The organism is Pseudoalteromonas sp. Z9A6 (assembly GCF_011378805.1).
Classification (GTDB): domain Bacteria; phylum Pseudomonadota; class Gammaproteobacteria; order Enterobacterales; family Alteromonadaceae; genus Pseudoalteromonas; species Pseudoalteromonas distincta.
Map to the genome: position 1 here is coordinate 115343 of NZ_WTKZ01000003.1, position 47527 is coordinate 162869.

Here is a 47527-nt window from a genome sequence, read left to right on the forward strand (position 1 = left end):
AACAGTAGCGCCGTCTTGTTCAAGCGCTTTTACTTCAAAGTTACCTGCATACTGAGTGGGAACTTTATTACTGGTTCCCGCTTCATCACGCCAACTGACTGACACATCATCAGGAAAACTTGCACCATTAGTCAAAAGAGAAGTCAAACCTGTAGTCGCATCAGAAGATAAGTCTATATCATCAAAAGTTGTAGCCGGTAATGTTACATTAGGCAAACCTGCTGATGTAAATTCAAAAGTATCTATAGGAGTATGTGAACCTGCGACTGTTTCAACTCCATCTGTCCCAAAATTTTTCCCGTCTAAAGTTCCATAAACTTGCCATTGATTTGGTGTTGTCGTTGGGTCTTGCTTTACAAAGAAAAGCTGTAAAACATGTGGCTCACCTAATGAGTCATAAACTGTAGTTGATGTAGAACTATTATAAGAAGCACTCGTACTTGAATCAAAAGGAGTTACTGTAGGTTGAGTTTCTCGTGAATCTAAGTTGAATGATGAGTACACTTTACTTGTTGCGCGAGGAGAACCAGACGAATCCGGTATCTGTAATGGTGATGAAGTACTCAAACTTACTGATGTAGTGGCACCTGTAGCTTCATCAACAGGGAAACCTTGTAAAAAATTACCTTTGGCATCTACTACAAAATTATCTTCATTTAATTTGAATGCACCTGCACGAGTATAAGAAAAATCTTGAGAACCTAAGTCTTCACTCATCGCGAAATAACCTTCACCAGTGATCGCTAAATCAAGTGAGTTATTTGTAAATTGCAGTGAGCCTTGATGAAACTGCTGTGCAACCATAGCGGTTTGAACACCATCACCATTTTTAGTCTTACCAGAGCTAAATACTGATGAAGCGTAAACATCGGCAAACTCAGCGCGCGACTCTTTAAAACCTGTTGTATTTACGTTTGCAATATTATTTGCAGTTACGTCTAAATCTTTTTGTGCGGCAGCTAGGCCGGTTAATGCAATATTGAAGCTCATAATTCACCTCTAACCTGTTAATCTGTGGCCTGCTGGCAGGCAAGAAATATTAAATTTGTTACGCGATTTCTGCAATGTCGGTTAACCTAACCGCACCTTCTTTGGTGTTCACAATGATGCCGCTTGAACCGTTAATGTTTACACTTTCAATATTTTTGAAAGTTGCAATAGGCAAGCTAGAAAACTGGCCATTGGTGCTACCTTGTGCCGATAACGTGTATTCCCCTTCAGGTAAACGCTCACCGCTTTCATTATTACCATCCCAAGCGAAGCGAACAGCGCCCGCAGGCTGAGAACCCATATCAATTGTTCTCACTAGCTGTCCTGAAGCATCAGTTACACTAAGTGTTAAGCTTTCAACTGCACTTTCAGCAACGATAGACCCTTTAGCATCACCTGATTCATTTAAATCAACAGTATTAGACTCTAGTAAAGCCTGCTTGCCAACAAGCGTTGAAGCTTGCAGGGCTGAGTTTGATGTCATCGAAGTAGCCAGCGTATCAAAATTTGAATTCAAATCACTGATACCTTGCGCCATCGTAAAGCTAGTCATTTGCGCAATCATTTGATCGTTATCCGCAGGGTTACTGGGATCTTGATACGATAATTGCTGAGTTAACAAAGAGAAAAAGTCTTCTTGTGTTAACGTATCACTCTCATTGTCGCTGGTCGCTACTTGCTTTTCTTGCCAGCGTATAGAGTCTAAATAGGATGAAGATGTACTAATATCGTTACTCATAACCTACCCTCGGTTACCGCTGCCCTAGCAACAGTGTTTTACTTAGCATTTGCTTTGCTGCATCAGCAACTTGCACGTTTGTTTGGTAAGAGCGAGAGGCAGAAATCATATTTGCCATCTCCTCTACAACATTAACGTTGGGTTTATAGATATAGCCATTTTCATCCGCACTTGGATGGTTTGGGTTATATTCAATTTGTAATGGTGCATCGCTTTCAACAATGCCCAAAACTTTAACACCAACTGCGGAGCCCTGCTGGTTACTTACTGATGCTGAAGCCTTTGTCAGCTCAGCCGCAAATACAGGTTGGCGCGCTCGGTACGTTTTGTCTTGAGATGAACTAATGGTATTAGCATTAGAAATATTACTAGCTGTAGTATTTAAGCGAACGTTTTGTGCGCTCATACCCGAACCTGCAATATCAAAAACATTATATAAACTCATAATTTTTATCCTTGACTACCGAGAGCTTTATTCAGACCTTTGAATCTGCCGCTTAAAAATTGCAAGCTGGCCTGATACTCCATAGCATTCTGTGTATACAAGTTTCGTTCCACTTGTATATCAACCGAGTTACCATCTCCTGTATCTGATTGATTTGGTAAGCGAAATGATTCAGAATTGCCCATACTATGAGTACCTCCACTAATGTGTTTATCGTTAGTTCTTACCATGGTATTGCCGCTTTGCTGGGTTGACCTTGCCGCTTTTAATGCCGAGGCAAAGTCTATATCTTTTGCTTTATAGCCAGGCGTATCAGCGTTAGCTATATTAGTTGCAATTAATTCTGCTCGCTGTGAACGGATCAACATGGCTTGCGGATGCACACCTAATGCTTTATCAAAACTGATAGCCATAACCTTCTCCAAAAAATTGACTTACCCATGGATAAAGCAAAAAATAAGCCATTTATAATAAGGAGAGTTATATTTTTATAAGGCCATGTATCTAAATAGAAAAAAGACGCTGAGTGCGTCGTTTTAGGGAAAGGAATTAGCTTAATTATTTCTTTTGGTAAATAATACCAGGGGTGCATCTAACCATATCAAACTCAGTACTTAGGCCAGTTAGGGACTCTGACGCTCCTAAAAATAAGTACCCTTTTGGGTTTAATGCTTGTGCAAACTGGTTAATAATTTTAGCTTTTATTTCAGGCGCAAAATAAATAAGTACATTACGGCAAAAAATAATATCAAACTTGCCCATTAACGCGTACGAATCAAGCAAATTTAAATGCCTAAAACTAACTTGTTTTTTTATTGTATCGTTTACTTGTGCCATACCGTTGCCGCTATCTTTAAAAAACTTTTTACGACGTTCTGCCGATAAGCCTCTGGCAAGTGCAAGCGCGTCGTATTCTGCATTTTTACACATATCAAGCATGGTATTAGATATATCTGTACCAATAATTTGCGCTCCCATACGTAGCACGCCAGGTTGCTTAGCTTGAAACTCGGCAACCGACATAGCAATCGAGTAGGGTTCTTGCCCTGATGAGCTGGCAGCAGACCAAATTTTTAATGGTCTTCTTAACTCTTTAAACTCAGGGAATAATTTATTTTGAAGTAATTCAAATGGGTATTGATCTCTAAACCACAAAGTTTCGTTGGTGGTCATTGCATCAACTACAGCGGCTCTTAATTGCCGCTCATGAAGGCCAAGTGTTTTACTTACTAATTGTGATAAAGATTCCACATTAAATCGAGCCATGAGTGGAGCAAGTCGACTTTTAACTAAGTATTGCTTGTTTTCACCTAAAACAATACCGCATTGCTGCTCTAAAAACGAACGAAACTGGTCGTATTCACTTTGCTGCAAATCTTTATTATTCAAATCAATAACACCTATTTTTATTGGTCACTATGGACCCATTTTTTAACCGCAGTTGCTAACTCATCAGGGTTAAATTTGGCGATAAAGTCGTCAGCACCTACTTTTTCTATCATTGCTTGGTTAAACACACCACTCAATGATGTATGTAAAATAACATGTAATGGTGCAAGCTTAGGATCTGCTTTTATTTCAGCTGTTAATGTATAACCGTCCATTTCTGGCATTTCAACATCAGAAATAAGTAATGCAACTCGCTCAGTAATGTCATTTTTACAATCAAGTTCTGCTATTTCTTTAAGCCTAATTAAAGCTTCTTTACCATTTTTAGCAAGCTCTGTTTGCACGCCTAACGGCTCTAGGGCACGTTTAACTTGGTTACGCGCAACAGCGGAGTCGTCTGCAATAAATACGATACGCTCGCCTAAGTCTTTTTGAATGTCGCCACTTTGTGCAACTTCAGCACTTACTTCTGTATTTACTGGGCAAATTTCGTTGAGAATTTTTTCTACGTCTAAAATTTCTACTAATTCATTCTCGATTTCGGTCACGGCTGTTAAATATGAATAACGCCCGGCACCTGATGGCGGTGGCATTATTTTTTCCCAATTCATATTTACAATACGCTCAACCCCGCCCACTAAAAAGCCTTGAACCGAGCGGTTGTACTCAGCAATGATGATAAAACTGTCTTTAATATTTTCTATTGGGCGCCCACCTACAGCCATAGACAAGTCGATTACTGAGATAGTTTGACCACGAATATGAGCAACACCACGAATATAAGCATTCGATTTTGGCATACTTGTAAGTGGAGGACATTGCAGTACTTCTCTCACTTTAAATACATTAATGCCAAAACGCTGACGCCCTCTGAGCTTAAATAAAAGTAATTCTAGGCGGTTCTGCCCAACCAACTGTGTGCGTTGGTTTACTGAGTCTAAAATGCCTGCCATTCAAATCTCCTAAAGAAAACAAATAATGCGGAACGATAATTGCTTTCTATTAATAAAGCTACATAACATCGCGGGAGCGTCTACTTTTTGACGCAAAATATTTATACCCTGTTTGAAACCATAAGCATAGTCGAAACATTATGAGTTTGTTAAAAAAAGTCAGAAGATACAGTGTTTTTTATTTTGTTGCTAGCCTCTGCTTTGCATTCCCTTTGCAGGCCAAAGTATTTAGCAAAGATTTATTACAAGAGATGGCTGTTGCTTATATAACTGAGCAGATTGGTATATTAAAAAATACTAATATGCAATTAAGTGCACTGCCTTTAGATAGTCGCATTCCTGATCGTATTTGTAATTCTGACCTTGAATTATCAACTTCCGATGAACCACCATTTAACCGCCAAGTAACTTTACAAGCTAAATGTAATGATGCTCAAACATGGGCTCAATATGTCCATGTAAGAGTTGTTGAAATGGCGCCTGTTGTTGTAGCAATTGCTAACTTAGCTCGTGGTGAGGTAATAACTAAATCGCATTTGAGTGTTGAAATGAAACCAACTCACTTTGTAAGAGTGCAATATTTAGATGATCCCACAATTTTAATAGGTAGCAGAAGTAAACGAAATATTAGAAGCGGGATGCCCGTTTTACTAAACCAAATTTGTATGGTTTGTAAGGGGGATTCTGTTAATATTTACGCAAACCTCAGAGGCCTTAGAATTAAAACAACAGGTATTGCATTAGAAGACGGTACTTTGGGCGATCAAATACAAATTAAAAACAAAAAGTCAGGTAAAATTTTAAATGCGCGAGTAGATGGTGTAGAGTCTGTTCAAGTAAATATTTAATTTAGATTTATACTAAAGTATCCTACGTATATGCCGATAACTTGGCATAAGTTGGGTAATATACGGGTTTATTATTATGGTTAATCAAGTTAATGGCAGTAATCAACAAGCTAATGCGCTTACAAATGCAAAGCAGCAACAAGTTGATTTAAAAAAAGATAATGCTAATACACAAGCTGCTCAGGCTCCTTCGCCTAAAGCTGCTAGTGATTCTGTAAGTTTAACGCCGCAGGCACAGCAATTAAAAACGCTTCAAGATAAAGCGCAGCAATCGCCTGGCTTTGACAGCGATAAAGTTGCTGAGCTAAAAAAAGCAATAACTGAAGGTAAATACCAAGTGGATAGTGAAAAGCTTGCTAAAAACTTAGCTGATTTTGAGTTTAACGTGTATGGCTGATCATAATAGTTTAATTAGCGTAAAACTAAACCAACAAGTAAGTTGTTTAGATTCTTTGCATACGCTATTAAACGACGAGCTTACTGCTATTGCCTCACGACGTGGTGCTGGTTTAAAAGAAATTGCCCAACAAAAAATGTCTTTTTTAACTAAGTTAAGCACTCTTGATAAAGAGCTAAGTAAGCTAATTGCTAGTAACGACTCACAAAATCCTGAAATATCTGAGCTAATAAGCCAAGTTAAAACTCAACTGGCACAATGCCAAAAACAAAATAACGTTAATGCTCATGCTGCCCGCCAAGCGCAACTAAGTGTTAAACAATTAAAAGAGATATTAATTGGCGCACCAACGTCAATGACCTACGATCAAGCCGGTAAATCTGTAAATACCGAGAGTAAACTGGTTCGTAACTTAAAAGCTTAAGCCCCAAATTTTACATTAAAAAAGCCTTATTGACTTATCAATAAGGCTTTTTTAATGTCCTTTATTCTTAAATTTAGTTATAAATAATACCAATTCACTTAATTATGTAAGCCCCCCCTTAATAAATAATTAGGGGGGCTTTATTGGTATTAAATATCCGTTTGATTATTACTACTTTCAATTAAGTGTTTAATCATTTCCTCCGATTGATTTTGTACATCAACTGCAGGTGCTGCTGTATCAATGCTTCCCCGCTTTGGGCTGGGGTATAAGCAATTGCAGAGCCTTCGTCTTCAACCAGTGTATTTAGCGCTATAAGCTGCTCTGCATCTTCGTTAATGATTACATCATCAATATTAAGCGGCTCCGCCGAACTCATTTGCACCGTTTGCTCAGGTGTTGATAGACCACTCAAGTTACCTAAATCTATCGTTTCAGTGCTTAATATGTTGTTGCTTGAAAGCAGATAAAACCTTTGTTATTGAACGATCTAAAATAAGTGGCAATAAAATACATCTGTTGAGCACTACGCAATCTGCTTAAAAATTAATCCTAACAACAGCATAGCACTCAATATAAGAGGATGAGATATTTTGAATAACTTTTTTAGTAGTACGTTACTTTTTTAACTTCGCGTGGTTTTACTTCACCTATGTATAAATCGTGCACACGCTTCATGTTGAGCTCAAGCTCGGTTACATAGGTATCATCAACAGCATACGTTTTTATAATTTGCGCACCTTTAATGAGCCCCTGCACTTTACTTTCTAAGTAATCGTCTTGAGCAATTGAACCTTCCACCGTTGTTCCTGCGGTAATTTTTTGCCCATATACTTGTTCAGTAAGCTCGCGGTAAGCCTCAAGCTTAGAAGCTTTAATTGCCATAAGTTGCTTTTGCGACGCGTTAGCGCCTTTTTGTAAGCTAATAGGTGCATACCCTATCGCTTTTAAAACTGGGTAATTATTTGGCTCTACATATTTATATTCAACATGCTTATCAAAAACGCTGCTACAACCACCTAAGGTTAAACACCCAAGTGTAATAAGTAATGAAATCGCTCGCATAGCATCTAGCCCTTGTATAGTAATTAGCAGTACATATGCACGTTTAATGCCATTTATAGTATTACCAAATAACATTGGTACAGTCCTTGCTCTACCTAGTTAATAGCTAACGTTTAATTGGAGTAAAAGTATGAAGTCGTTTTTATCATTGGCATTTGCAGGGTTAAGTGTAACGGCATTATTAACTTTCTCCCCTTTTACTAAAGCCCAGTGGTATGAATCAACAGGCCATGCGAACGTTCAAAATGGTGATACGAGCGCTGCTAAATCTGCTGCTATAAAAGATGCGATTACACAGGCGTTAGTGTTCTCTGGGGCACGGGTTAGCTCTGTGCAAACCTTGGTAGATGGCGTGTTAATGCAAGATCAGCTAAAAATTAGCAGCCACGGCGAAATTCAAAAAATTGAACTGATCAGCGAAAATAAATACGACAACAAATTTGCCATTACATTACGACTAGATATTTTTTCTCAAACAGAGCAATGCCCGCAAAATAGCTTTAATAAATTTGTGGCCGTTACGCAAAGCCAACTTGTTCATCGTGAACACGCTAAAATGGGTCAAATATTTGACGTAAGCAAAGCGATTAGCAAAAATATTTTTACCTCACTGCAAAAGTCAAAAATGAGCGCAGTACCTATTGCTTACTATAATAATGCAATAAGCGTTGATAAGTACTTTTCGCAGCAGCACGACTATTCAAATGCTCAATTAGAAGAAATTTCCTCACGTAGTAATGCTCAATATGTCCTGCTTAGCCAAATAACCAGCCTTTCGACTAGTGACAAACTCAATAACGATTATGCATTTTGGCAGGACGAGGCGTATGAGCGCAGTTACAACATTGAGTTTGCACTATTTGATGGCACTACCTATGAGCAGCTTTGGCAAAATAGTTACCATACTCAAGCAATTTGGCCATTTGAAAAAACAACCATAGTGGATGTTAATAGTGATAGGTTTTGGCAATCACCTTATGGGCAAAGCATAACCGATATCAACCAATCAGTGAGTTATGATATTCAAGCAGCCATGGCATGCCTACCTACACAAGGTAAAATAATGCATATGGAAAATAGCAAAATCGTTATTAACTTGGGTAAAGCTCATGGGTTAAAAAAAGGCCAAATGCTAAGCATTGCGCACCATAACTATTTAACCGACGCGGCAGGTAATGTTATGCCGCACACCATCACCACGCTTAATAAAATTCGTGTAGAGCAGCTTTATCAGCAAACCGCAGTAGCAGTCAGTATTGATGAAAAACCGCTACCTGGCGTGCAAATTAACGATGTAGTAGAAATAATCAGCCAAGATCTTTAGAGTTTTTTACTCAATTTAGCTTTTAAATTAGGGTGAGCCGATAACCACTCGCCCAATTGTTCTACACCAGATAAATGCGGATAATGCTTTCTGCATGCAAACACCACATTACGCTGCTGATTAGGGAATATAGGCAAGTAATCAATCCCTACACGGTCGGTACATGCCAACTTTGGTACAAATGTAATACCGTCATCCATGGCCACTAACGCTAATAATGTTTCTAAACTATTACCTTTATACTGGTTAGATACATCTACCCCTGCGGAAAAACAAAACTTTTGGGCTTGATCTTTAAAGCAATGACCATCACTTAACATTAATAGGCTGCATCCTTGAAGATCGCTCAGCGCGACTTTTTTATGCTTAGAAAGCGCGTTATCGTGTGATACCGCCACTAAAAAATCTTCTTTGTATAAAGCAACCGTATGGTAATTAATAAGCTCTGGCACATCGGCTAGAATAGCAAAGTCGAGTTCACCCTTGTTTAAAGCTTCTAAAATTGTTGCTGTTTGCATCTCAATAAACGAAAACTGGCTATCAATAAATGCCGCTTTCATTGATGTTAATAACGCAGGCAACAAGTAAGGCGCAATGGTAGGGATAATACCAATAGTTAATTTACCTTGTAGAGGCTCGTTAGAAGTAGCAGCAAGTTCTTTGAGTATTTGCGTTTGTTCTAAAATAATTTCTATTTGCGTCAACAAACGTTCACCTTTTGCTGTTAAGGTGACTTGCTTGGTTGAGCGATCAAACAAAGTAACGCCAAGCTCATTTTCGAGTTTTTTTACTTGGCCACTTAATGTAGGCTGGCTAACAAAACATGCATCGGCAGCTTTGCGAAAATGCTTATATTGCGCTATTGCTTTTACATATTCAAAATCTTTTAAGTTCATATTCAGCTCTACGTGATAGTTTATAACTATCAGTTTAATACAAACAAACGATTGGAACTATATTTAATTATTCACCATAATGGCTATCAACAAATCAAGAGGAACAAAAACTATGTTAAACAATATCGAAGGTCAAACGATCCCAAGTGTTACATTTGCAACTCGTCAAAATAACGATTGGAAATCAGTAACAACAGATGACATTTTTAAAGGTAAAACTGTTGTAGTTTTTTCACTACCAGGTGCATTCACACCAACATGTTCATCAACTCACTTACCACGTTACAACGAATTAGCAGGCGTACTTAAGCAAAACGGCGTTGACGAAATTGTATGTTTATCAGTAAACGATACCTTTGTAATGAACGCATGGGCTGAACATCAAGAAGCGCAAAACATTACTTTACTACCAGACGGTAACGGCGAATTTACTGACGGCATGGGCATGTTAGTAGACAAAAACGACCTAGGTTTTGGTAAGCGCAGCTGGAGATACTCTATGCTTGTAAAAGATGGCGTGATTGACAAAATGTTCATCGAACCAGATTTACCAGGTGACCCGTTTGAAGTATCTGACGCAGACACAATGCTTGATTACATCAACCCTAAGCAAGCTAAACCAGAGCCAATAACTGTATTTACTAAACCTGGTTGTCCGTTCTGTTCAAAAGCTAAAGCGCTTCTTACAGAAAAAGGCTTTGCATTTGAAGAAATTGTTATGGGCTCAGGCGCATCACTAACAAGCCTTAAAGCAGTATCTGGCCGTGAAACCGTTCCACAAGTATTTATTGGCGGTAAGCACATTGGTGGCTCAGACGATTTAGAAAAATACTTTGCTTAATTAGGGGCTGTTGATCTTTGTAGTACATATATCAATCAGCCTAATAATTTTGCTCAATTAGTAAATATAAATAGGGGCACTGGTTGCCCCTATTTTATAAGGAAAAAATAATGAAAGAATTGCAAACCGACGTTGTTGTTATTGGTGCGGGTACTGCGGGTTTAAGTGCTTATCGTAATGCTAAACAATTTACAAATAACGTACTTATGATCGAATCAGGCCCTTACGGCACTACCTGCGCACGAGTTGGTTGCATGCCGAGTAAATTATTAATTGCAGCTGCTGAAGCTGCGCACTCAATCACAATGGCACCTGCATTTGGTGTACACAGCTCTGCACCACGTATTAATGGTAAAGAAGTGATGGCACGCGTTAAAAGCGAACGCGACCGCTTTGCCGGATTTGTAGTAGAAGCTGTAGATGAGCTTCCAAGCGATGACAAAATTCGTGGCTATGCTAAATTTTTAGACGCAAACCGCATACAAATAGATGATCACACCATAATTACTGCTAAACGCTTTGTTATAGCAACCGGCTCACGCCCTTCATACCCTGGCGTATTTAATAATTTTGGCGACAAATTAATTATAAACGACGACGTATTTGACTGGGACGACCTTCCAGAATCGGTAGCCGTATTTGGCCCAGGTGTTATAGGCCTTGAAATTGGCCAAGCACTGCACCGTTTAGGCGTTAAAGTAAAATTATTTGGTGTTGGTGGTGCAATTGGCCCCCTTACCGACCCAGTAGTAAAAGACTACGCAAACACCGTATTTGCCGAAGAATTTTTTGTTGATACCGACTCAAACGTATCCGACATGATGCAAGTAAACAGCAAAGCGCAGCTTACTTACACCGACAAACAAGGTGCTAAACACACCGAGCAATTTGACTACGTACTTGCCGCAACGGGGCGCGTACCAAACACAGATAAACTCGGCTTAGAAAACACCGGTATTGAACTCGATGAGCGCGGCGTACCTCACGCAGACACGCACACAATGCAATGTGGTGAATCAAACATATTTATAGCAGGCGATGCAAGTAACATGCTACCACTGCTACACGAAGCATCTGACCAAGGTGCTATTGCAGGTCAAAATGCAGGGCGCTTCCCAGATGTACGTATAGGTCTGCGCAGAGCTAAAATTGCAGCTGTATTTAGCGACCCACAAATAGCAATGGTAGGCGAAAGCTACAAGCAAATTACTGACCGATTAGGCCCATGCGGTTGTTTTGAAGTAGGCGAAGTAAGCTTTGAAAACCAAGGCCGCAGCCGCGTAATGCTTAAAAACAAAGGCCACATGCGTGTTTACGCAGAGCAAGGCACAGGGTTATTTTTAGGGGCAGAGTTTATCGGCCCACAAGCCGAGCATTTAGCTCACCTACTAGCATGGGCGGTACAAAACAAAATGACCGTACCACAAATGTTAGAAATGCCTTATTACCACCCAGTGATCGAAGAAGGGCTACGCACAGCGCTGCGCGACCTAAACGCCAAACTTAAATTTGGCCCAGACATTGTAAATTCATGTATGGAATGTGGCCCAGGTGCATAAGCTTAGGACTTAGGGCTTAGGGCTTAGGGCTAAATAAAAATAATCAGCGAGTAAATTTATTTATTCGCTTTTTTATGCTCAACTTAAAGTGAGTGACAGCCAATCGATAATGCAAAATAGTGATATTAATTGATAACATACTTTTTCGTTGGGTTTCGCTGCGCTCAAGCCAACCTACGTATAAGCCACTCCGCCTGCGCGACAAAAACTTGAATAAGGTTTTTTATATCACGACCTAGCTTTAACTTAGTGCTGTAATATTTATTCGACTGAAGTGATAAATTGAATTAGATGTTTAAAATACAGAAGTATTAATAATCTTTTTTGAAAATGAATGCCTGAGTTAGCACTGCTACATATGTGCTAGATGAAGTTTGAATTTCAAAGCACCAACCTCGTAACTAATTGATTTTATTGGTAGCCCCTGCAAGAATCGAACTTGCAACTGCCCCTTAGGAGGGGGCCGTTATATCCATTTAACTAAGAGGCCACAAATAAGCTGTGTGCTTAGAGGTGTGAATTATAACGGCATCTGGTTTTTTATATCAAGCGACAACTGAACTTAATTGCTTGATAAGTATATATCTTCTTTATTTAGTACATAAATTGGGATTAGTTTTCGACTACTTGCGACGATTTTTTTTGTATGCGCGTTAATTACACGTGTATTTACAACAACAGCCTCATGGCGATAAATTAATGTACCCGCTAATACATGGCTCGCCATTTGCTCTTCACTAAGCTTTTCAATATCACGTGAAAAAGCAAAATCACCACGGCTATTTACATCTATTGTTTGGGTTGTTTTAAAATCAACCACGCCATAACCAAACTTTTGTAACTGATGAATTAACGTCTCAGATATTTGATTACCCAATTGATTGCTTTTAGTAAGCGATGAATCAAGATCGACCAAGGTAGTAACGGCAATATTAATATTGGTGTCGGTATCACTTTCAAATTCAAGCGTATCAACCAAATCAAGTGCCATTTGCTCTACATAGTTAGCAAGTGTTTTATGGTGCTTAAGTGGTGTGAACTGCTGAGATGGATCGTATTCAACTTGCGATTGTATTGCTTGATTACTATAAGCAATATTAAGCTGATCATTACCACCGTTTACTGTGTAATCTGTTCGTGTTGTGTTTTCGTTATGCTCATTATTATGCGTCATTGAGCAGCCTGTTAACCCAATTAAAGTAGTAAATCCAACGATAGTAATTAGTATATACGACATAGTTAGCCTCACTTGCTTGCTTGCTTAAGCATTATGCCATCAGTGCGGTAGTTACTATTAAGTGCATCAACAACTGACTGCGGAATAAAACCTTGCGCAGTGCCTACTACGGCTTTGCTTTGCAGCCCAATAATACGTGCATTTACAAGGACTCCTCCTTGACTACTCACTAATGTGCCAGCGAGTACGTATTTAAAGTTTTGATCTTGGTTAAGCTCTAAATAATCTCGACTAAATACAAAGTCTCCTTCAGGTGTAACACGCATGTAGTCGGTTGTTTTAAAGTCAATAACGGGTATGCCAAAATTATGTAGCTCGTGCATAAAGCTTTCTGATATTTGATTACCCAGTAAACTACTGTCATTAAAATCATCATCTAAAAATACAAAGCTTGAAACAGCTAATGGTGTTTTTCCATTAACATATTGCAGATTTTCAACCATGTCTTGCATTATCCCGCGTACATAATGGTTTATGTTCTTTCGCATTGGCGGAGTCGGCTTAGTATGACTATTTTTTTGAGCAAAGTCCGATTGAAATAAACGGTCATTGGATACTGGATCTGCAACATCACGCTGATTATTAACGAGTTGCGTTGTTTGGTTATTATTTTGAACCTGGGTCTCATCCGTACCTGTATTCATACCATTTAGTATATGCGAACAGCCAAAGCCCAAAGGTAAACAGAGGGTAATTAATAGATTTCTCATTTTGTGCTCCTGGTTAGTATTCGCTGCGGTATAAGTAGCCATCGCGTTGCTGTATTTTTTCATTGCCCCACATTACATTAATTGGGATCTCTGTACTGCCGGCAGACAAAACTTGTTTATTATTAATATTTATCAAACGTGCATTTACAATATAAGCGTGTTGCTGACGGGTCACTGTGCCGGTAATAATTAAGTCAATATTCTGACGAGCGCGTAATTTATTTAAATCACGACTGAGTATACTGTCGGCATGTTCTGATAAGTTTAAGTTGTTTCCCAATCTATACTCAACGGTGTTATATCCCAGTTGGGTCATTTGAGTTAAAAGACTTTCTTGGATCTGTTGGCTTAAACCAAAACCTTGCTCTGTCATTAGTTTTGAGTCGATCTTATCGGCAAGAAAAAAGCTACTTACACCAATACGTGCATTTCTACTTAGCGGCCCTTGAAGATTATTAAGTTGGGCTGTTAAGTTATTAACGTATTCGCTTACTGTGTAGGCTGCCATAGCTGCTTTGGGAGCATTAGTACTGACACTCGGCTCGGGTTGAGGCGTTAAACTACAAGCTGCTAGGTTTACAAATAATAAGGGCAATAACAGGCGCATAGTTGCCATCCTCTTTTAAATATATAAGAGTTAAAGCAATTATTATGCCTAAAGATCACTGTTTGTAAGGTTGTTGAACATAATAGCTAACAAAACATGCTACTTGTTGCTTTATAAGAGCTAAACAATCATTTTTCGCATCCGCTGAATTGCTATAAGCACCTAACTTCAATCGATAAAAAGTTGTGTTATTAACACTTACGGTTTCTACATTTATCTCAGTGGATAAGATGATATTTTGTGGTATTTTTTTTTGAAATTCGCTGAGCTTCTTTTGCAATGCATTTTTATTTTTAAAAGCGGCAATTTGCAAAGCAAACAATGCCGAATCGGTTTTTAATATACTTTCGTTATTAACTACATCATTTACACGAGTATTTAGAACATCAGACTCATTTAGTTGTTTTAGGTTAGTAGCAAGCTGCGTTAATTTATTTTCTAACTTGAGTAGCTGCTCTACTTTTGGTTGAGAGCTTTCCCATTGTGCCGCAGAGCTTTTGAGCAGCTCCAAATCAGACTTTTCAATAAGAATCGGGCGGGGTTGCTTGAGCCATTTTAACTTGTTGAGATGAGTTACATGCAGATAAAACAAGTACACCCATTAGCATCATGCATTCTAAGCTCCGTTTTAAAAGCATTTTCCTTCCCTGAAATGACGTTGTTTTATGGGGTCATATACCCCTAAACGCATTTAATTATGAAGGGTGTATTTTATGGATAAACAGATTTTAAGCAAGTTTCTATTTTAACTACAGCTTTACTGGCTTATCAGTGTAGTTACTTACTATGCAATCGAGTTTGTACAGTTTGAATACGTCACAGTCTGCTTTTGCATTTTTAAAGTTTTGGTAAGAGCCAAGTTTCAGCCTGTAAAACATTTTGTCGTTTATTTTGGCGGTTTCTACGTTAGTCAATATTTTGTCTCTAAACAACGGTGCTGCTTTAGTATTTAGCTCTTGCCATGCTTTAGCCACACCTTGCTCTGAGTCAACCGAAGCTACCTGTAAAGCAAATACATGTTTAGGTTTATTTAATTTTACAGTTTGTTTTTTATTACTGTAATTTTGTTTAACTTGTTGGCGTGATTTAACATTACGTGTGTTTCGTGGTGAGCGTACAGACTTGCTGCTATACCCTTGATTAGACTGCGCAATAGCTTTGCTGTTTATAATATCGATATGATTTACGAGGTAAGTTATTTCTTTTTCTAATCTTAAAATTCGCTCTATGCCTTCACGAGCTTGTTGCCACTGCATTGCGGCATCTTTTAGCTGTGCAAGTTCAAGGGCTGTAATTAATACGTAGTCAGGCGAGTTACTTTGAGGTTGTTCATCAATGGTTTTTATTTCAGGCGAGACGCTGCATGCTGTACCAAATAAAAGCATTAGCAAGCTAAGTAAAAGCCTAATGTTATTTTTTTTATATATAAACATGTATTAGTTGTCCTGAAAGCAGTGTTTTTACACTACATTTCAGTTAAACATTCTCACAAGAAAGCGTTTAACTTTATTTAAGCTGTGAGCTATAAAACTTAGCTCTTCGCATGCTTGTCAGTGTTTCGTAAAACACAACGTTGCATACTCCATCCCTTCCTTGAGAGCATTATTTAATACAAATTCAATGCCAATTAACACAAACTTTACAACATAAATAACAATATGTCTGTAATGACTTAAAAACTTTTATTTTAGAGCTATTCCTTTTCTTATTTTATTCTAGGGCCTGTTGACCTTTCAGGATTAAAATTTGTTCAATCTAGGGGCTATTTAATCGCGGCGCGAGGTTTGTAACCTAGTGGGCTCGATAACTGCTCCTGCGTTATTCTAATGGCTTACATCCATGTAAGAATAAGTAAAAACCGAGTAACAAAGAGTAAATTGCCCCGGGGCAGAACCCTTCGGGCAGCGCATGTTTGGCATCTATGCTACGTTATCGCCTATTTATGGGGAATAACCACACTACATAGGCTCTGCCTTGCCTAAATACCAAACAGCCTGCTGCAAATTTAACCTCGAAAGATAAACAGGCCCTAACAAAACTCATAAAAAAGGCGCCGATATAGGCGCCTTTTATGATTTACATTAACTGTTAAATCAGTTTTTTAATAAATGACTTTAATTCATCAGCAAATTCATCGCGACGAAGTGCAAATTCAATAGTCGCTTTTAAATAACCAATTTTACTTCCACAATCGTGGCTACGGCCTTTTATAGCGTATGCATCTACTTTTTCGTGTTCCATTAACATCGCAATTGCGTCAGTTAATTGAATTTCATTGCCTGCTCCTTGCGGAGTTTTTGCAAGTAACGGCCATATGTTTTCGCTTAATACGTATCGACCCACTACAGCTAAGTTAGATGGCGCTTCGTCTACTAGCGGTTTTTCTACCATGTTAAATATTGGCGAGCTTTCACCTTGTTTTAAGTCAACATCGCCTAAATCAACCACACCAAACTTATCTACTTCATCCATTGGTACTGGCTCAACCATTATTTGGCTATGCTTGTTTTGCTCAAAATTAGCGATCATTTCTGCTAAGTTATCTTTTTTAAGATCGCTCTCTACATCATCAATAATTACATCAGGTAGAATAACTACAAACGGTTCGTTACCAATAATAGGCGCAGCACAACTAATAGCATGGCCTAAGCCTTTTGCTTCACCTTGGCGTACGTGAATAATGGTTACGTCTTTAGGGCAGATTGCTTGCACTTCGGCAAGTAGTTGCCGCTTTACACGCTTTTCTAAAGTAGCTTCTAGTTCAAAGCTCGTATCGAAGTGATTTTCGATTGAATTTTTACTTGAGTGAGTTACTAACACTATTTCTTTAATGCCTGCAGCAACGGCTTCGTTTACTACATATTGAATTAAAGGACGGTCTACCACTGGCAGCATTTCTTTAGGAATTGCTTTAGTGGCTGGTAACATACGAGTACCAAGGCCTGCTACTGGGATCACTGCTTTCATTTTATGTTTTCCTTAATCTTTTATTATACTGAAAATGGATATTGAATCGCTTCATGGCATTGATAGCCTGTTACTTCAAAGTCGTCTCGTGTTACCCACGTTTCTATGTCTTTTAATGATTTAATTTCTGGATTAATCTTTAACTGAGGTGAATCAAATGGCTCACGCGTTAACTGCACGTCTCGCATCAGTTCAAGTTGGTTTTCGTAAATATGTGCATTAGCAATTTTATGATACGCCTTACCCGCTTTGTGGCCGGTAATTTGAGCCACTAACGCAAGCAACACAAAACACTGAATTTGATTAAAATTAAGGCCAAGTGGCACATCACAGCTTCGCTGGTATGACGTTAAATATAGCGTATCACCAAGTAAGGAGAAAGTGTGTGTATGCATACACGGGCGCAGGCAACCAAGCTCAAACTCACCTGGATTATAAAACGTGATTATTTCACCACGGTCATCAATGCCATTTTTTAAGTTATTAATAACTTTGGAAAGCTGATCAAGCGTTGAGCCATCTGGTCGTTGCCAACCACGACCTTGTACGCCGTAAACACGCCCCATGTCATCCTCACCTTTACGGTTAGGATTATTAAGCCATGCATTGTTATCGTTTGCGTTAGCATCCCACGTTTTACAGCCAATTTCACGAAATTGCGCAGCGCTGTCGTACCCGCGTAAATAGCCTAGCAATTCAGCAATCGCGGCTTTGTAATAACTTTTGCGTGTAGTGATCATCGGAAACTGATTATTAGCCACATCGTATTCTAAATCAGCATTGATAACGGTTAAACAACGCGTACCTGTACGTTTGTTTTCGACCCACTGCCCTTCGTCAACAATACGCTGACATAATTCTAAATATTGTTTCATGCTTTTCTTATTATGCCTTAGCTGGTGTAACGTGTTGTGGTTTCTTATATGCCCAAATTAATAAGCCTAAACCACCCACTATCATAGGAAGTGAAAGTATTTGCCCCATTGAAATAAAGTCGGCAAATAAACCTAGTTGTGCATCAGGTTGGCGGAAATATTCAATACAGAATCTAAACACGCCGTAACCTAATAAAAACACTCCGGCTACACTGCCTGCTGGGCGCGGTTTTTTAATAAACCATTGCAGGATTAAAAACAGCACTAAGCCTTCAAAAAATGCTTCGTATAATTGCGATGGGTGACGCGCAAGCGGACCGCCCGTTGGAAATACCATTGCCCATGGCACGTCGGTAACTCGACCCCATAATTCACCATTTATAAAGTTACCAATACGTCCAGCTAAAAGCCCTACTGGAACCAGTGGAGCAACAAAATCGCCCACTTGAAGAAGCGACTTTTTACGCGTCCACGAAAAAATTGCGACGGCGGTTATAACGCCAAGTGTTCCACCATGGAACGACATACCACCCTGATCTATCCTAAATAAATACAGTGGGTTTTCTATAAAATAACTAAACTGGTAAAACAATACGTAGCCAATACGCCCACCTAGTATTACCCCTAACATGCCGTAAAACAGTAAATCGCTTACTTGGTCTTTAGTCCAACCCGAATTTGGCTTTGACGCTTGACGATTAGCAAACCACATCGCAAATGCAAAACCTATTAAGTACATTAAGCCATACCAACGTACGCTTAGCGGTCCAACAGAAAAAATAATTGGATCAATTTGAGGAAACTCAAGTGCCATAAAAAATAAACCTTTAGCTAAAAACCATTTTAATTGCGATAACTACAAGCAGCACCGCGAAAACTTTCTTAATTGTATTAACAGGTAAATAGTGAGTTGCTTTGGCGCCAATGGGCGCAACAAACCACGAGGTAATAACAATCCCAAATAATGCAGGTAAATAAACAAACCCGGCAAAACCATGCTCTAAATCGGTAACATGCCAGCCTGCGCTGATGTAACCAATAGAGCCAAATAATGCAATAACAATTCCGCACGCTGCCGCGCAGCCAATTGCTTTTTTTATATCAACCGAAAAATAATTAAGCATCGGTACTATTAAAGCACCACCGCCAATACCAATTAAACCTGATAATCCGCCCATTATTGCAGAAAACCCACCTAAAATAGGACCTGACGGTAACGGTTTATCTGACATCGGTTTATTACGCGCGGATAGCACCATTCTTGCTGCAATAAATACAACACTTATAGCAAATACTGTACGTAATATTTGTTCAGGGATTAAACTTGCTGCAAAGCCACTAATAAGTGCACCTAAAGCCACACCCGACATAACCCATGGGGCAATATCCCAAGGCACGTTATCATTTTTATGATGAGCCAGCGCTGAAGACGTTGAAGTAAATAAAATAGAAGCGAGTGAGGTTGCAATAGCAATTACTAATACATGATCAGCCGACGTTACATTAAATGAGAGTAGCAGAGTGCTTAGTACTGGAACGATAATTAAACCGCCACCAATGCCTAGTAATCCAGCTAAAAACCCAACAATACAGCCTAGTAGTGCGCAGCTTGCGACTAACAAACCTAAGTCATACATAGTAATCTCAAATACCCTTTTAAGGTTTATATATTAAAGGATTATAAAACTAATAGCATCTGTGTATTACAATTAATTAAGCGTATAAGCTTATTTAGGAGTGTAAAACAAATCCCCTAATTTATGCTCTAGCATAAAGCTTCGCGTTAAACGAAGTACTTGTTTGGCTGTGGATTGCGCTAAGCATTCACTTAATAGTTGCTCCATGTCACTGACATTCAAACGCCTAAGAACCCATTTAACTTTATTAAGTGATGATAAGTTCATACTAAGGCGTCTGTAACCCATGGCAATAAGCAAAATAGCACCTTCAGGATCGCCGCCTAGTTCACCACACAAACTAAATGGCAGTTCATATTGCTCACATTCGCGCGCTACTTTATTTAGCACCCTGAGTACGCCCGGGTGATAAGGGCTAAAAAGTTCGGCAACTCGTGCATTAGCCCTGTCTACTGCTAATAAATACTGTGTTAAATCGTTACTACCTACTGAGCAAAAATCGACTTTTTTTGACCACTCAGGAAGCATAAATACACTTGAAGGTACCTCTAGCATTATACCTATGTCGGGTCTTTCTATTGTTTGCTCTGGGTATTTTTCACTTAACTCAAAATAAGCCTGTTCAAATAACGCAAGTGACTCATCAACTTCTTCAGTACCGCTGATCATAGGGAGCATTATTTTTAGATTGCCTAAACCAATATTTGCTTTAAGCATCGCTTTTAATTGATCTAAAAATAACTCTGGGTGATCAAGGCTGATACGAATACCACGCCAGCCTAAAAATGGGTTTTCTTCGGTAATGTTAAAGTAATCGAGTACCTTATCGCCTCCAATATCCAATGTACGCATAACCACAGGATTAGGGTGATAGCTAGTTAGTACTTCCCGATACCAGTTTTCTTGCTCTAATTGCGAAGGAAACTGACCTTTTTGCATAAACCACGCTTCGGTTCGATAAAGCCCCACTCCGTCACAAATATGCGCGCTACTTTGCTCGGTATTAAGCTCAAGGCCTGCGTTTAATAATAAGCTAACATGCTCACCGTCAAGCGTAATTGATTCTGAATCTTGCTCTGCTAAAAAGCGGTTATTAAGTAGGTTATCTTGATGCTGTAACTCTGTGTATTCATCCATCAACATTTGCGAAGGCGATATATATAAACGCCCAGCAAATGCATCTAAAATCATCGGTTTACCATTAAACTGCAGTAGAGGTAAATCTTCTATACCCCAAATGGCAGGGATCCCCATCGCACGCGTTAATATAGAAGCATGGCTATTTGCAGAGCCATTTACGCTTACAACGCCTGTTAAGTGACCTTTTGGCACCTCAGCTAGCATGGCGGGTGTTAAGGTATTAGCAATTAAAATAGTGTTGGCCGGATAATTTTTAACAGCGTGCTCGGTATTTACAAGATGGTGTAATACGCGAAGACCAATGTCTTTAACGTCAACAGCACGCTCTTTTATATAAGGGTCTTGCATGGCATTAAATTGAGATATTAAACGCTCTATTACAATTTTTAGGGCGCTTTTAGCACACCAGCCTTCTTGTAATTGCATTTCAACATTATGCCCTAAACTTTTAGCGTCAAGCAGTTGTTGATACACATCAAATACCGCAAGAGCTTCGTGCGGAATAGAATCGCTTAGCGTCATAGATAGGGTATTAAATTCTTTGCGCGTTGCAGCTACAGCTTGTGTAAACAAACGGCGCTGCTCAGTAACGTCACTGTCTTTTAAAAGCTCAATAGATTTAAAATCGAGTTTTGGTAATACAACAAATGCTTGCCCTATACCTATTCCAGGCGCGCTCGATACGCCTTTTAAAACAGACGTTTGATGAGATGACTCATCTTGGCGGAGTATTTCTTTAATTTCAGCATGCGCTAACTGTGAAGCAAGCTGGGCAGAAAGCGTTATTAAAAACGACTCTTCGTCTTGGCTAAATACACGTGCCATTTTTTGTTGAACAACAATAACGCCCAGTACTTTTTTTTGATGAACAACGGGTACAGATAAAAAAGCGTTGTAGCCTTCTTCATTTACTTCGGGGGAGAGCTTAAAGCGAGGATGTGATTTAGCAAATGCAATATTAATAGGTTCTTCGCGTTGTGCTACTAGGCCCACTAAGCCTTCGGTAAACCCAATTCTAAACTTACCCACCGCATCAGGATTTAACCCTTCGGTAGCCATAAGTACAAAATTGTCTTGGCTGTAATCTGCAAAATAAATGGAGCAGCACTGGGTTTTCATGGCATCTTTAACCATTTGCACAAAGCACACTAATGCGCTGTCTAAATTCGCTTGTCGCGATACAGACTCCGCAATAGATCTCAGTGTAGCCAGCATACCCTGCTCCTTTATTGTATCGAGAAATTACTACCTTTTACTCCGCCAATGATCTTTATGTTGTTCTCTCTTATTAAAAGGCATGGCGAAAGGAGCAAACTCTTTCATTACTCGTCGATAAACATCCCGTTTAAACGATACAACCTGTCTTACAGGATACCAATAACTTACCCAGCGCCAATCATCAAACTCTGGATGATGGGTTTTAAGTAAATTTACATCTTCGTCTTTACAGCGTAATTTTAGTAAAAACCATTTTTGTTTTTGCCCAATACACACCGGACTAGAGTCTCGGCGGATTAATCGTTTGGGTAATTTATAGCGTAACCAATGTTTTGAGCTTGCGACTATTTCTACATCTTCTGGTCGCAACCCTACTTCTTCGTGTAATTCACGGTACATGGTTTGTTCTGCAGTTTCGCCATCATCAACACCACCTTGGGGAAATTGCCAAGAGTGTTGACCATAACGTCTGGCCCAAAAAACCTGTCCCTGATTATTGCAAATCACAATTCCGACATTGGCACGAAAACCTTCGGCATCAATCACCTTAGTGCCTCATTTGTAAGTCGATTTTTAATGATTGTTCCACATTAGCCGCAATACGGCAAATACTATTATACCCAAGCCAATTAGTGAGCTAAGTTTGAGCTTTTAGTATGTTGATAAATTAATAGAGAATAGGTAAATATTTAGAAAATAACTCAGCAAAGCTATTGCGGTTCTTGTTTTCCTCTAGTTACTCACAGTTTGTGCATAACTTTTGTAAAACACGCTCATTTTGCAAACAAATCCACAATATTAGATCTTAAAACTTAGCTTCTCCACAGATTCTGTGGATAAACATGTTCATATAGTTGTATTTATCCTTACAACTTTTAAATGGCTTAATCAAAACTGAACGTGCACATTTAAAAAAACCTGCAGAGTCAGTAACTTAAAGTAAAGTAGCTTAATTTCAATATGTGCAAAATTAACACAAACAACAAGCGAGCAAAAAACGTACAACCCTAAAGATATCCACGGCTTAGCCTATTTGCTATCATGGCTATGGTATTTATACAACCGAAATTAAGAATATGCGACCTACAAAACCACACTCAATAAACGACTTAATGCAACGCGTTAACAGTATTGCCGGATTAACGCTAGGACAACTTGCTAACAAGTATAATTTTAAAACGCCAGATGATTTTCTACGTGAAAAAGGCTGGACTGGGCAACTCATTGAATACGTACTAGGCGCTACTGCAGGCTCAAAACCCCTCCCCGATTTTGAAGATTTAGGAATTGAGCTAAAAACACTGCCTATTTCTTATAAAGGTAGGCCACTGGAAACTACGTTTGTATCGGTTACACCTTTAATGAACGTGACAGGAATGACGTGGCATACCAGCTCTGTGCGTAAAAAACTAAATCATGTTTTATGGCTCCCAATTTTAAGCGAACGTGATATTGCGCCGTTTGACAGAACCATCGGCAGCGGCTTTTTCTGGCAGCCCTCACCTGAACAAGACGCTTTGTTACAACGCGACTGGGAAGAGCAAATGGAGCTAATTGCGCTAGGTAGAGTCGACGAAATATCAGGCCATTTAGGCGATGCTATGCAAATACGCCCCAAAGCTGCACATAGTAAAATAGTCACTGATGCTATTGGCCCAAATGGGCAAATAATTAAAACCCTACCCCGTGGTTTTTATTTAAAAACCAGTTTTACAGGTGATATTTTAAAGCAGCAGTTTCAGCTATGAGTGCGTAAGAAGTTAAAGCATGAATAAAGCGTTATACTTTTGTGTTCCACTCTTTAGTGCTGCGGACATCAACAAGCTTGAAGCCTACAATTTATTTTCATCTCTTTGGAAAAAGTATCAGGCATAAAAAATCCCCGCATAGGCGAGGATTTTATCATCTAAAGTTAAAAGTTAGATTCTATATAGAATAGAATTACTGACCTTTAACTTCTTTAAGACCGTTGTACGGTGCTTTATCACCTAATTGCTCTTCAATACGTAGCAATTGGTTGTACTTTGCAACACGGTCAGAACGGCTCAATGAACCTGTTTTGATTTGACCTGCGGCCGTACCCACTGCTAAATCAGCAATTGTTGAATCTTCAGTTTCACCAGAACGGTGAGAAATAACAACAGTAAAACCAGCATCTTTAGCCATTTTGATTGCAGCTAAAGTTTCAGTTAAAGAACCGATTTGGTTAAACTTAATTAAGATTGAGTTAGCAATACCGTTGTCGATACCACGTTTTAAAATCTTAGTGTTAGTTACGAATAAGTCATCACCTACTAATTGGATTTTATCACCCATTAGTTTAGTTTGGTGTGCAAAGCCATCCCAATCTGACTCATCAAGACCATCTTCGATAGAAACGATTGGGTACTGATTAGTAAGATCTTGTAAGAAGAAGTTAAATTCTTCAGAAGTGAATTTTTTACCTTCACCTTTAAGATCGTAGATGTTTGCTTCTTTATCGTAAAACTCAGATGCAGCACAATCCATCGCTAAAGTAATATCTTTACCTAGCTCGTAACCTGCGTTTGCAACAGCTACTTTGATTGCAGCAAGAGCCGCTTCGTTAGATGCAAGGTTAGGTGCAAAACCACCTTCATCGCCAACCGCTGTTGAGTGACCATCAGCTTTAAGCACTTTAGCAAGGCTGTGGAATACTTCAGCGCCCATACGTAGGCCTTCGCGGAAGTTTTTAGCGCCAACAGGTTGGATCATGAATTCTTGAATATCTACAGAGTTATCTGCGTGCTCACCACCATTGATGATGTTCATCATTGGAAGTGGCATAGAGTAAACACCTGGTGTGCCATTTAAGTCAGCAATATGCTCATAAAGCTCAACTTTTTTAGACTGTGCAGCTGCTTTCGCAGTTGCTAGTGATACAGCTAAGATTGCGTTTGCACCTAATTTTTCTTTATTTTCGGTACCATCTAAATCTAGCATCACTTTATCAACAGCGTTTTGATCTAATGCATTTTGACCAGCTAAAGCATCAGCAATTTCTTTATTAATATAACCAACTGCTTTTAATACGCCTTTACCTAAGTAACGTGATTTATCACCGTCGCGTAACTCTAATGCTTCACGAGTACCAGTAGATGCGCCTGAAGGTGCTGCTGCACGACCCCAAGAACCATCTGCTAAATGTACGTCTGCTTCAACAGTTGGGTTACCACGCGAGTCCATAATTTCGCGACCGATTACTTTTACGATTTCTGACATCTTGATTCCTCTATATTCCCAAAATGGTGAGTTCAGCTAACTTTACTACGTTTTATATAGCTTAGTCAGCCCTTAAAACAAAAAAGCCGTGCAATATGCACGGCTTTTAAAATTACGAATTCGCTTTTTGGTGGATGTGCGCAGCTGCTACAAACCCTTCAAATAACGGATGACCATCACGTGGCGTTGACGTGAATTCCGGGTGGAACTGCGCGGCAATAAACCATGGGTGATCTTTATTTTCGATAATTTCTACCAGTTTTTTATCTTCTGATAAACCAGTAAAGCTTAAGCCTGCTTTTTCAAGTATTTCTACGAAGTTATTATTTACTTCGTAGCGATGACGATGACGTTCAACAATTTCGTCGCTGCCATATACTCCATGTACTTTAGAACCAGGCGTTAAATGACATTTTTGTGCGCCTAAACGCATAGTGCCACCTAAATCAGATTTTTCGCTACGTGTTTCAACATTACCTTCAGCATCTAGCCATTCAGTAATTAAGCCAACTACCGGTGCTTCTGAATTTGCATTAAATTCTGTAGAGTTTGCATCCGTTAAACCTGCAACATTACGTGCATATTCAATTAATGCTACTTGCATCCCTAAACAAATACCTAAGTATGGTACTTTATTTTCACGTGCATATTTAGCTGCTAAAATTTTACCTTCAACACCGCGTCCGCCAAATCCACCCGGTACTAAAATAGCATCTAAGTGTGAAAGTAATTCAACACCTTTGCTTTCTAAGTCTTGTGAATCTACGTATTCAATGTTGATTGTTAGGCGGTTTTTAAGACCCGCATGCTTTAATGCTTCGTTAACCGATTTGTACGCATCTGGTAATTCAATATATTTACCAACCATACCAATGGTCACTTCACCCGTTGGGTTAGACTCTTGATAAAGTACTTGTTCCCACTCAGCTAAATCAGCTTCTGGTGGATCTAAGTGAAAACGACGACATACAAAGTTATCTAATTCTTGTGTTTTTAATAACGCAGGAATTTTGTAAATGCTGTCTACATCGGGTAGTGAAATAACCGCTTTTTCTTCTACGTTTGTGAATAATGAGATTTTTGCACGCTCATTATTAGGTAGTTTACGGTCTGAACGACAAATAAGGATATCTGGTTGAATACCTACTGAGCGTAACTCTTTAACAGAGTGCTGAGTTGGTTTTGTTTTAACTTCACCGGCAGGGCCTAAAAATGGCACTAGCGTTAAGTGAATAAATAGCGCGCGTTCGCGACCAATTTCAGTTCCCATCTGACGAATTGCTTCAATAAACGGTTGTGATTCAATATCACCTACAGTGCCGCCAATTTCTACAATAGCAATGTCATAACCTTCAGCACCGTCGTATACACGTTGCTTAATATCGTTAGTGATATGTGGAATGACCTGAATAGTAGCACCTAGGTATTCACCACGGCGCTCACGACGTAATACGTCTTCATATACACGGCCTTGTGTGAAGTTATTACGACTAGTCATTTTGGTACGGATAAAACGCTCGTAGTGACCTAAATCAAGGTCAGTTTCTGCGCCGTCTTCTGTAACGTAAACTTCACCGTGTTGAATTGGGCTCATTGTGCCTGGGTCAACGTTGATGTAAGGATCCAGCTTTAAAATGGTAACATTTAAACCACGGGCTTCTAAAATAGCGGCCAGTGAAGCTGCGGCAATACCTTTACCCAACGAAGAAACAACTCCGCCAGTAACGAAGATAAATTTTGTACTCATGCGAACCCTAGAATATCAGGAATTAAAAGGAATATAACACCCAAAGAAGAGCCTAAGGGTATATCATCAAGACGGGGCGAAATTGTACCAAAACACTGCTTATCAATCCAGCTAAAATTAGCTAATACGCGCACAAAAAATGTGCACTATTTAACATTAAGCCTATTTTACTTTTTTAATCGCATCCCACGCACTATCCATCTCTTCAAAGGTTGCTGTATCTAAGCTTTTACCTTGCGCATGCAAATAAGCGTTTACCTTTTCAAAACGCGCTGAAAACTTATCATTAGCGCTACGAAGCAATTGTTCGGGATCTCGTTTAACATGGCGTACAACATTAACAGTGGCAAAAAGTAAGTCGCCGAGTTCTTCCGCTGTATGATCAGATAGCGGGTCTTGCTCAATCGCTTCTTTTACTTCAAGCACTTCTTCACTCACTTTATCTAGTGCACCATGATACGTTGGCCAATCAAAGCCAAGGGAAGCCACGCGTTGTTGAATTTTTTTTGCTTTGCTTAAGCTTGGCATATTGCCAGGGATATCTTGCCAAAAAGAAGGGGATTCGGTTTGCGCTCTAGCACTTCGCTCCTGTGCTTTGATTGCTTGCCACTGCTGCGATAATTGATCGTCTGTTAGCTCTTTTTTTTCACCAAACACATGCGGGTGACGACGGGTAAGCTTATCGTTTAATTGCTCTACTAGATCATTAAAATCAAATAGATTTTGCTCTTGTGCAAGTTGCGCATAAAAAACTATTTGAAATAGCAAATCACCCAATTCACCTTTAAGCTCATCTAAGTTGCCTGATTCAATACAGTCGGCAACTTCGTACGCTTCTTCTAGCGTATGCGGCACAATAGATTTAAAATCTTGCTTGAGATCCCACGGACAACCGCCCTTGGGATCTCGCAGTGTTTTCATTATGCTAAGAAGTTGTGTAAGCGCTGTATTATCATTCATGATTAATGACCACGCTTGGCATCATGTACACCTTCAATTTGGTGTAATTTAGAAAGAACACGGTTAGTACCCGATAAGTCATGTACTTCTATTTGCATTGTAAATATAGCTAACTGATTATCTTCAACCGTATTTACGTTCATGTTTAAAACATTTACTTTTTCGTTAGCAAGTACTGAGCTTATATCGCGTATTAGCCCTGAACGGTCGGTGGCTTCTATTTTAATACTTAGTGCGTACGAGCCGTTGATATCATCAGACCAACTTACCGAAATAACACGCTCAGGATGCTGGTTTTTTAAGTTATTAAACGAATCACAGTCTTCCTTATGAACACCTATTCCTCGACCTTGCGTTATATAACCTATTATTTCATCGCCAGGTACTGGGCGACAGCACTTGGCTACATGGCTCATTAAGCTGCCAACGCCATCAACTACAATGCCGTTTTTGTCACCAGTTACTTTACTTGGTGCTTTAATGCGAATAACCGGCTCATCTTCAGTCCGATCACTTACAAAGTTAAGCATTTGATTGAGGCGAACATCGCCCGCACCAATCGCAACCATTAAGTCATCCAGCTCTTTAAAGTTAAAACGCTTAATGGCTGGCTCTAAATCTTTGTATGTTAAATTGAGCTTTTGTAATTCACTGTCGAGAATTTCTTTCCCCGCACTTAAGTTTTTGTCGCGGTCGAGCTGTTTAAACCAGTGATGAATTTTGGCTCTAGCACGGGATGATTTAATGTATCCTAATGACGGGTTTAACCAATCACGACTTGGATTTGGTTGTTTTTGGGTGAGTATTTCTACCTGATCCCCTGTTGTAAGTTGATGCGTAAACGGCACTATTTTGCCGAATATTTTTGCACCAATACAACGATGCCCCACATTTGAGTGGATGTAGTAAGCAAAATCAAGCGGTGTAGCGCCAAGTGGTAAATCGATAATATCGCCGCTTGGGGTAAATATGTATACGCGATCTTCTACTACTTGGTTTTTAAGCTCTTCTGCTAAATCGCCGCCATCGACTACTTCTTCTTGCCATTGCAGTAATTTACGCAACCAGCTGATTTTTTGCTCATAACCCGAGCCGCGCCCTGGTAATGCACCTTCTTTGTACATCCAGTGTGCAGCCACCCCTAACTCAGCATCTTGATGCATGTCGCTGGTACGAATTTGTATCTCTACCGTTTTACCTTCAGGTCCAAATACCACGGTATGAATTGACTGATAGCCGTTTTGTTTTGGGGTTGCTACATAGTCGTCAAACTCTTTATTAAGATGACGCCAATTGGTGTGCACAATGCCCAGCGCACCGTAGCAGTCTTGCAATCGTTCAACGACGATACGCATTGCCCGAATATCAAAAAGCTGATCAAACTCGTAGTTTTTTTGCTGCATTTTTTTATAAATGCTGTAAATGTGCTTAGGGCGACCATAAACTTGGGCTTCTATGCCCGCTTCACTTAAACGGCTTTTTACTTGCTCAACCATATCTTCCATGTAGGCTTCGCGTGTAAGGCGTTTGTCGTCAAGTTGTTTGGCTATGCTTTTATAGGTGCCTGGGTGCAAATATCTAAACGATAAATCTTCTAGTTCCCATTTTAATTGCCCTATTCCTAATCTGTTTGCCAATGGTGCAAAAATATCAGCCGTTTCTTTAGCGGCAATGACGCGGTCTTCTTCATCCGCATTTTTTACATTGCGTAAATGACATACCTGCTCGGCAAGCTTAATGACCACGGCGCGCACATCTTCAACCATGGTTAATAACATTTTTCGAATATTATCAACTTGCATAGTGCCTTTACCTTGATGCGATAAAGTACTAATAGTGGCCATTTGTGCAACCCCAGTTAGCAGCATGGCAATGTTATTCCCAAGCTGCTCTTCGATGGTTTCAAGCGATATTAAGTCGTTTAAAAAATACGGGGTTAAATACGCAGTAGCTAACGATTCGGGGTCGAGATTTAGCTCAGCTAAAATTTCAACCATTTCGATTGCAGTAGTTTGCCTGCTTTCACTATCACATTTTACGCAGAGCGCTTGGGCTTTAGTAAGTAGCTCTGTTTTTTCGTCAGACAAGGCAAGAAATGAAAGCCGAGTGCTAAAATCTGTTGTCTCATCTTGTTGATGTGATTGTCGTGTAGCTACCATAATGCGTTCTACCTCCGTTGAAATAACGCCATAGTTTCAATATGCCCTGTATGAGGAAACATATTCATTAGCCCAATTTTATTAAGATCAAAGCCAGCTTGTGAAATAATTGCGCTGTCACGGGCTAAAGTAACAGGGTCACAAGAGACATATAAAATAGTTTTAAACTGCTTTAAAGATAATTGCTCTAATACAGCCATAGCACCAGTCCTGGAAGGATCGAGTACAAGCACATCTAAGTTTTTGCTAAACCATGGGGCGCTCTGTATGCTTTGGGTTAAATCAAAGCAATGAAACTGCGCATTGGTAATAGAGTTAGTTTGCGCATTTTGAGCAGCCATTGCAACCGCTGAAGTCACACCTTCTACACCAATTACAGATTTTGCTTGTTTTGCTAACACTAATGAGAAATTACCAATACCACAAAATAAATCCAATAAATTTTCATCACCTTTTAAATCAAGCCAATTTGCAGCTTGCTTTAACATAGCTTCGTTAACTTGTGCATTTACCTGAATAAAATTACCTAAACCAAATTCAAATTTTAGATCAAATTCTTTAAGATAATAAAATGGCATGGCTAAGTGTGAATGTTCTATTGCATCTCTCTCGCTTTGCCATACAATTTCAAACTGCTGGCTTTTTGTTATGTGCTCAACCAAAGCCTTTGTATCATCATTAATTGCTTTAGTGTGACGAATAACAACAAAGTTTTGTTTATCACTTTGGCATAACTGTAAATGGCTTATACTGTGCAGTGCTTTGTGTTGATTAATTAAATCATCAAAAAGTGTAAAAACATCTGTAAATACTTCATCAAGTACTGCACATTTATTAATACTCACAATATTTTTTGAGCCACTTGCTCTGTAACCCACGCGCATTTTTTTAGCTGCTTTATCAAACATAACAGCTATACGAGCGCTGCGTCTGTAATGCACAGGTTTACTTAATAATGGGGCTTGCCAGTTTAAGCTGTTTAATTTAGCAAACTTACTAAATAACTGAGTAACTGCAGTTTGTTTTTCTACAACTTGTTGGCTTTCTTCTAAATGCTGTAATTGGCAACCACCACACTGATTATAGTGCTCACAAAAAGCATCTACTCTTGATTCACTCGCTTTAATAACTTTAATTACTTTTGCGCTGCTGTATTTAGCTTTATCTTCGACGAGTGTTGCTTTGACTGTTTCGTTTGGTAATGCACCGCTTACAAAACATACTTTATTGTTATGTTTAGCAATGCCACGCCCTTGATGATCCATTCCCGTTATAGTTAATTCTAGTGTTTGTTGCTTTAACGGTTTTTTTTTCGCTTTAAAAATTTGCGCCATTAGGCATTACCTTAACTTTATTTATGAAGCACCTATATTTAGATGCTTTAGAATGCGTGTTGAACCGTATATACTCAAGTCATACTAATAACGATAAAACGCTCTCATTATGACCAAATTAGGCTTACGCGATTCTGTTTTAACACTGACCCTGATCCCAACGGTGATCATAGGATTACTACTTGGTGGCTATTTTACAATAAATCGTTACATTGAGCTTGATGAAATTTTATATCAGCAAGGCACTACTATTTCTGAGCCCCTTGCTATTGCGCTTGAGCAACCCATGCTCGAAAAAAACAAACAGCTATTGAATCGCCTTATAAGTTACACACATAACAAGCACTCCCCTACAATTAAGTCGATTGCAATTTTTGATAAAAATAATGCGCTATTAATGACCAGTAATTATCACCGCTCATTTGAAAAGTTAATTAGTCAAAAAACGCTCATAAATTTAAAAACCACCCATGTGCAAAAGTCAGATGAGCTTGTTACATTTTTCACCCCCATTATTAACCATACAAGTCACGATTCTAAATGGGACCCGTCGGCTTTTCAGTCATCTCTGGGCACCGTTATTATACAGCTAAACAAAGACCAAGCTGTTATAGGGCAACAACGAGCTTTATTAATTAGCGGTATTGTGATTATTTTATCATTGGTGTTTGCAGCTATTTTAGCTTTAAGGTTAAGCCGCATGTTTATGACGCCGCTTAATAAGTTAGTACTTGCAACCGACAAGTTAGTTGAAGGTAAAAGAAGTACTGGCCTTAACGACAACATGATTGGTGAGTTTGAGTTACTTCGAGAAGGCTTAAACACCATTGCTCACACTATGGTGATGCAAAAAGATGAAATGCAAAAAAATATTGATCAAGCAACAAGCGACTACCGCGAAACACTAGAGCAATACGAAACGTCAAATATAGAGCTCTCGTTTGCTAAAAAAGAAGCGCAAGATGCTAACCGTGTAAAATCAGACTTTTTAGCTAAAATGAGTCACGAGCTTCGTACTCCGTTAAACGGTGTTATTGGGTTTACACGCCAGCTTTATAAAACACCGCTGAATAAACATCAAAAAGATTACCTCGACACTATTATGCTCTCAGCAAATAGTTTAATGACTATTATTAGCGACATTCTAGACTTCTCAAAACTAGAAGCAGGTGCAATGGAGCTTGAGTCGATACAGTTTCAACTTCGTGATGCTGTAAATGAAGTAATGACACTACTCGCTCCTAGCGCACACGATAAGCAATTAGAGCTATCCATTTACATTAACCAACAAGTACCGGATGACTTAACAGGCGATCCCACTCGCTTTAAACAAGTCTTAATAAACCTATTAAGTAATGCGATTAAATTTACCGAAAAAGGCTCTATTAAGGTCGACATAAGCCATCGGTTACTTGACGACGAACGCACTTCTTTACTTGTGTCAGTAACAGATACTGGCGTGGGTATACCTATGGATAAGCAAGACTCTTTATTCACTCCATTTGGGCAAGCAGACTCAAGCATTACACGTAAGTTTGGTGGTACAGGCCTTGGTCTTATTATTACCAAGCATATTGTTGAAGCAATGAGTGGTCGTATAACGTTAAATTCTGCGCCTGGTAACGGTACCTGCTTTACATTCAATAGTGTGTTTAGTTTGCCAAATCACGTATTTACAAATGACTTACCGACTAAATCGCTCATTGGTAAGCGTATCTTATATTTAGAGCCACATGAGCATACGCACCATGCCGTACTTTCGTTATTAACCCAGTGGGAATCAAACGTTACGGCATGCTTTAACGAAACTAGCTTTTTAGACGCTATAAAAAATACTGAACATAAATATGACGTTTGCTTAATTGGCCATATGGCATCAGTTGATGATATGCAGCAACTAAAAAGCTATGTAAAAGCCGTGCGTGAATCTACTGATTACTTATATTTAATGCTTAATACTGTATCGCACAATATGCGAGAAGCCTTTATAGGCAGCGGAGCTGATGCATGTTTAAGTAAACCACTTAATCACCGTAAGTTATGTGAAGTACTTGCCGCACCTTACAGACTTGACCACCCGACTCATAATATTGAACAAAACGATCAAGCTTTGCTGGCGTTAAAAGTATTGGTTGTTGATGATAACGATGCCAATTTAAAACTTCTCCATACTTTATTAAGTGAACAGATTGAAGTAATAGAAACGGCTCATAATGGTTCACAAGCATACAGCTTAAGTAAAAGTCATAAATACGACATAATTTTTATGGATATACAAATGCCAATTATGGACGGTATAACCGCATGTAAGCTTATACAAGAATCATCACTTAATGAAGATACACCCATTATCGCTGTAACGGCACACGCCCTTCAAAGCGAAAAAGAGCAACTGTTAAAAGATGGCTTTAAAGGCTATTTAACTAAGCCTATTGATGAAGATATGCTTAAACAAATTATTAGCGATCATAGTCCACAGACCCCGGTTAATCGCGATAAAGCTAAAACAGATACACCACAAAGCCCGGCTCCATTTCAAAGTAGTCGAATTGATTGGGCACAAGCCCTGCAGCGTGCTGGCGGAAAGAGCGAGTTAGCGCTAGAGATGCTTAATATGCTACTTCTAAGCGTCCCTGAAACTCTTACATTGCTTGCTAAAGCGATAGAGAGTAATGATTGTCAGCAAGTCCTAAGTATTGTCCACAAGTTTCATGGCGCATGTTGTTACACTGGTGTACCAAAACTTAAATCGCTCGCAGAAACAATTGAAACATCGCTTAAAAATAAATGCTTGTTAGAGAATATTGAACCTGAATTATTTGAGTTACAGGACGAGCTTGAAAACCTACTTGCAGATGCAAGTGTGACCGAACTGCAAAGATAAGCTTAGAATTTTAGATACAAAAAAACGCGGTATTTACCGCGTTTTTTTATTAATCTTTTTAAATACTTATATTTGCTTATCTTACATTCTTGCTTCAATCATTAATCTTTTCATGTCACGTACGGCTTTATCGAGCCCATCTATCGCTGCACGAGCAATAATAGCGTGACCAATATTTAGCTCATAAATCTCAGGCATTGCGGCGATTGGTTTCACGTTATGATAATGAAGACCATGGCCAGCGTTAACAATCAAACCTAAGCTTGCTGCGTATTTAACACCTTCACGAATGTGCTCTAACTCTTTGTGTAAATCAGTATCATTTGTAGCATCGGCGTACGCGCCTGTGTGTATTTCTACATAAGGAGCACCACATTCTTTGGCTGCATCTAACTGTGCTTTATCTGCATCAATAAATAGCGATACTTTAATACCCGCTTCGGTAAGCGTTTTTGTTGCTGCTTTAATTTTATCTATATTACCGGCTACGTCTAAGCCACCTTCGGTTGTTAATTCTTCGCGCTTTTCAGGTACTAAACACACGTACTCAGGTTTTACTTCAAGCGCGATTTTTATCATTTCATCGGTAACAGCGGTTTCAAGGTTCATACGAGTTTGAATGGTTTTAGCCATTACGTAAACGTCGCGATCTTGAATATGGCGTCTGTCTTCACGTAAGTGAATCGTAATACCGTCTGCGCCTGCATGCTCTGCTACACTGGCTGCATGAGCGGGATCTGGATAGCTTGTTCCACGCGCTTGGCGAAGTGTTGCAATATGATCTACGTTTACACCCAAAAGAATATCTTTCATTTTCTTACCTGTAAAATTACGTTTATTGAGAGGCCATAAATAGCTCGCGGCTTTTTAATGGTTTACTACCTAATAAGGGTTTTAATAAATAGCGACTTAATTGCTTTGCCATATATAGCACATCATTTTGGCTAAAGTCATGATTTGCTATGGCGTTGAGTTGTTTGCCACTAAATCCAGAACGTGTATCTTCTTGTACTAAAAAACCAAGTTCGGGGAAATAACTATACGTCTGCTTTTCATCTATTGGTTCACCACTGGCGTCAAAACTAAAATCCACGCCATAACCGAGTAATTCCAATAGTTGAAACTCGTATGAGCGAAGCACCTCTTGTAAATTAGCCCCGCTGTTTAGGTTTGATAGATGAGTTTTATATAGCTCAAATACTTGTTCAATTGGCTCGTTAACAGGAACGATACGATTTGTAAGCTCATTTAAATAAAAACCACAATAAAGCTCATCACCTTTTAAAAAGTGCGAGTTCCCATGCAGTTCAAACTTATTGATATATTTTAAATCGTACTTGCCACTGTAATTAACAAGCAGTGCCTGAAACGGCTGAAGTTGTGCTTTATGTTTAGTGGCCTGGCGACCACTAATTCGGGCCAGCATTCTTAACTGACCAACGCCTTCTACAAGCATATCTAACATTACTTGGGAGTCACTATAAGGACGCCGATGTAATAAATACGCGGTGTAGAAGTCGCTATCCATTCACTAAGCTACTGCTTGGTTTAGTCTTCACTGTAACCTAAGCTTCTTAGTGCACGTTCATCGTCAGCCCAACCCGACTTAACTTTAACCCAAAGCTCTAAGAATACTTTGTTATCAAGCATTTCTTCTATGTCTTTACGGGCTTCACGACCAATGGTTTTTAGCTTTTCGCCTTTATTACCAATAACCATGCGTTTTTGTGTTTCGCGCTCAACAAGAATTAACCCGTTGATATGCCAAATACCGTTGTCTTGCCATTTAAACTGCTCAATTTCAACAGTTACAGAATACGGCAATTCTTCGCCCATAAAACGCATTAGTTTTTCACGAATTACTTCAGCTGCCATAAAGCGCATTGAACGGTCAGTTACATAATCTTCCGGAAAGTAAAATTCGCAAGGAGGTAAGCGTTTAGTTACTTCTGCTTTGATTAAATCAACATTTTTACCTTGCGTTGCCGATACAGGCATAATTCCAACAAAATCAAACTTGTCACTTAACCACTTCATATGAGGCAACACAAGGTCACGGTCTTTAACTTGGTCTATTTTATTAATAACCAATAATACCGGCTTACCACTTTGCGATACTTTATTAAGTACCATGTCGTCATCGGCATTCCAATGAGTGCCCTCAACTACAAAAATAATAAGCTCTACATCGCCGATAGAACTAGACGCGGCACGGTTCATTAAACGGTTAATCGCACGTTTTTCTTCAACGTGTAGACCTGGTGTATCTATGTATACCGCTTGGTGTTTACCTTCGGTATGAATACCCATAATACGATGACGCGTGGTTTGTGGTTTACGTGAGGTAATACTCACTTTTTGCTCAATAATTTCATTAAGCAAAGTCGACTTACCTACGTTTGGGCGCCCTACAATAGCAACCATTCCACAAAACGTATCTACATCACCTTCATGAGGCTGTATTAGGGTATCAAGGTTCATTTTTAAGTATCTTCAATGCTTTTTCAGCAGCTTTTTGTTCGGCTTTACGGCGCGAGCTACCTACAGAAATTATGCTATCCATTCCATCAACAATACATTCGACCGTGAATGTTTGATTGTGTGCTTGGCCTTTGGTATCAACCACAGTGTAACCCGGTAAAGATAATTTACGGGCTTGCAAATACTCTTGCAGCAGGGTCTTCGGATCTTTTTGGTTAAGCCCTGGTGAAATAGCATCTAATCGTGATTCGTACCATGACAATATAAGATCGCCACAGCTATCAATACCTGAATCTAAAAATGCAGCGCCAATAATAGCCTCTACTGCATCAGCAAGCGTTGACTCACGACGGAATCCGCCACTTTTAAGCTCGCCCGGCCCTAAGCGTAAATAATCACCTAGGCCAAATTCAAGACCAAACTCGGCAAGTGTTTGACCACGCACAAGCGTTGAGCGCATGCGGCTTAAATCGCCTTCACGCGCTTTAGGAAATTTGGCATAAAGTGCATTGGCAATCACAAAGCTTAAAATAGAGTCGCCTAAAAATTCTAGTCGCTCATTATGCTGGCCTTTGTGGCTGCGGTGCGTCATTGCTTGCTCAAGTAAACCTTGATCGGCAAATTCATAGCCAATTTTTTTATATAATTCTGTTACATTTTTTTTCATCGTTACTGAATATTACCTAGGCGCTCAAAGCGAACACCAGTTGGAACCCATCCTGGTAAAATATCATCAGGGCCATTCTCAAATTCAAAACTCATCCATATAAAGACAGCTTTACCCACCAAGTTTTCTTTTGGTACAAAGCCCCAAAAGCGACCATCTTGGCTGTTGTCGCGGTTATCACCCATCATAAAATAATGATCAGCAGGAACAGTCCATTCATCAGAAGGCGTGCCCGGTTGCTGGTAGTAACGCCCTTTTCTCTCAGGCGCTTGTGGGTTGATTAATATATCATGCGTAACTGTTGTTAAATTTTCATTTACACGAGCTAGAGGCATTGGGCCTTGTTTAAATTCGTTATCATTAATTAGTTTAAAATCAATTTTATTGAATTCATTACATAAAAGCTCACCCTGCTGGGTTTCGCCTTCTTTACAATTTGGCTGAATATATAAACGTTTATCGCGATAAACAATTTTATCGCCAGGTAAACCAATTGTACGTTTAATATAGTCAACATTTTCATCTAAAGGGTATTTAAAAACAACAATATCACCACGCACAGGCTGCCCAATATCAACTAATTGAGTACGCCAAACAGGGTCTTTTATTCCATATGAATACTTTTGTACTAAAATAAAATCACCTACTAATAATGTAGGCATCATTGAACCGGATGGAATTTGAAACGGTTCAAAGATAAATGATCTAAAAATAGTAATTGCTGCAATCATCGGGAAAATCGACTTTGCTGTTTCTGTTAGTACTGGTTCTGGTGCAATTAATGCCGCAGTTTCTTCATCTAACGGAGCTCCAGCAGACGTTTGCGCTATCGCTAAGCGCTCCTGCCTTTTTGGGGCGTACATTAAGTGATCTATTAACCATATTAAGCCTGAGCCTAAAGTTAATAACACCAATAAAACTGAAAAATAACCAGCCATTTATAATCCTTTGTTTTTATTTGCCAACTTTTAAAATAGCTAAAAACGCTTCTTGAGGCACTTCAACATTACCTACTTGCTTCATACGTTTTTTACCATCTTTTTGCTTTTTAAGTAGCTTTTTCTTACGACTCACATCACCGCCGTAACACTTAGCAATTACGTTTTTACGTAATTGTTTTACCGTAGTACGGGCAATAACATGTTGTCCGATAGCAGCTTGAATCGCTATATCAAACATTTGACGTGGGATAAGCTCTTTTAACGCATCAGCTAACTGGCGACCACGAGACTGTGCACCATCTCTGTGAACAATTATCGCAAGTGCGTCAACGCGCTCACCATTGATTAAAATATCAACACGCACCATATCTGATGTTTGAAAGTGTTTAAAGTTATAATCAAGCGACGCAAAACCACGGCTAGTTGATTTTAATTTATCAAAGAAGTCCATCACCACTTCAGCCATAGGTAGCTCGTAAGTTACAGCTACTTGCTTTCCGTGATAAGTCATTTTTGTTTGGCTACCACGTTTTTCAATACACAAAGTAATAACGTTACCTAGGTATTCTTGTGGTACCAAAATATTAGCTTCAACAATCGGCTCACGAATCTCTACAATATCGTTTACTGCAGGCAAATCAGATGGATTATCAATCTGAAATGTACCTTCTTTAGTAACTATCTCATAGATTACCGTAGGTGCTGTTGTAATTAAATCAATATCGTATTCACGCTCTAAACGCTCTTGAATGATTTCCATGTGTAGCATACCTAAAAAGCCACAGCGGAAACCAAAGCCTAGTGCAGTTGAATTCTCTGGTTCAAAGAATAACGACGCATCGTTTAAGCTTAATTTATTAAGTGCATCACGGAACGATTCATACTCATCTGATGCAATTGGGAACATACCCGCATAAACCTGAGGCTTAATTTTTTGAAAGCCCGGTAAGCGAAGTGGAGCTGCATTTTTTTGATGAGTAATAGTGTCACCTACTGGCGCACCATGTATCTCTTTAATACCAGCAATAACAAACCCTACTTCACCTGTTCTTAAAATACCGGTGTTGGTTTGCTTAGGAGTGAACACACCTACTTGGTCGGCAGTATGTATATGCTCGTTCGACATTATTTTTATTTTGTCGCCAGTGCGTAATTCACCGTGCTTAATACGCACTAGTGATACAACGCCTTGGTATGGGTCAAACCAAGAATCGATAATAAGTGCTTGTAAAGGTGCATCTTTGTCGCCTACTGGCGGCGGTACATCTTTAACAATCATTTCAAGAACTTCGGCAATACCTACACCTGTTTTAGCGCTACACTGCACTGCATCAAGGGCATCAATACCAATAATCTCTTCAATTTCTTCTGCAACACGTAAAGGATCCGCTTGCGGTAAATCGATTTTATTAAGTACTGGAATTACTTCTAATTCCATTTCAATAGCGGTGTAACAGTTAGCTAGTGTTTGTGCTTCAACGCCTTGGCCTGCATCAACAACAAGCAACGCGCCTTCACAAGCAGCTAAAGATCGTGAAACTTCATACGTAAAATCAACGTGTCCTGGAGTATCAATAAAATTAAGTTGGTAGGTTTCGCCGTCGTTCGCTTTGTAATTCAACGTTACACTTTGCGCTTTAATGGTAATACCACGTTCGCGCTCAATATCCATTGAATCCAAAACTTGTTTTTGCATTTCACGGTCGGTTAAACCGCCACAAACTTGGATCAAACGATCTGAAAGGGTCGATTTACCATGGTCAATATGGGCGATGATCGAAAAATTACGGATATGCTTCATAAACTGGATTCTATACTTCTATTTTAATGGACTAAATATGAATACCTAAGTGACTTGAAAATACTTGCTTTAGGATGCCATAAGCTAAATTTGTATATAACAAACAGTACTTACGCTTTTTAAGATGGGTTACAACCATTTTATGTATTGAATAACAATAAGTTATATTTACTTAACTTAAATAATTCAGTCAGATAAAATAATTTAAAAAACCACGATTCCCTGTATTTCCAAGTTACTTTGGTATAAAACGGCAATTTTACATTTAATTGGCGTCAATCACCATCTATTTGAGTTAAAGGGATACTAATTGGGTGAATTTTTATAACTTTTATATCGTGCTTTAGAGATTTCACGCGAGTTTTAGCTATAAAAAAGCCAGTAACGCCACCTAGAGCAGCAGCTAAAATCTGCCAGCCTTCGGAAGCTATAAACAATTGCGCCGCAACAAATGCAAAAACAAGACTCAAAAGGAGCGGTAGCATGTAAACCGCAAAAGCATGCTTAACGACATGACTATCATCTAGTGACAAAGTGACCTTTTGCCCTATTTCTACTGAGGATTCAAATTTATAAGGAAAGGTTTTTTTTGCAGTGCCAAATAATTTACTAAACACTTGTGAGCCGCAACGACCATTGCAGCCTTCACAAGCTTGTTTTTGCTGTGCTTCTAAATGAGCAATGTGGCCATCGAGGGCCACAACAGTGAGGGTTTGTTCAATCATAACAATCCTTACGGAATCGTCTATAGTGCGCGAGTAACTGACTCTGCAATCGCTTTTGCGGTCATACTCGGTACATTACCAACAACCGATACATCAAAATTACCGCCATTATGCACATATACTGTCGTTGCACCAGAAGTGAGTGCTCCACTTAAACGCTTACCTGGTAATGGGCGCTGAATAAATACAGAAACCTCAACAAAACCATCAGAGAACAAGTAATAATCAGTTAACTCGTTATTTAAATCGAGCTTATGTCTGTCTGATTTTAGCAACTCAAAGCCATCTGGTAACCAACTGATTTTCCAATTAGTGGCAGTACTATCTTCATTTATAAGTGCATTGTTTGGCAAAGGCGTTGGAAAGTTTCGATTGAGCACTTCAACTAGCATACCGGCTGGCTGCTCTGTCACACTAATATGTGTAAGCTGTAACTGCTCTAAGGCTTCTCCTTCATGGTTAACGTACGCTGCTTTTAGTAACAACGACGATTCCATATCCAACCAAATCCAGTAATTATATTTATACTCGTCTTTAGATTCAATGCGAACAAGTTGCGCTGCACGCCCTGCAATACGCCCTTTTCCGCCTAGTACAAAATCATAATGCGCACTTAAGCGATCTATATCTTTAAAAAGTACTTCAGGGATTGGACCTGCTATTGAATCTGTTTTTAGAGAATATGGTTCAGACTGAGGTTCAAAATAAGTAACTTGATTATCGATACGGACCATTTCAAGCCCAGCACCGTTAAGTAAACTTAAATGCTCAAGTTCGGTGTCACCTTGTAAAGCATGCACCCATCGGTAGGGTTCCATTGTTTTACCTTTGACAACCACAAACGAGGCGTCAAAATTACGGGTGTGAACGGCATTAGCCATTTTGAGTAATAAATCTTTGGCAGGATTTGTGTCGTTGGCAAATGCATTAAAGCTTACTACCAACGACAGAACAAAAGTGATTACTTTCATTTAATTAGTTTTTTTCCTCAGACGCTTTGGTATTAGTTTGCGCTGTTTCTAAAGAATTCGCAACTCGTGCTTGGCGTTGATGCTCAAGAACTAACGCACCAATACGCTGTTGCTGTAGTTCACGTAAACCTTGCTCAGCATTTTCAAGCGCAGGCTCAGACGAATAACTTACTGGCGAGGCCATACCTGCTAGCGGTGTGGTTTGCAGTAATGGAATTTCACTTTGCTGCTCATTGTTACTTTGAGGAAGCGTATTAACGCCCACAATAGCAAACATCGCTACACTTGCTGCAATAGCTAATTGGGCAACTGGTTTGCGCCAATTAAAAGCGACTACTTTATTACCTTGTACTGTTTCAGTGATTGCTTGAGGCTGTGTTTTTGACTGACTAAAGTCAGCATAAACAGGCTCGCTTTCTAGTGCTAATGCAACGCGATCGCTAATATCAATATGTATGTCGTTATTATTTTTTTGAGCACGCATCGCATCACCAATTAACGCATAACGGCCAAACGTAGTTACATCTTGCTCTGCAATTTTTGCATCAGTTAGATGTTGCTCGCCATCAAGTAATGCCGATAACGCTTCGTTATCTAACTTGTTAAGGTGTGCTTTTGTCATACTAAGACTCGCCTATTAATGGGTTTAATTTGTTATCTATTGCTTCACGGGCACGAAATATACGCGAACGCACAGTCCCGACTGGGCAATCCATTACCACGGCTATTTCTTCATAGCTCATCCCTTCTATTTCTCTAAGGGTGATTGCGGTTTTAAGATCTTCAGGCAAACTATCAATCGTATTAAAAATAACAGCGCGTACTTCTTCGCTTAAAAGTAGGTTTTCAGGAGATGCATTCGATCGCATTGAATCTGCACAATCATAAAACTCGGCATCTTCAGCGTCTATATCATTTGCTGGCGGCTTACGCCCCTGGGCTACTAAGTAATTTTTAGCACAATTAACGGCAATACGGTATAACCACGTGTAAAAGGCGCTGTCACCTCTAAAGTTAGGAAGTGCACGGTAAGCTTTAATAAAAGCTTCTTGTGCTACATCAGCAATATCGCCTTGGTTAGATACATAACGTGAGATCAAACCTGCAATTTTGTTTTGATACTTCTTTACTAATAGGTTGAAGGCGTTTTTATCTCCTTGCTGGACCCTTTTTACTAGCACTAAATCTAATTCCTGCTCGCTCATTCGAGCCGGTACTCCTATGTCTGATTTTTGCTTGTTATTCATATTGTCGTCATTGTTCACAAATACTCTGACCTCTTTATGAATAAAAAGTTCTGCTTAATATTATTTTTTTATAAAATAGATGATAATAACGGCGCTAAGCCTTTAAAATCACTACGTAGTAGTATGACAAATATGATACAACTACAGATATTAAAAACAAATATTGCTCTATATGAGCATTGTAACCGCAAAGTACCTCTGACATGAACCAAAATAAACATCACATTGCAGATGTCGCTATTATAGGTAGCGGCGCAGCAGGCTTATCACTTGCATTATCTCTAGCTAATTATTGTAACGTTACCGTGATCAGTAAAGGAGCGCTTACCGAAGGTTCTACTTTGTATGCCCAAGGCGGTATAGCTGCTGTATTTGATAAACAAAACGACAGCATAGAATCTCATGTTGAAGATACACTCGATGCAGGCGGCGGTTTATGCGATAGAGACGCTGTTCATTATACCGCCAGCAATGCTCACGATTGCCTACAGTGGTTAATCGACCAAGGCGTACCCTTTGATATGGAGTTTGATAGCAAAGGAAAAGAGCGTTTTCACTTAACACGTGAAGGTGGTCACAGCCATCGTCGTATATTGCATGCAGCCGATGCAACAGGCAAAGCGGTGCAAACAACACTTATCAGCCAAGTTAAAATTCATAAAAATATAACGCTTTTAGAGCAATACAACGCCATTGATTTAATCACAGATAAAAGCGCCGGAAAAACAGGCTCACACATTGAAGGCATGTATGTGTGGAACAAAAAAGCTAAAAAGGTAGAAACCATTTCAGCTAAATTTGTTGCTCTTGCAACCGGTGGTGCAAGTAAAGTGTATTTATATACATCTAATCCAGACGTATCAAGTGGTGATGGTATTGCAATGGCTTGGCGTGCAGGTTGTAAAGTTGCCAACATGGAATTTAATCAATTTCATCCAACAAGTCTTTATCATCCAGAGCTACAAAACTTTTTAATTACCGAAGCCATGCGCGGTGAAGGGGCTTATTTAAAGCGCCCTGATGGAACTCGGTTTATGAAAGACTTTGATAGCCGTGAAGAGCTTGCTCCACGCGATATAGTGGCACGCGCAATCGATTTTGAAATGAAGCGCTTAGGCGCCAATTGTGTTTATTTAGATATTAGCCACAAAGATAAAGACTTTATTATTGAGCACTTTCCTACTATTTACGCAAAATGCCTAAGTGTAGGGCTTGATATAACAAAAGAAGCAATCCCTGTTGTACCTGCTGCGCATTACACTTGTGGTGGCGTAATGACCGACTTTAACGGTAAAACAGATCTCGATAACTTGTATGCTGTTGGCGAAGTTGCTTACACAGGCTTGCATGGTGCAAACCGTATGGCAAGTAATTCACTATTAGAGTGCATTGTATTTGCCCACGCTGCAGCTAAAGATATTTTAAGTAAAATTGAACATGCACCAGAGCCGATGGCGCTTCCTCATTGGGATGAGAGCCGTGTTAGTAACTCAGATGAAGAAATTGTTATTACCCATAACTGGCATGAACTACGTTTATTTATGTGGGATTATGTAGGTATTGTACGCTCTACTAAACGCTTAGAACGAGCACTGCATAGAGTTGAGTTGCTACAGCAAGAAATACACGATTACTATGCAAACTTTAGAGTAAGTAACAACTTACTTGAGCTTCGTAATTTAGTGCAAGTATCAGAGCTAATTATTAGAAGTGCTATGGAGCGAAAAGAAAGCAGAGGCTTGCATTACACTATTGATTACCCTGAACAAAGTGAAAATCCAACGCCGACTATTTTGACTCCAAAACGCAATTAATTGCGCCGACAGTGGCACGTTTTAGACGCGCATAACTTTGCTCATTAACGCCATTGGCTGAAATTATAAGCCAATGGTTGTTACTAAAACCTTTAATATGAAGCCATATATTATTACCATAAAATCGGCTTTTGTTACTTATTTCACCCTGAATTTTTAAGCTCTCGCCCTCAAATCTAAATAACTTTGGTTCTAATATTATAATTCCCTCATTTGGGTGAATTGCTAATACTTTGCGCCACATTATCAAGCCAGCTAGTGCATTTATTATTAAACAAAAAAGCATAGCTAATAGTGAATCTAAAAATAAACATAATATAAAACTGAGCATACAAAAAAAGACCACAATTGGTTTGTGGTCAGCTTTATTATTTGTAACCGTAAACCTATACACGAACTCGGTCTAAGATCAGCGAAACCATACCGTTTAACTGCTCGTCTTTACATTCTTCATGACCCATAAACCATGCAAATAAGTCAGGGTCTTCTTCTGTTAGCAAACGCTGAAAGATAGCCTGTTGCTCTGCGCTCAAAGAGTCGTATGCTTCTTCTACAAACGGCATAAACAAAACATCTAGCTCTAACATGCCACGACGACAAGCCCAACGAATACGTGCTTTACTATGAATTTCAACCATTTTAAACCTCATACTTAATTGACTCGAGTTTAACAAACACAAGCCTATTTAGCAGCTATTAATCTCTCATTAAATAATAAACCCGCACCAATAAGCGCTTGTCTGTACCATACGTAACAACTGCGTTATTATGTCACTTCATTTATATTGCAAAGAAGGTTTTTATGTCGAGCGTTTATTCATGTCCGTTATCTCATCAACTTATTAGCCTCTGCGGTGCTGATAAATTATCTTATTTGCACGGACAAATCACTCAAGATCTAAATAAATTAACCAGCAGTAATTATTTGTGGGCTGGCCATTGCAGCGCCAAAGGTAAACTTTGGGGTGTATTTAAATTATTTTCTTACCAAGATAGTTACTACCTTGCGGGTAGCCAAGCTGAAGTTGAAAAATCATTAGCTGAACTTAAAAAATACGCTGTATTTGCAAAAGTTGATATTACTGAATGCTCAAAGCGTTTAATTGGTTTAATTGGTGATGATTTATCGGATGTGCTGGCACAACTTGATATTAGCTTTGAAGGCGATGCAAGCGCGTGTGATTTTACGAATGGTAAAGCGCTAAAATTAGCTGATAACCGTGTTTTAATAATGGTTGATAACCAATTTAGCATGCCTGATAACGTATCCACACTTGATAACGAAGCCCCTTGGCAACAAGCAGCGATGCTTGCCGGTGAGCCTCAGCTAAGTGCAGATGCAATTGGCGAGTACGTTCCTCAAATGGTAAACCTACATGCTATTGGCGGTATAAGTTTCAAAAAAGGGTGTTATACCGGTCAAGAAACAGTAGCCCGTATGAAGTACCTTGGTAAAAATAAACGTGCAATGTATATCGTTTCAGGGCAAAGCGAAGGGATTCTTTCAGAGCCTGATTTAGAAACCCAATTAGGCGAAAATTGGCGCCGTGCAGGTAAACTTATTGCACAAAGCTTTGATGAGCAAACAAATAAATTAACAGGCCTCGTTGTGTTGCCAAACGATACTGATGTAACTCAGGTACTTCGTGCAAAACACACACCTCAGGTGGAGCTAAGCATTCTGCCTCTACCCTACTCTCTTGAAGATGAATAAATAGGAATGACTATGATCGTTGCGGCAAACAAAGTGGTAAAAATGCATTATTCAGTAATGGATAATGATGGCAATAGCATTGATAACTCGTTCGGTGGTGAGCCACTACACTTTATCATTGGCACAGGCTATTTAATTTCAGGCCTAGAAAATGCTTTGCTGGGCAAGCAACCAGGCGACACGCTTAGCGTAAAGGTTGAACCTGAAGAAGGTTACGGCGAGCGCCACGAAAACCTAATGCAAGCAGTACCTAAATCAATGTTTGAAGGTATGGAAATTGAAGTTGGCATGCAATTTCGTGCATCAACAGATGATGGTGACCAATCAGTAATGATCATCGATATCCAAGATGAAGAAGTGATTGTAGATGGTAATAACCCACTTGCAGGTATAACACTTAACTTTGATGTAGAAATACTAGAAGTACGTGATGCGACAGAAGATGAATTAACTCACGGCCACGTACATGGCGAAGGTGGGTGTGGTCACGACCACTAATGTACTGCTAAACAAATAAAAAAGCGCCTTAGGCGCTAACACCGATCAGTTAAGGTATTTTTGATCGGTTGACCGATCTTTTG

48 protein-coding genes and 1 tRNA gene (1 of these 49 only partly in view) are annotated in these 47527 nt (G+C 39.3%); 11 read left to right on the top strand and 38 right to left on the bottom strand.

Annotated elements, in window-relative coordinates:
- The 6 genes from flgE to GQR53_RS02110 form a co-directional block, all read right to left on the bottom strand.
- Window positions 1-990, bottom strand: partial view of a flagellar hook protein FlgE gene (flgE, locus tag GQR53_RS02085; protein ID WP_165742728.1) — the 5' portion only. 354 nt of this gene lie to the left of the window's left edge; the window shows 990 of its 1344 coding nt (coding positions 1-990); the start codon lies at window positions 988-990; its stop codon lies beyond the left edge, outside the window.
- A gap of 58 nt (window positions 991-1048) precedes the next feature.
- A complete protein-coding gene (locus GQR53_RS02090) occupies window positions 1049-1729 on the bottom strand; it encodes a flagellar hook assembly protein FlgD (RefSeq protein WP_165742729.1) in 681 nt (226 codons plus the stop codon).
- 13 nt (window positions 1730-1742) lie between these two features.
- Window positions 1743-2174, bottom strand: a complete 432-nt coding sequence (gene flgC, locus GQR53_RS02095; protein WP_002959429.1) for a flagellar basal body rod protein FlgC — start codon at window positions 2172-2174, stop codon at window positions 1743-1745.
- 5 nt (window positions 2175-2179) lie between these two features.
- The gene (gene flgB / locus GQR53_RS02100) at window positions 2180-2587 is read right to left on the bottom strand and encodes a flagellar basal body rod protein FlgB (protein WP_165723551.1); all 408 of its coding nucleotides are present in this window, start codon (window positions 2585-2587) and stop codon (window positions 2180-2182) included.
- 145 nt (window positions 2588-2732) lie between these two features.
- Window positions 2733-3563 carry a protein-glutamate O-methyltransferase CheR gene (locus GQR53_RS02105; protein WP_165742730.1) on the bottom strand — a complete coding sequence of 277 codons (831 nt, stop codon included), beginning with the start codon at window positions 3561-3563 and terminating at the stop codon, window positions 2733-2735.
- Window positions 3564-3580: 17 nt separating this feature from the next.
- Complete coding sequence (locus GQR53_RS02110; protein ID WP_010553244.1) at window positions 3581-4516, bottom strand: chemotaxis protein CheV; 936 nt, start codon at window positions 4514-4516, stop codon at window positions 3581-3583.
- 140 nt (window positions 4517-4656) lie between these two features.
- On the opposite strand from GQR53_RS02110, the gene flgA reads away from it, so the two are divergent.
- The 3 genes from flgA to GQR53_RS02125 all read left to right on the top strand — a co-directional run bounded on the left by flgA (window position 4657) and on the right by GQR53_RS02125 (window position 6185).
- Window positions 4657-5364 (top strand): flagellar basal body P-ring formation chaperone FlgA, encoded by a 708-nt coding sequence (gene flgA, locus GQR53_RS02115; RefSeq protein ID WP_024606232.1) that lies wholly within the window; start codon window positions 4657-4659, stop codon window positions 5362-5364.
- Between the two features lie 76 nt (window positions 5365-5440).
- Window positions 5441-5761, top strand: a complete 321-nt coding sequence (flgM, locus tag GQR53_RS02120) for a flagellar biosynthesis anti-sigma factor FlgM (protein WP_002959436.1) — start codon at window positions 5441-5443, stop codon at window positions 5759-5761.
- Window positions 5754-6185: a flagellar protein FlgN gene (locus GQR53_RS02125; RefSeq protein WP_024595784.1), complete on the top strand. Its 432-nt coding sequence runs from the start codon at window positions 5754-5756 to the stop codon at window positions 6183-6185. The genes flgM and GQR53_RS02125 overlap by 8 nt, the downstream gene beginning before the upstream one ends.
- 193 nt (window positions 6186-6378) lie before the next feature.
- Here GQR53_RS02125 and GQR53_RS02130 read toward each other — a convergent pair whose 3' ends face one another.
- Both GQR53_RS02130 and GQR53_RS02135 read right to left on the bottom strand, forming a co-directional pair.
- A complete protein-coding gene (locus GQR53_RS02130; protein ID WP_165723555.1) occupies window positions 6379-6600 on the bottom strand; it encodes a hypothetical protein in 222 nt (73 codons plus the stop codon).
- 191 nt (window positions 6601-6791) lie between these two features.
- Complete coding sequence (locus GQR53_RS02135; protein ID WP_008168853.1) at window positions 6792-7250, bottom strand: LPP20 family lipoprotein; 459 nt, start codon at window positions 7248-7250, stop codon at window positions 6792-6794.
- Window positions 7251-7380: 130 nt separating this feature from the next.
- On the opposite strand from GQR53_RS02135, the gene GQR53_RS02140 reads away from it, so the two are divergent.
- Window positions 7381-8574: a flagellar assembly protein FlgT gene (locus GQR53_RS02140; protein ID WP_165742731.1), complete on the top strand. Its 1194-nt coding sequence runs from the start codon at window positions 7381-7383 to the stop codon at window positions 8572-8574.
- Here GQR53_RS02140 and GQR53_RS02145 read toward each other — a convergent pair.
- Window positions 8571-9470 (bottom strand): LysR substrate-binding domain-containing protein, encoded by a 900-nt coding sequence (locus GQR53_RS02145; protein ID WP_010553232.1) that lies wholly within the window; start codon window positions 9468-9470, stop codon window positions 8571-8573. The genes GQR53_RS02140 and GQR53_RS02145 overlap by 4 nt on opposite strands.
- A gap of 112 nt (window positions 9471-9582) precedes the next feature.
- On the opposite strand from GQR53_RS02145, the gene GQR53_RS02150 reads away from it, so the two are divergent.
- Entirely contained in the window at window positions 9583-10311 is a 729-nt protein-coding gene (locus GQR53_RS02150; RefSeq protein WP_165742732.1) for a glutathione peroxidase, read from the top strand.
- A 110-nt stretch (window positions 10312-10421) separates the two neighbouring features.
- On the top strand, window positions 10422-11870 hold the full coding sequence (locus tag GQR53_RS02155) for a dihydrolipoyl dehydrogenase (protein ID WP_165742733.1): 1449 nt from the start codon (window positions 10422-10424) through the stop codon (window positions 11868-11870).
- A gap of 415 nt (window positions 11871-12285) precedes the next feature.
- Here the strand turns inward: GQR53_RS02155 and GQR53_RS02160 are convergent.
- The 12 genes from GQR53_RS02160 to rppH form a co-directional block, all read right to left on the bottom strand.
- Window positions 12286-12360, bottom strand: a tRNA-Arg gene (locus GQR53_RS02160).
- Between the two features lie 72 nt (window positions 12361-12432).
- The gene (locus GQR53_RS02165) at window positions 12433-13107 is read right to left on the bottom strand and encodes a FlgO family outer membrane protein (protein WP_165742734.1); all 675 of its coding nucleotides are present in this window, start codon (window positions 13105-13107) and stop codon (window positions 12433-12435) included.
- Between the two features lie 8 nt (window positions 13108-13115).
- Complete coding sequence (locus GQR53_RS02170; RefSeq protein WP_010553226.1) at window positions 13116-13817, bottom strand: FlgO family outer membrane protein; 702 nt, start codon at window positions 13815-13817, stop codon at window positions 13116-13118.
- A gap of 13 nt (window positions 13818-13830) precedes the next feature.
- Entirely contained in the window at window positions 13831-14424 is a 594-nt protein-coding gene (locus GQR53_RS02175) for a FlgO family outer membrane protein (RefSeq protein ID WP_024606239.1), read from the bottom strand.
- Window positions 14425-14479: 55 nt separating this feature from the next.
- Window positions 14480-15016: an SPOR domain-containing protein gene (locus tag GQR53_RS02180; RefSeq protein ID WP_165742735.1), complete on the bottom strand. Its 537-nt coding sequence runs from the start codon at window positions 15014-15016 to the stop codon at window positions 14480-14482.
- Between the two features lie 157 nt (window positions 15017-15173).
- Window positions 15174-15857, bottom strand: coding sequence for an SPOR domain-containing protein (locus GQR53_RS02185; protein WP_165742736.1), 684 nt, complete (start codon window positions 15855-15857; stop codon window positions 15174-15176).
- Between the two features lie 655 nt (window positions 15858-16512).
- On the bottom strand, window positions 16513-17391 hold the full coding sequence (gene galU / locus GQR53_RS02190; RefSeq protein ID WP_165742737.1) for a UTP--glucose-1-phosphate uridylyltransferase GalU: 879 nt from the start codon (window positions 17389-17391) through the stop codon (window positions 16513-16515).
- A 23-nt stretch (window positions 17392-17414) separates the two neighbouring features.
- Window positions 17415-18266: a thymidylate synthase gene (locus tag GQR53_RS02195; RefSeq protein WP_165742738.1), complete on the bottom strand. Its 852-nt coding sequence runs from the start codon at window positions 18264-18266 to the stop codon at window positions 17415-17417.
- 10 nt (window positions 18267-18276) lie between these two features.
- Entirely contained in the window at window positions 18277-19080 is an 804-nt protein-coding gene (lgt, locus tag GQR53_RS02200) for a prolipoprotein diacylglyceryl transferase (RefSeq protein ID WP_165742739.1), read from the bottom strand.
- A 13-nt stretch (window positions 19081-19093) separates the two neighbouring features.
- Window positions 19094-19903: a sulfite exporter TauE/SafE family protein gene (locus GQR53_RS02205; protein ID WP_165742740.1), complete on the bottom strand. Its 810-nt coding sequence runs from the start codon at window positions 19901-19903 to the stop codon at window positions 19094-19096.
- Window positions 19904-19993: 90 nt separating this feature from the next.
- Window positions 19994-22258 carry a phosphoenolpyruvate--protein phosphotransferase gene (gene ptsP / locus GQR53_RS02210; RefSeq protein ID WP_165742741.1) on the bottom strand — a complete coding sequence of 755 codons (2265 nt, stop codon included), beginning with the start codon at window positions 22256-22258 and terminating at the stop codon, window positions 19994-19996.
- A gap of 30 nt (window positions 22259-22288) precedes the next feature.
- On the bottom strand, window positions 22289-22807 hold the full coding sequence (gene rppH, locus GQR53_RS02215; RefSeq protein WP_002958704.1) for an RNA pyrophosphohydrolase: 519 nt from the start codon (window positions 22805-22807) through the stop codon (window positions 22289-22291).
- Between the two features lie 530 nt (window positions 22808-23337).
- Here rppH and mutH point away from each other — a divergent pair.
- Complete coding sequence (gene mutH, locus GQR53_RS02220) at window positions 23338-24009, top strand: DNA mismatch repair endonuclease MutH (protein ID WP_165742742.1); 672 nt, start codon at window positions 23338-23340, stop codon at window positions 24007-24009.
- 193 nt (window positions 24010-24202) lie between these two features.
- On the opposite strand, the gene eno is transcribed toward mutH, so the two are convergent.
- From eno to rlmD, 5 genes are all read right to left on the bottom strand, one after another.
- Window positions 24203-25501 carry a phosphopyruvate hydratase gene (eno, locus tag GQR53_RS02225; RefSeq protein ID WP_002958706.1) on the bottom strand — a complete coding sequence of 433 codons (1299 nt, stop codon included), beginning with the start codon at window positions 25499-25501 and terminating at the stop codon, window positions 24203-24205.
- A gap of 112 nt (window positions 25502-25613) precedes the next feature.
- On the bottom strand, window positions 25614-27248 hold the full coding sequence (locus tag GQR53_RS02230) for a CTP synthase (RefSeq protein ID WP_033020682.1): 1635 nt from the start codon (window positions 27246-27248) through the stop codon (window positions 25614-25616).
- 162 nt (window positions 27249-27410) lie between these two features.
- Window positions 27411-28208 (bottom strand): nucleoside triphosphate pyrophosphohydrolase, encoded by a 798-nt coding sequence (gene mazG, locus GQR53_RS02235; RefSeq protein WP_165742743.1) that lies wholly within the window; start codon window positions 28206-28208, stop codon window positions 27411-27413.
- Window positions 28209-28210: 2 nt separating this feature from the next.
- Window positions 28211-30367 (bottom strand): GTP diphosphokinase, encoded by a 2157-nt coding sequence (gene relA / locus GQR53_RS02240; protein ID WP_165742744.1) that lies wholly within the window; start codon window positions 30365-30367, stop codon window positions 28211-28213.
- A gap of 8 nt (window positions 30368-30375) precedes the next feature.
- The gene (gene rlmD, locus GQR53_RS02245; protein ID WP_165742745.1) at window positions 30376-31701 is read right to left on the bottom strand and encodes a 23S rRNA (uracil(1939)-C(5))-methyltransferase RlmD; all 1326 of its coding nucleotides are present in this window, start codon (window positions 31699-31701) and stop codon (window positions 30376-30378) included.
- 109 nt (window positions 31702-31810) lie between these two features.
- Here rlmD and barA point away from each other — a divergent pair, with 109 nt between their 5' ends.
- Complete coding sequence (gene barA / locus GQR53_RS02250) at window positions 31811-34585, top strand: two-component sensor histidine kinase BarA (protein ID WP_165742746.1); 2775 nt, start codon at window positions 31811-31813, stop codon at window positions 34583-34585.
- A gap of 81 nt (window positions 34586-34666) precedes the next feature.
- Here barA and pdxJ read toward each other — a convergent pair whose 3' ends face one another.
- The 10 genes from pdxJ to rpoE form a co-directional block, all read right to left on the bottom strand.
- Entirely contained in the window at window positions 34667-35398 is a 732-nt protein-coding gene (pdxJ, locus tag GQR53_RS02255) for a pyridoxine 5'-phosphate synthase (RefSeq protein ID WP_002958712.1), read from the bottom strand.
- A gap of 22 nt (window positions 35399-35420) precedes the next feature.
- Entirely contained in the window at window positions 35421-36113 is a 693-nt protein-coding gene (recO, locus tag GQR53_RS02260; protein WP_002958713.1) for a DNA repair protein RecO, read from the bottom strand.
- Window positions 36114-36133: 20 nt separating this feature from the next.
- Window positions 36134-37066: a GTPase Era gene (gene era / locus GQR53_RS02265; protein WP_002958714.1), complete on the bottom strand. Its 933-nt coding sequence runs from the start codon at window positions 37064-37066 to the stop codon at window positions 36134-36136.
- Complete coding sequence (gene rnc, locus GQR53_RS02270) at window positions 37056-37733, bottom strand: ribonuclease III (protein ID WP_002958715.1); 678 nt, start codon at window positions 37731-37733, stop codon at window positions 37056-37058. Before rnc ends, era begins: the two co-directional genes overlap by 11 nt.
- A 2-nt stretch (window positions 37734-37735) precedes the next feature.
- Window positions 37736-38671 carry a signal peptidase I gene (gene lepB / locus GQR53_RS02275; RefSeq protein ID WP_024604704.1) on the bottom strand — a complete coding sequence of 312 codons (936 nt, stop codon included), beginning with the start codon at window positions 38669-38671 and terminating at the stop codon, window positions 37736-37738.
- 16 nt (window positions 38672-38687) lie between these two features.
- Window positions 38688-40475: a translation elongation factor 4 gene (lepA, locus tag GQR53_RS02280; protein ID WP_002958717.1), complete on the bottom strand. Its 1788-nt coding sequence runs from the start codon at window positions 40473-40475 to the stop codon at window positions 38688-38690.
- Between the two features lie 275 nt (window positions 40476-40750).
- On the bottom strand, window positions 40751-41200 hold the full coding sequence (locus GQR53_RS02285; RefSeq protein WP_024594973.1) for a SoxR reducing system RseC family protein: 450 nt from the start codon (window positions 41198-41200) through the stop codon (window positions 40751-40753).
- Window positions 41201-41220: 20 nt separating this feature from the next.
- Window positions 41221-42171, bottom strand: coding sequence for a MucB/RseB C-terminal domain-containing protein (locus GQR53_RS02290; protein WP_024594972.1), 951 nt, complete (start codon window positions 42169-42171; stop codon window positions 41221-41223).
- A 4-nt stretch (window positions 42172-42175) separates the two neighbouring features.
- Window positions 42176-42793: an RseA family anti-sigma factor gene (locus GQR53_RS02295; protein WP_165742747.1), complete on the bottom strand. Its 618-nt coding sequence runs from the start codon at window positions 42791-42793 to the stop codon at window positions 42176-42178.
- A gap of 1 nt (window position 42794) precedes the next feature.
- Window positions 42795-43376, bottom strand: a complete 582-nt coding sequence (gene rpoE / locus GQR53_RS02300; protein ID WP_002958721.1) for an RNA polymerase sigma factor RpoE — start codon at window positions 43374-43376, stop codon at window positions 42795-42797.
- Between the two features lie 245 nt (window positions 43377-43621).
- On the opposite strand from rpoE, the gene nadB reads away from it, so the two are divergent.
- Window positions 43622-45232: an L-aspartate oxidase gene (nadB, locus tag GQR53_RS02305; RefSeq protein WP_002958722.1), complete on the top strand. Its 1611-nt coding sequence runs from the start codon at window positions 43622-43624 to the stop codon at window positions 45230-45232.
- Here nadB and GQR53_RS20735 read toward each other — a convergent pair.
- Both GQR53_RS20735 and GQR53_RS02310 read right to left on the bottom strand, forming a co-directional pair.
- Window positions 45207-45563: a hypothetical protein gene (locus GQR53_RS20735; protein ID WP_024604708.1), complete on the bottom strand. Its 357-nt coding sequence runs from the start codon at window positions 45561-45563 to the stop codon at window positions 45207-45209. The genes nadB and GQR53_RS20735 overlap by 26 nt on opposite strands.
- Window positions 45564-45618: 55 nt before the next feature.
- Window positions 45619-45870 carry a succinate dehydrogenase assembly factor 2 gene (locus GQR53_RS02310; RefSeq protein WP_002958724.1) on the bottom strand — a complete coding sequence of 84 codons (252 nt, stop codon included), beginning with the start codon at window positions 45868-45870 and terminating at the stop codon, window positions 45619-45621.
- A gap of 164 nt (window positions 45871-46034) precedes the next feature.
- On the opposite strand from GQR53_RS02310, the gene GQR53_RS02315 reads away from it, so the two are divergent.
- Window positions 46035-46946, top strand: coding sequence for a folate-binding protein YgfZ (locus GQR53_RS02315; protein ID WP_165742748.1), 912 nt, complete (start codon window positions 46035-46037; stop codon window positions 46944-46946).
- 12 nt (window positions 46947-46958) lie between these two features.
- Complete coding sequence (locus tag GQR53_RS02320) at window positions 46959-47444, top strand: peptidylprolyl isomerase (protein WP_002958726.1); 486 nt, start codon at window positions 46959-46961, stop codon at window positions 47442-47444.
- Window positions 47445-47527: the final 83 nt, after the last annotated feature.

What these genes read in the sequence shown, in the direction of transcription:
- GQR53_RS02090 (WP_165742729.1), bottom strand. Translation starts at nt 1,729, where the DNA reads ATGAGTAACGATATTAGTACATCTTCATCCTATTTAGACTCTATACGC.
- flgC (WP_002959429.1), bottom strand. Translation starts at nt 2,174, where the DNA reads ATGAGTTTATATAATGTTTTTGATATTGCAGGTTCGGGTATGAGCGCA.
- flgB (WP_165723551.1), bottom strand. Translation starts at nt 2,587, where the DNA reads ATGGCTATCAGTTTTGATAAAGCATTAGGTGTGCATCCGCAAGCCATG.
- GQR53_RS02110 (WP_010553244.1), bottom strand. Translation starts at nt 4,516, where the DNA reads ATGGCAGGCATTTTAGACTCAGTAAACCAACGCACACAGTTGGTTGGG.
- flgA (WP_024606232.1), top strand. Translation starts at nt 4,657, where the DNA reads ATGAGTTTGTTAAAAAAAGTCAGAAGATACAGTGTTTTTTATTTTGTT.
- flgM (WP_002959436.1), top strand. Translation starts at nt 5,441, where the DNA reads ATGGTTAATCAAGTTAATGGCAGTAATCAACAAGCTAATGCGCTTACA.
- GQR53_RS02125 (WP_024595784.1), top strand. Translation starts at nt 5,754, where the DNA reads ATGGCTGATCATAATAGTTTAATTAGCGTAAAACTAAACCAACAAGTA.
- GQR53_RS02135 (WP_008168853.1), bottom strand. Translation starts at nt 7,250, where the DNA reads ATGCGAGCGATTTCATTACTTATTACACTTGGGTGTTTAACCTTAGGT.
- GQR53_RS02140 (WP_165742731.1), top strand. Translation starts at nt 7,381, where the DNA reads ATGAAGTCGTTTTTATCATTGGCATTTGCAGGGTTAAGTGTAACGGCA.
- GQR53_RS02145 (WP_010553232.1), bottom strand. Translation starts at nt 9,470, where the DNA reads ATGAACTTAAAAGATTTTGAATATGTAAAAGCAATAGCGCAATATAAG.
- GQR53_RS02150 (WP_165742732.1), top strand. Translation starts at nt 9,583, where the DNA reads ATGTTAAACAATATCGAAGGTCAAACGATCCCAAGTGTTACATTTGCA.
- GQR53_RS02155 (WP_165742733.1), top strand. Translation starts at nt 10,422, where the DNA reads ATGAAAGAATTGCAAACCGACGTTGTTGTTATTGGTGCGGGTACTGCG.
- GQR53_RS02165 (WP_165742734.1), bottom strand. Translation starts at nt 13,107, where the DNA reads ATGTCGTATATACTAATTACTATCGTTGGATTTACTACTTTAATTGGG.
- GQR53_RS02170 (WP_010553226.1), bottom strand. Translation starts at nt 13,817, where the DNA reads ATGAGAAATCTATTAATTACCCTCTGTTTACCTTTGGGCTTTGGCTGT.
- GQR53_RS02175 (WP_024606239.1), bottom strand. Translation starts at nt 14,424, where the DNA reads ATGCGCCTGTTATTGCCCTTATTATTTGTAAACCTAGCAGCTTGTAGT.
- GQR53_RS02185 (WP_165742736.1), bottom strand. Translation starts at nt 15,857, where the DNA reads ATGTTTATATATAAAAAAAATAACATTAGGCTTTTACTTAGCTTGCTA.
- galU (WP_165742737.1), bottom strand. Translation starts at nt 17,391, where the DNA reads ATGAAAGCAGTGATCCCAGTAGCAGGCCTTGGTACTCGTATGTTACCA.
- GQR53_RS02195 (WP_165742738.1), bottom strand. Translation starts at nt 18,266, where the DNA reads ATGAAACAATATTTAGAATTATGTCAGCGTATTGTTGACGAAGGGCAG.
- lgt (WP_165742739.1), bottom strand. Translation starts at nt 19,080, where the DNA reads ATGGCACTTGAGTTTCCTCAAATTGATCCAATTATTTTTTCTGTTGGA.
- GQR53_RS02205 (WP_165742740.1), bottom strand. Translation starts at nt 19,903, where the DNA reads ATGTATGACTTAGGTTTGTTAGTCGCAAGCTGCGCACTACTAGGCTGT.
- ptsP (WP_165742741.1), bottom strand. Translation starts at nt 22,258, where the DNA reads ATGCTGGCTACACTGAGATCTATTGCGGAGTCTGTATCGCGACAAGCG.
- mutH (WP_165742742.1), top strand. Translation starts at nt 23,338, where the DNA reads ATGCGACCTACAAAACCACACTCAATAAACGACTTAATGCAACGCGTT.
- eno (WP_002958706.1), bottom strand. Translation starts at nt 25,501, where the DNA reads ATGTCAGAAATCGTAAAAGTAATCGGTCGCGAAATTATGGACTCGCGT.
- GQR53_RS02230 (WP_033020682.1), bottom strand. Translation starts at nt 27,248, where the DNA reads ATGAGTACAAAATTTATCTTCGTTACTGGCGGAGTTGTTTCTTCGTTG.
- mazG (WP_165742743.1), bottom strand. Translation starts at nt 28,208, where the DNA reads ATGAATGATAATACAGCGCTTACACAACTTCTTAGCATAATGAAAACA.
- relA (WP_165742744.1), bottom strand. Translation starts at nt 30,367, where the DNA reads ATGGTAGCTACACGACAATCACATCAACAAGATGAGACAACAGATTTT.
- rlmD (WP_165742745.1), bottom strand. Translation starts at nt 31,701, where the DNA reads ATGGCGCAAATTTTTAAAGCGAAAAAAAAACCGTTAAAGCAACAAACA.
- barA (WP_165742746.1), top strand. Translation starts at nt 31,811, where the DNA reads ATGACCAAATTAGGCTTACGCGATTCTGTTTTAACACTGACCCTGATC.
- pdxJ (WP_002958712.1), bottom strand. Translation starts at nt 35,398, where the DNA reads ATGAAAGATATTCTTTTGGGTGTAAACGTAGATCATATTGCAACACTT.
- recO (WP_002958713.1), bottom strand. Translation starts at nt 36,113, where the DNA reads ATGGATAGCGACTTCTACACCGCGTATTTATTACATCGGCGTCCTTAT.
- era (WP_002958714.1), bottom strand. Translation starts at nt 37,066, where the DNA reads ATGAACCTTGATACCCTAATACAGCCTCATGAAGGTGATGTAGATACG.
- rnc (WP_002958715.1), bottom strand. Translation starts at nt 37,733, where the DNA reads ATGAAAAAAAATGTAACAGAATTATATAAAAAAATTGGCTATGAATTT.
- lepB (WP_024604704.1), bottom strand. Translation starts at nt 38,671, where the DNA reads ATGGCTGGTTATTTTTCAGTTTTATTGGTGTTATTAACTTTAGGCTCA.
- lepA (WP_002958717.1), bottom strand. Translation starts at nt 40,475, where the DNA reads ATGAAGCATATCCGTAATTTTTCGATCATCGCCCATATTGACCATGGT.
- GQR53_RS02285 (WP_024594973.1), bottom strand. Translation starts at nt 41,200, where the DNA reads ATGATTGAACAAACCCTCACTGTTGTGGCCCTCGATGGCCACATTGCT.
- GQR53_RS02290 (WP_024594972.1), bottom strand. Translation starts at nt 42,171, where the DNA reads ATGAAAGTAATCACTTTTGTTCTGTCGTTGGTAGTAAGCTTTAATGCA.
- GQR53_RS02295 (WP_165742747.1), bottom strand. Translation starts at nt 42,793, where the DNA reads ATGACAAAAGCACACCTTAACAAGTTAGATAACGAAGCGTTATCGGCA.
- rpoE (WP_002958721.1), bottom strand. Translation starts at nt 43,376, where the DNA reads ATGAGCGAGCAGGAATTAGATTTAGTGCTAGTAAAAAGGGTCCAGCAA.
- nadB (WP_002958722.1), top strand. Translation starts at nt 43,622, where the DNA reads ATGAACCAAAATAAACATCACATTGCAGATGTCGCTATTATAGGTAGC.
- GQR53_RS20735 (WP_024604708.1), bottom strand. Translation starts at nt 45,563, where the DNA reads ATGCTCAGTTTTATATTATGTTTATTTTTAGATTCACTATTAGCTATG.
- GQR53_RS02310 (WP_002958724.1), bottom strand. Translation starts at nt 45,870, where the DNA reads ATGGTTGAAATTCATAGTAAAGCACGTATTCGTTGGGCTTGTCGTCGT.
- GQR53_RS02315 (WP_165742748.1), top strand. Translation starts at nt 46,035, where the DNA reads ATGTCGAGCGTTTATTCATGTCCGTTATCTCATCAACTTATTAGCCTC.
- GQR53_RS02320 (WP_002958726.1), top strand. Translation starts at nt 46,959, where the DNA reads ATGATCGTTGCGGCAAACAAAGTGGTAAAAATGCATTATTCAGTAATG.